Annotated in this window: 42 protein-coding genes and 1 pseudogene; 31 read left to right on the top strand and 12 right to left on the bottom strand. The window is 72.8% G+C overall.

The genetic code is table 11. From position 1 onward, the window contains the following. A partial coding sequence (locus ACQRUO_RS18450; protein ID WP_428317048.1) for a hypothetical protein occupies nt 1-199 on the top strand: 199 nt, incomplete at its 5' end. A 33-nt stretch (nt 200-232) separates the two neighbouring features. Here ACQRUO_RS18450 and ACQRUO_RS18445 read toward each other — a convergent pair. Continuing rightward, nucleotides 233-1084, bottom strand: a complete 852-nt coding sequence (locus tag ACQRUO_RS18445; RefSeq protein WP_428317047.1) for a metallophosphoesterase family protein — start codon at nt 1082-1084, stop codon at nt 233-235. 486 nt (nt 1085-1570) lie between these two features. Between ACQRUO_RS18445 and ACQRUO_RS18440 the strand changes: the two genes are divergently transcribed. The 11 genes from ACQRUO_RS18440 to ACQRUO_RS18390 all read left to right on the top strand — a co-directional run bounded on the left by ACQRUO_RS18440 (nt 1571) and on the right by ACQRUO_RS18390 (nt 10830). Further along, nucleotides 1571-2023, top strand: a complete 453-nt coding sequence (locus tag ACQRUO_RS18440) for a hypothetical protein (RefSeq protein ID WP_428317046.1) — start codon at nt 1571-1573, stop codon at nt 2021-2023. A 300-nt stretch (nt 2024-2323) separates the two neighbouring features. Next, nucleotides 2324-3142 carry a F0F1 ATP synthase subunit A gene (gene atpB, locus ACQRUO_RS18435; RefSeq protein ID WP_428317045.1) on the top strand — a complete coding sequence of 273 codons (819 nt, stop codon included), beginning with the start codon at nt 2324-2326 and terminating at the stop codon, nt 3140-3142. Nucleotides 3143-3232: 90 nt separating this feature from the next. Further along, nucleotides 3233-3463, top strand: coding sequence for an ATP synthase F0 subunit C (gene atpE / locus ACQRUO_RS18430; RefSeq protein ID WP_428317044.1), 231 nt, complete (start codon nt 3233-3235; stop codon nt 3461-3463). Nucleotides 3464-3512: 49 nt separating this feature from the next. Continuing rightward, nucleotides 3513-4055, top strand: a complete 543-nt coding sequence (locus ACQRUO_RS18425) for a F0F1 ATP synthase subunit B (RefSeq protein ID WP_428317043.1) — start codon at nt 3513-3515, stop codon at nt 4053-4055. Further along, nucleotides 4052-4867, top strand: coding sequence for a F0F1 ATP synthase subunit delta (locus tag ACQRUO_RS18420; RefSeq protein WP_428317042.1), 816 nt, complete (start codon nt 4052-4054; stop codon nt 4865-4867). The genes ACQRUO_RS18425 and ACQRUO_RS18420 overlap by 4 nt, the downstream gene beginning before the upstream one ends. Before the next feature lie 163 nt (nt 4868-5030). After that, nucleotides 5031-6605 carry a F0F1 ATP synthase subunit alpha gene (gene atpA, locus ACQRUO_RS18415; protein ID WP_428317041.1) on the top strand — a complete coding sequence of 525 codons (1575 nt, stop codon included), beginning with the start codon at nt 5031-5033 and terminating at the stop codon, nt 6603-6605. A 32-nt stretch (nt 6606-6637) separates the two neighbouring features. Next, complete coding sequence (locus tag ACQRUO_RS18410) at nt 6638-7552, top strand: F0F1 ATP synthase subunit gamma (RefSeq protein WP_428317040.1); 915 nt, start codon at nt 6638-6640, stop codon at nt 7550-7552. A 2-nt stretch (nt 7553-7554) separates the two neighbouring features. Beyond that, complete coding sequence (gene atpD, locus ACQRUO_RS18405) at nt 7555-9009, top strand: F0F1 ATP synthase subunit beta (protein WP_428317039.1); 1455 nt, start codon at nt 7555-7557, stop codon at nt 9007-9009. Between the two features lie 201 nt (nt 9010-9210). Then, a complete protein-coding gene (locus ACQRUO_RS18400) occupies nt 9211-9591 on the top strand; it encodes a F0F1 ATP synthase subunit epsilon (protein ID WP_428317038.1) in 381 nt (126 codons plus the stop codon). Nucleotides 9592-9734: 143 nt separating this feature from the next. Next, entirely contained in the window at nt 9735-10235 is a 501-nt protein-coding gene (locus ACQRUO_RS18395; RefSeq protein WP_428317037.1) for a DUF2550 domain-containing protein, read from the top strand. Nucleotides 10236-10257: 22 nt separating this feature from the next. Further along, the gene (locus ACQRUO_RS18390; RefSeq protein ID WP_428317036.1) at nt 10258-10830 is read left to right on the top strand and encodes a cob(I)yrinic acid a,c-diamide adenosyltransferase; all 573 of its coding nucleotides are present in this window, start codon (nt 10258-10260) and stop codon (nt 10828-10830) included. Nucleotides 10831-10896: 66 nt separating this feature from the next. On the opposite strand, the gene ACQRUO_RS18385 is transcribed toward ACQRUO_RS18390, so the two are convergent. Then, nucleotides 10897-11514, bottom strand: a complete 618-nt coding sequence (locus ACQRUO_RS18385) for a hypothetical protein (protein WP_428317035.1) — start codon at nt 11512-11514, stop codon at nt 10897-10899. Between the two features lie 125 nt (nt 11515-11639). On the opposite strand from ACQRUO_RS18385, the gene ACQRUO_RS18380 reads away from it, so the two are divergent. The 5 genes from ACQRUO_RS18380 (at nt 11640) to ACQRUO_RS18360 (ending at nt 18102) form a co-directional block, all read left to right on the top strand. Further along, nucleotides 11640-12902, top strand: coding sequence for a sensor histidine kinase (locus ACQRUO_RS18380; protein WP_428317034.1), 1263 nt, complete (start codon nt 11640-11642; stop codon nt 12900-12902). After that, complete coding sequence (locus tag ACQRUO_RS18375) at nt 12899-13564, top strand: response regulator (RefSeq protein ID WP_428317033.1); 666 nt, start codon at nt 12899-12901, stop codon at nt 13562-13564. The genes ACQRUO_RS18380 and ACQRUO_RS18375 overlap by 4 nt, the downstream gene beginning before the upstream one ends. A gap of 160 nt (nt 13565-13724) precedes the next feature. Further along, on the top strand, nt 13725-14597 hold the full coding sequence (locus ACQRUO_RS18370; protein WP_428317032.1) for a 3-hydroxyacyl-CoA dehydrogenase family protein: 873 nt from the start codon (nt 13725-13727) through the stop codon (nt 14595-14597). A gap of 271 nt (nt 14598-14868) precedes the next feature. After that, nucleotides 14869-15231, top strand: coding sequence for an STAS domain-containing protein (locus ACQRUO_RS18365; protein WP_428317050.1), 363 nt, complete (start codon nt 14869-14871; stop codon nt 15229-15231). Between the two features lie 537 nt (nt 15232-15768). Beyond that, on the top strand, nt 15769-18102 hold the full coding sequence (locus ACQRUO_RS18360) for an ATP-binding protein (RefSeq protein WP_428317031.1): 2334 nt from the start codon (nt 15769-15771) through the stop codon (nt 18100-18102). Between the two features lie 60 nt (nt 18103-18162). On the opposite strand, the gene nucS is transcribed toward ACQRUO_RS18360, so the two are convergent. Next, nucleotides 18163-18822 (bottom strand): endonuclease NucS, encoded by a 660-nt coding sequence (gene nucS, locus ACQRUO_RS18355; protein ID WP_428317030.1) that lies wholly within the window; start codon nt 18820-18822, stop codon nt 18163-18165. Between the two features lie 755 nt (nt 18823-19577). Here nucS and ACQRUO_RS18350 point away from each other — a divergent pair. Next, entirely contained in the window at nt 19578-19970 is a 393-nt protein-coding gene (locus ACQRUO_RS18350) for an SCO5389 family protein (protein WP_428317029.1), read from the top strand. A 109-nt stretch (nt 19971-20079) separates the two neighbouring features. Here ACQRUO_RS18350 and ACQRUO_RS18345 read toward each other — a convergent pair whose 3' ends face one another. Next, nucleotides 20080-21237, bottom strand: coding sequence for an LLM class flavin-dependent oxidoreductase (locus tag ACQRUO_RS18345; RefSeq protein WP_428317049.1), 1158 nt, complete (start codon nt 21235-21237; stop codon nt 20080-20082). A gap of 472 nt (nt 21238-21709) precedes the next feature. Between ACQRUO_RS18345 and ACQRUO_RS18340 the strand changes: the two genes are divergently transcribed. Then, on the top strand, nt 21710-22030 hold the full coding sequence (locus tag ACQRUO_RS18340) for an ATP/GTP-binding protein (RefSeq protein WP_428317028.1): 321 nt from the start codon (nt 21710-21712) through the stop codon (nt 22028-22030). Nucleotides 22031-22062: 32 nt separating this feature from the next. Here the strand turns inward: ACQRUO_RS18340 and ACQRUO_RS18335 are convergent, their stop codons facing one another. Both ACQRUO_RS18335 and ACQRUO_RS18330 read right to left on the bottom strand, forming a co-directional pair. Next, nucleotides 22063-22830, bottom strand: coding sequence for an ABC transporter permease subunit (locus tag ACQRUO_RS18335; RefSeq protein ID WP_428317027.1), 768 nt, complete (start codon nt 22828-22830; stop codon nt 22063-22065). A 1-nt stretch (nt 22831) separates the two neighbouring features. Then, the gene (locus tag ACQRUO_RS18330; RefSeq protein WP_428317026.1) at nt 22832-23932 is read right to left on the bottom strand and encodes an ABC transporter ATP-binding protein; all 1101 of its coding nucleotides are present in this window, start codon (nt 23930-23932) and stop codon (nt 22832-22834) included. A gap of 104 nt (nt 23933-24036) precedes the next feature. Between ACQRUO_RS18330 and ACQRUO_RS18325 the strand changes: the two genes are divergently transcribed. Continuing rightward, nucleotides 24037-24804, top strand: coding sequence for an alpha/beta fold hydrolase (locus ACQRUO_RS18325; protein WP_428317025.1), 768 nt, complete (start codon nt 24037-24039; stop codon nt 24802-24804). Between the two features lie 129 nt (nt 24805-24933). Here ACQRUO_RS18325 and ACQRUO_RS18320 read toward each other — a convergent pair whose 3' ends face one another. The 3 genes from ACQRUO_RS18320 to mce all read right to left on the bottom strand — a co-directional run bounded on the left by ACQRUO_RS18320 (nt 24934) and on the right by mce (nt 31821). Beyond that, nucleotides 24934-25863 carry a cellulose-binding protein gene (locus tag ACQRUO_RS18320; RefSeq protein ID WP_428317024.1) on the bottom strand — a complete coding sequence of 310 codons (930 nt, stop codon included), beginning with the start codon at nt 25861-25863 and terminating at the stop codon, nt 24934-24936. A 107-nt stretch (nt 25864-25970) separates the two neighbouring features. Then, on the bottom strand, nt 25971-30968 hold the full coding sequence (locus ACQRUO_RS18315) for a hypothetical protein (protein ID WP_428317023.1): 4998 nt from the start codon (nt 30966-30968) through the stop codon (nt 25971-25973). Nucleotides 30969-31383: 415 nt separating this feature from the next. Beyond that, nucleotides 31384-31821, bottom strand: coding sequence for a methylmalonyl-CoA epimerase (gene mce, locus ACQRUO_RS18310; protein ID WP_428317022.1), 438 nt, complete (start codon nt 31819-31821; stop codon nt 31384-31386). 211 nt (nt 31822-32032) lie between these two features. On the opposite strand from mce, the gene ACQRUO_RS18305 reads away from it, so the two are divergent. Both ACQRUO_RS18305 and meaB read left to right on the top strand, forming a co-directional pair. Continuing rightward, nucleotides 32033-33238 carry an acetyl-CoA C-acetyltransferase gene (locus ACQRUO_RS18305; protein WP_428317021.1) on the top strand — a complete coding sequence of 402 codons (1206 nt, stop codon included), beginning with the start codon at nt 32033-32035 and terminating at the stop codon, nt 33236-33238. A 112-nt stretch (nt 33239-33350) separates the two neighbouring features. Further along, nucleotides 33351-34307 (top strand): methylmalonyl Co-A mutase-associated GTPase MeaB, encoded by a 957-nt coding sequence (gene meaB, locus ACQRUO_RS18300; RefSeq protein ID WP_428317020.1) that lies wholly within the window; start codon nt 33351-33353, stop codon nt 34305-34307. Between the two features lie 61 nt (nt 34308-34368). Here meaB and ACQRUO_RS18295 read toward each other — a convergent pair whose 3' ends face one another. Then, complete coding sequence (locus tag ACQRUO_RS18295; protein ID WP_428317019.1) at nt 34369-34884, bottom strand: MarR family winged helix-turn-helix transcriptional regulator; 516 nt, start codon at nt 34882-34884, stop codon at nt 34369-34371. Nucleotides 34885-34990: 106 nt separating this feature from the next. Further along, nucleotides 34991-35767, bottom strand: a complete 777-nt coding sequence (locus ACQRUO_RS18290; protein ID WP_428317018.1) for a DUF2127 domain-containing protein — start codon at nt 35765-35767, stop codon at nt 34991-34993. A 219-nt stretch (nt 35768-35986) separates the two neighbouring features. Between ACQRUO_RS18290 and ACQRUO_RS18285 the strand changes: the two genes are divergently transcribed. The 5 genes from ACQRUO_RS18285 to ACQRUO_RS18265 all read left to right on the top strand — a co-directional run bounded on the left by ACQRUO_RS18285 (nt 35987) and on the right by ACQRUO_RS18265 (nt 40587). Further along, entirely contained in the window at nt 35987-36301 is a 315-nt protein-coding gene (locus ACQRUO_RS18285) for a DUF3817 domain-containing protein (RefSeq protein ID WP_428317017.1), read from the top strand. A 72-nt stretch (nt 36302-36373) separates the two neighbouring features. Beyond that, nucleotides 36374-36892 (top strand): MarR family winged helix-turn-helix transcriptional regulator, encoded by a 519-nt coding sequence (locus ACQRUO_RS18280; protein WP_428317016.1) that lies wholly within the window; start codon nt 36374-36376, stop codon nt 36890-36892. Nucleotides 36893-36973: 81 nt separating this feature from the next. Continuing rightward, nucleotides 36974-37321 (top strand): DUF3817 domain-containing protein, encoded by a 348-nt coding sequence (locus tag ACQRUO_RS18275; protein WP_428317015.1) that lies wholly within the window; start codon nt 36974-36976, stop codon nt 37319-37321. A 153-nt stretch (nt 37322-37474) separates the two neighbouring features. Beyond that, a complete protein-coding gene (locus ACQRUO_RS18270; protein ID WP_428317014.1) occupies nt 37475-39160 on the top strand; it encodes an acyl-CoA mutase large subunit family protein in 1686 nt (561 codons plus the stop codon). A gap of 242 nt (nt 39161-39402) precedes the next feature. Next, nucleotides 39403-40587, top strand: a complete 1185-nt coding sequence (locus tag ACQRUO_RS18265) for an acyltransferase family protein (protein WP_428317013.1) — start codon at nt 39403-39405, stop codon at nt 40585-40587. A gap of 52 nt (nt 40588-40639) precedes the next feature. Here the strand turns inward: ACQRUO_RS18265 and ACQRUO_RS18260 are convergent, their stop codons facing one another. Beyond that, complete coding sequence (locus tag ACQRUO_RS18260; protein WP_428317012.1) at nt 40640-41284, bottom strand: TetR/AcrR family transcriptional regulator; 645 nt, start codon at nt 41282-41284, stop codon at nt 40640-40642. A 384-nt stretch (nt 41285-41668) separates the two neighbouring features. Between ACQRUO_RS18260 and trxA the strand changes: the two genes are divergently transcribed. The 4 genes and pseudogenes from trxA to ACQRUO_RS18240 form a co-directional block, all read left to right on the top strand. After that, entirely contained in the window at nt 41669-42673 is a 1005-nt protein-coding gene (trxA, locus tag ACQRUO_RS18255) for a thioredoxin (RefSeq protein WP_428317011.1), read from the top strand. A 708-nt stretch (nt 42674-43381) separates the two neighbouring features. Further along, the gene (locus ACQRUO_RS18250) at nt 43382-44041 is read left to right on the top strand and encodes a DUF6230 family protein (protein ID WP_428317010.1); all 660 of its coding nucleotides are present in this window, start codon (nt 43382-43384) and stop codon (nt 44039-44041) included. A gap of 182 nt (nt 44042-44223) precedes the next feature. Beyond that, nucleotides 44224-44874 (top strand): DUF6114 domain-containing protein, encoded by a 651-nt coding sequence (locus ACQRUO_RS18245; protein ID WP_428317009.1) that lies wholly within the window; start codon nt 44224-44226, stop codon nt 44872-44874. Further along, nucleotides 44871-45606, top strand: a pseudogene (locus ACQRUO_RS18240) (hypothetical protein); the annotation flags it as partial. The gene ACQRUO_RS18245 and the pseudogene ACQRUO_RS18240, both read left to right, overlap by 4 nt.

Here is a 45606-nt window from a genome sequence, read left to right as displayed (position 1 = left end):
CCAGCCGGCCGAGCTGCCGGCGGTGGAGGCGTCCCGGCCGGCGGCAGCCGCCGAGCCGGCGGGTGCCCCGGTGGCGGCGACCGCCCCCGTGGCGGCCGGGCAGCCGACGGCGATGGGCGAGCTGTCCGCCGCCGACCGGGAGATCCTCGGCAGCGGCGGGGCGACCGCACTGGGCAGCCGCGGCAGCGACCGGCACTGAGCCACCGGCCGCCGCCCGGGTGCGGCGGCCCGGTCAGTCGGCCGGCAGGATCCGGCGCAGCCCGGGGACGCCGGTGCCGCGCTTGCGCCACTCGCGCGGGTAGCCCACCGAGACCTCCTGGAACCGGACGCCGTCGTGCCAGGTGGTCCGCGGGATGTGCAGGTGGCCGTAGACCATGGCGGCGGTGCGGTACCGCAGGTGCCAGTCGGCGGTCGCGGTGGTGCCGCACCAGAGCGCGAACTCGGGGAAGTACAGGACGTCCATGGGCGAGCGCACCAGCGGGTAGTGGTTGACCCAGAGCAGCGGGACCGCGGGGTCCAGCTCGGCCAGCCGGTGCTCGGTGGCGGCGACCCGGGCCCGGCACCAGGCCTCCCGGCTCGGGTAGGGGTCGGGGTGCAGCAGGTACTCGTCGGTGCAGACCACCCCGCTCTCGTGGGCCCGGGCCAGCGCCTCCTGCTGGGTGGTGGTCCCGGCCGGGCGGAAGGTGTAGTCGTAGAGCAGGAAGAGCGGGACGATCCGCACCGGGCCGCCCGCGCCTTCCCAGAGCGGGTACGGGTCCTCGGGGGTGATCACGCCCAGGCCGCGGCAGAGCTCGACCAGGTGCTCGTAGCGGGCCACGCCGCGCAGCTGCGAGGGGTCGTCCTTGTGGGTCCACAGCTCGTGGTTGCCCGGGACCCAGACCACCTTGGCGAAGCGTTCGGCGAGCAGCCCGAGGGCCCAGGCGATGTCGTCGACGAACTCGCCGACGTCGCCGGCGACGAGCAGCCAGTCGTCGGGGGAGTCCGGGTGCAGGCTCTCGACCAGGGCCCGGTTCTCGGCGTAGCTGATGTGCAGGTCGCTGATGGCGAGCAGGGAACCGCCTCGCCCAGCAAGGGTGTTCGGCACTGCGTGCCTCCTCGGCTGGCCAACTGATCAGCAGATCGTATCCATCGCCCGGGAACGGTCCAGGGCCGCGAGGTGTCCCCGGGGCGGCCCGGGCAAAGGCTGGTGATGTTGCTAGACCCTGGTGAGCAGCACCGATATGACGATAGATCAGGTCGAGGGGGGTGCGAGGGCGGGTGGCGCGCTGGAGCGGGGTGGACGCGTGTCGCTCGGGAATCGGGTGAGCGCTCGCCCGGACGGCGTATACACCTTCACTCCTTCGGGTGGGGCTTTCGCCCGCGAGTGTGTCGAGCGCCACACGGGCACAGTAAAGCTCTCATCAAATAGTTTGTGATACCGTTCACGAGGACCAAGGGATGAGCCGAAGCACCTCCTATGGCACGCTTCATGGCTGACCGAGTCAGCCCTTCGGTCGCTGAGCACACGCACCCTCCGTGCTCATCCCTGCCACACGTCCACGTCCCCCGACATGCCGCCGGAGTAGCCGACATGCCGTCCCACGACGCCCGGATCATCCGCGGCGCCGCAATTCCCACTGCGGTCGCCGGCGTTGCAGCCATTGCGACCTCGGCCGCACTTGCGGGGGGCAAGGGGGCGATCGGCGCTCTGTTCGCGGCGCTGCTGGTGATCGCCTTCTTCGGCTTCGGCCAGTACGCGCTCGACCGGCTGACCAGGAACAACCCGCAGATGATGATGGCTGCCGGGCTGGTGGTCTACACGACCCAGATCCTGCTGGTCGGCATCGTTCTCGCGGTGTTCAAGAACACGACGCTCTTCGACACCAAGGTCTTCGCCTTCACGTTGCTCGGCTGCGTGTTCGTCTGGACCGGGTTCCAGGTGCGTGCCGCACTGAAGGCGAAGACGTTCTACGTGGAGCCGGAGAAGTCCGAACCGGCCGACGACAAGCCTGACGAACGGACGAAACCAGGGCGTCAATCGTGACCTGCCCTGGCTGTCCCCCTGGCGAGGGGGGCGGTGTTTATGCGGTCCTGACAGGCTGCTATCGTCCGTCGCAACAACGGAGTACGGGAAGCGGCCTGGTCCACCGGAGCAGTGCGGGAGCACAGCACGGACGGATCGCCCCCCGGACCCGCCCAGCCTTGAAGATCCCGCGCCGGCAGCTCGCGCCGGCGCGCCGGGTCCACGAGATACCCAAACTGTTCCAGTGCCGCTCCGTGGCCGCTAAGCCACGCCGACACACCGAGGTTGCCGTAACCATGCGTCACGACGAAGGAGTCCGTGGTGAGTGCTGACCAGCACGTCACGCAGCAGCTTGCCTCCGGGGGCTGCCACTTGTTCTCGGGCTGCGGCTTCCCGGCCCCCGGCCTGGGCGAGTTCCAGTTCCACCCGCTGTTCACCGTCGGCGGCGTCGGCTTCAACAAGCCCATGCTGCTCTCGCTGGTCTGCGCGGTCCTGGTGATCGGCTTCTTCTGGGCCGCCTTCGCCAAGCCCAAGGTGCTGCCGGGCAAGCTGCAGCTGGTCGGTGAGGTCGGTTACGACTTCGTCAAGCGGGCGATCGTCTTCGAGAACATCGGTAAAAAGGGCGAGAAGTACGTCCCGATGATGGTCTCGCTGTTCTTCTTCGTCTGGCTGATGAACATCATGTCGGTCATCCCGTTCGCCCAGTACCCGGCGACGGCGACGATCGGCTTCCCGGCCGGCCTGGCGCTCGTCTGCTGGGTCACCTACATGAGCCTGACCTTCAAGAAGCACGGCTTCGTCGGCGGTCTGAAGAACCTCTGCTGGCCGTCGGGTGTCCCGGGCTGGGTCATGTTCATCCTGGTGCCGATCGAGTTCTTCTCGAACATCTTCGTGCGGCCGTTCACGCTCGCCGTCCGTGCCTTCGCCAACATGTTCGCCGGCCACCTGCTGATCGTGATGTTCTCCATCGCGTCCTGGTACCTGCTGAGCCCGACCATCGGCGCGCTGTACGGCACCACCTCCTTCGTGGTGACCCTCGGTCTGACCGCCTTCGAGCTCCTGGTGCAGTTCCTGCAGGCCTACATCTTCGTGACGCTGGCCAGCAGCTACATCGCCGGTGCCCTGGAAGAGGCGCACTGACCCCCGCAGCCACCCGCTGCGCCCCTGACACCCCTGAATCTCCCGGTGGCCAACCACCACCGGTTCTACACCCCGCAAAGGACAGCTGAAATGAGCGCTCTCGCTGCTGGCGTCACCGGTTCCGTCGCTTCGATCGGTTACGGCCTCGCCGCGATCGGCCCCGGCATCGGCGTTGGTCTGATCTTCGGCAACGGCGTGCAGGCCATGGCCCGCCAGCCCGAGGCCACCAACCTCATCCGCTCCAACATGTTCATCGGCTTCGCGCTGACCGAGGCGCTCGCGCTCATCGGCATCGTCATGCCGTTCGTGTTCGGCAAGTAACCTGCCGTAGTTTCACCGGACGGAAGGTCCAGATATGCAGCACTTGGCGATGACCCTGGCGTCGGAGGACTTCAACCCTCTGGTGCCCAAGGCACCTGAGCTCGTCATCGGCCTGATCTGCTTCTTCGTCGTCTTCGGTCTGCTCGGCATGAAGCTCCTCCCCAGCATCGAGAAGGTGCTGTCGGAGCGCCGGGACCAGATCGAGGGCGGCATGGAGCGGGCGGGGGCCGCGCAGGCCGAGGCCCAGGCCCTGCTCGAGCAGTACCGCGCCGAGCTCGCCGAGGCGCGTCACGAGGCCGCTCGGATCGTCGAGAAGTCCCGTGAGCAGGGCGCTGCCCTGATCGGCGAGATGCGCGAGGAGGGCCAGCGTCAGCGCGAGGCCATCGTCGCCGCCGGCCACGCCCAGATCGAGGCCGACAAGAAGCAGGCGACCACGGCCCTGCGCCAGGACGTCGGTTCGCTCGCCACGGAGCTGGCCTCCCGCATCGTGGGCGAGTCCCTGCAGGAGCACGCTCGGCAGAGCGGCGTGATCGACCGCTTCCTGGACGACCTGGAGGCCAAGGCCGCCGCTAGCCCGGCGGTCGCCAAGTGATCGGCGCCAGCCGCGAGGCACTGGCCGCCGGTCGCGAGAACCTCGACAGCCTGACCGACAACACTTCGGTGGACGCGGCCAAGCTCGCCGAGGAGCTCAGCGCCATCACCGCGCTGCTCGACCGCGAGGTCTCGCTGCGCCGGGTCCTGACCGACCCCTCGCGGTCCGGTCAGGACAAGGCGCAGTTCGCCGCATCGCTGCTGAGCGGTCAGGTCGCCGGTGAAACGGTCGACCTGGTCTCCGGCCTGGTCCGTTCCCGCTGGTCCGGTGCGCGCGACCTGGTCGACGCCACCGAGCAGCTGGCCGCCTACGCCGAGGTCATCGCCGCGGAGAAGGCGGGCAAGCTGGACGACCTGGAGGACGAGCTCTTCCGGTTCGGCCGGGTGGTGAGCGGTTCGCACGAGCTGCGCGCCGCGCTGACCGAGCCCAAGGCCACCACCGCCGCCAAGGCGTCGCTGGTCGGGAGCCTGCTCGGCGGCAAGGCCCTGCCGGGCACCGTCCGTCTGGTCACCTCGCTCGTCACCAACCCGCGTGGTCGTAGCCTGGAGCAGGGCCTGGAGTCCTACGCCAAGCTCGCCGCCGACCGCCGCGACCGGGTGGTGGCCCTGGTCACCACCGCCGTGCCGCTGAGCGACGGCCAGAAGCAGCGTCTGTCCGGCGCCCTGGCCAAGCTGTACGGGCGCAAGGTGCTCCTGAACATCGACGTCGACCACCGGGTCGTCGGCGGTGTCCGGGTGCAGATCGGTGACGAGATCATCGACGGCACCGTGTCGAGCCGCCTCGACGGCGCTCGCCAGGCCCTCGAAGGCTGAGCCACCCGCACAGCACATCCGACCCTCGGTCGGGCGCCGGTCCCACTCCACGGGGCAGCCGGCACATACGTACGGCCGGTCCACAGCACCGGCCGAGGATCGAATACTTGCGGCCCTCCTTGGGCGGGCCGAGGATCGCAACCTAGGAGAGCAGGGAAGCCTGATGGCGGAGCTTACGATCCGGCCGGAGGAGATCCGGTCCGCGCTGGCCGACTTCGTCCAGTCGTACCAGCCGGACGCCGCCTCGCGTGAAGAGGTCGGCACGGTCACCGAGGCCATGGACGGTATTGCCAAGGTCGAGGGACTGCCCTCGGTCATGGCCAACGAGCTGCTGAAGTTCGAGGACGGCACCCTCGGCCTCGCGCTGAACCTCGACACCCGCGAGATCGGTGTCGTCGTCCTCGGTGAGTTCGGCGGCATCGAGGAGGGTCAGACGGTGCGCCGCACCGGCGAGGTCCTCTCGGTTCCGGTCGGCGAGGGCTACCTCGGCCGCGTCGTGGACCCGCTGGGCAACCCGATCGACGGCCTGGGCGACATCACCGCCGAGGGTCGCCGCGCCCTGGAGCTGCAGGCCCCCGGCGTCATGGTCCGCAAGTCGGTGCACGAGCCGATGCAGACCGGCATCAAGGCCATCGACGCGATGACCCCGATCGGCCGTGGCCAGCGTCAGCTGATCATCGGCGACCGCCAGACCGGCAAGACCGCGGTGGCGATCGACACGATCATCAACCAGAAGGACAACTGGCGCTCCGGCGACCCGAAGAAGCAGGTCCGCTGCATCTACGTCGCCGTCGGCCAGAAGGGCTCCACCATCGCCGCAGTCCGCGGCGCCCTGGAGGAGGCCGGCGCCCTGGAGTACACCACCATCGTGGCTGCTCCCGCCTCCGACCCGGCCGGCTTCAAGTACCTCGCCCCGTACACCGGCTCGGCCATCGGCCAGCACTGGATGTACGACGGCAAGCACGTCCTGATCATCTTCGACGACCTGTCGAAGCAGGCCGAGGCCTACCGCTCCGTCTCCCTGCTGCTGCGCCGCCCGCCGGGCCGCGAGGCCTACCCGGGTGACGTCTTCTACCTGCACTCCCGCCTGCTGGAGCGCTGCGCCAAGCTCTCCGACGAGCTGGGCGCCGGCTCGATGACCGGTCTGCCGATCATCGAGACCAAGGCCAACGACGTCTCGGCGTACATCCCGACCAACGTCATCTCCATCACCGACGGCCAGTGCTTCCTGGAGTCCGACCTGTTCAACGCCGGCATCCGCCCGGCCGTGAACGTCGGCATCTCGGTCTCCCGCGTCGGTGGCTCGGCCCAGATCAAGGCCATGAAGTCGGTCGCCGGCCGGCTGCGCCTGGACCTGGCCCAGTACCGCGAGCTGGAGGCGTTCGCCGCCTTCGGTTCGGACCTGGACGCGGCCTCCAAGGCCCAGCTGGAGCGCGGTGCGCGCATGGTCGAGCTGCTGAAGCAGGGCCAGTACCAGCCGTTCCCGGTCGAGGAGCAGGTCGTCTCCATCTGGGCCGGCACCACCGGCAAGCTGGACGAGGTCCCGGTCGCCGACATCCGCCGCTTCGAGCGCGAGTTCCTCGACCACCTGCGGGTCGAGCACAAGAACCTGCTCGCCGCGATCGTGGAGACCTCCAAGCTGGAGGACGGCACCATCGACGCGCTGACCACCGCGATCGAGTCCTTCAAGCTGGGCTTCACCACCGCTGACGGCAAGCTGCTCAGCGAGCAGGCCTGAGTCCGGTAGCGAGGGAAAGGACGTAACGACCCATGGGAGCACAGCTTCGGGTCTACAAGCGCCGGATCCGCTCTGTCACCGCGACGAAGAAGATCACCAAGGCGATGGAGATGATCTCCGCGTCGCGCATCGTCAAGGCGCAGCGCGCGGTGGCCGCCTCCACTCCGTACGCCGATGAGCTGACCCGGGCGGTGACCGCGGTCGCCACCCGGTCCAACGCCAAGCACCCGCTCACCCACGAGAACCCGAACGCCAAGCGCGCCGCCGTGCTGCTGGTGACGGCGGACCGTGGTCTGGCCGGCGGCTACTCCACCAACGCCATCAAGCAGGCGGTCACGCTGACCGCCCGCCTGAAGGCGGAGGGCAAGGAGGTCGTCACCTACGTCGCGGGCCGCAAGGGTGTCCAGTACTACGGCTTCCGCAACCTCGCGGTGGCCGACTCCTGGACCGGTTTCTCGGACAAGCCGACGTACGCGGACGCCAAGACGGTGTCGGCCACGCTGATCGAGGCCTTCACGGCCGAGGCCGGCGGGGTGGACGAGCTGCACCTGGTCTCCACCGAGTTCGTCTCGATGCTCACCCAGAACGCGATCGACGCGCGGCTGCTGCCGCTCAAGCTCGACGAGCTGGAGAGCACCGGCGAGGGTGCCAAGACGCCGCAGGTCTTCCCGCTGTACGACTTCGAGCCGTCGGCGGAGGGCGTCCTGGACGCGCTGCTGCCGCGGTACGTCGAGAGCCGGATCTACAACGCGCTGCTGCAGTCGGCCGCCTCCGAGCACGCCGCCCGCCGGCGCGCGATGAAGAGCGCGACGGACAACGCCGGCGAGCTCATCAAGTCGCTCACGCGGCTTGCCAACTCGGCCCGTCAGGCCGAGATCACCCAGGAAATCAGCGAGATCGTCGGTGGCGCCAACGCGCTGGCCGACGCTAGCGCGGGGAGCGAATGAGAATGACCACCACTGTTGAGCCGACGGGCGCCGGACTGGCCACGGGCCGCGTCGCCCGGGTCATCGGCCCGGTCGTCGACGTGGAGTTCCCCGTCGACGCGATTCCGGACATGTTCAACGCCCTGCACGTCGAGGTGGACAACCCCGACGGCACGGGCAAGAAGACCCTGACCCTCGAGGTCGCCCAGCACCTGGGCGACGGCCTGATCAAGGCCATCTCGATGCAGCCGACCGACGGCCTGGTCCGCGGCGCGCAGGTCAGCGACACCGGTGCCGCGATCTCGGTGCCGGTCGGCGACGTCACCAAGGGCAAGGTCTTCAACGCCCTGGGCGACGTGCTGAACACCGACCAGGCGGAGTTCAACGCCCAGGTCACCGAGCGCTGGCCGATCCACCGCAAGGCGCCGAACTTCTCGGAGCTCGAGTCCAAGACCGAGATGTTCGAGACCGGCATCAAGGTCATCGACCTGCTCACCCCGTACGTCCGCGGTGGCAAGATCGGTCTGTTCGGTGGTGCCGGTGTCGGCAAGACCGTTCTGATCCAGGAGATGATCTACCGCGTCGCCGCCAACTTCGGTGGTGTCTCGGTGTTCGCCGGTGTCGGCGAGCGCACCCGTGAGGGCAACGACCTCATCCAGGAAATGATCGACTCCAACGTCCTGGACAAGACCGCGCTGGTCTTCGGCCAGATGGACGAGCCGCCGGGCACCCGCCTGCGCGTCGCCCTGTCGGCGCTGACCATGGCGGAGTACTTCCGCGATGTCCAGCAGCAGGACGTGCTCCTCTTCATCGACAACATCTTCCGGTTCACCCAGGCCGGTTCCGAGGTGTCGACCCTGCTCGGCCGCATGCCCTCCGCGGTGGGTTACCAGCCGAACCTGGCCGACGAGATGGGCCTCCTGCAGGAGCGCATCACCTCGACCCGCGGTCACTCGATCACCTCGATGCAGGCGATCTACGTCCCCGCGGACGACCTGACCGACCCGGCGCCGGCCACCACCTTCGCCCACCTGGACGCGACCACCGTTCTGTCGCGCCCGATCTCGGAGAAGGGCATCTACCCGGCCGTCGACCCGCTGGACTCGACGTCCCGCATCCTGGACCCGCGCTACATCGCGCAGGACCACTACGACACGGCCGTCCGCGTCAAGGGGATCCTGCAGAAGTACAAGGACCTCCAGGACATCATCGCGATCCTCGGTATCGACGAGCTGTCCGAAGAGGACAAGATCACCGTGCACCGGGCCCGCCGGATCGAGCGCTTCCTCTCGCAGAACACCTACGTGGCGAAGCAGTTCACCGGTGTCGAGGGTTCGACCGTGCCGCTGTCGGAGACCATCGAGGCCTTCAACGCGATCGCGGACGGCAAGTACGACTCCATCCCGGAGCAGGCCTTCTTCATGTGCGGTGGCATCGAGGACCTCGAGAAGAACGCCGCCGAGCTGGCCAAGAAGTAACCGGCCCGCAGCAGTAACCGGCCGGCGCCACGCCCAGTGACCATGAGGGGTGGTCCCCGCATCCCGGGGACCACCCCTCGTGGCACCGGTGCTGTGATTCCGGTCATCTCCGCGCTCCACGTTTCATGCCAGGGGCGCGAGCCCGTTATTCTTACCGAAACTCCCGAGCAATCGGGCGTTGCAAGAGCCTAGGAGCCCACGTTGGCTGAGCTGCACGTCGAGCTGGTCGCAGCCGACCGCAAGGTGTGGTCCGGTGCGGCCACCATCGTTGTCGCCCGCACGGCTTCCGGTGACACCGGCATCATGCCGGGCCACACCCCGGTGCTGAGCGTGCTGGAGTCCGGCCCGGTCACCATCCGCACGCCCGACGGCGGCACCGTCGTCGCGGCCGTGCACGGTGGCTTCATCTCGTTCGCCGACAACAAGCTCTCGCTCCTCGCGGAGATCGCCGAGCTGGCGGACGAGATCGACGTCACCCGCGCGGAGCGCGCGCTGGAGGCCGCCAAGAGCGACAGCGACGCGCACGCCGAGCGCCGCGCCGAGGTCCGCCTCGTCGCCGCGCGCGGCGGCAAGGCCGCCTGAGGTTTTACGGCAGGACGATCGACGGTCCCGGGGACGCGCCAGCGTGACCCCGGGACTGTTGTATCGGTTGGTAGGAACAGTGCCGTTGGTTCGTTGATACGACCGGCAAAACGGGGACGCGGGTAGCGAGGAGGTCGGTGAGCATGGTCCTCGCCCTTGTGGTGTGCGCGGTGGTCGTGGCGTTGGGGGTGCTCGGCCTGGTGGCGTTCGCGGTACGCCGCCGCCTCATCCAGCGGGTGGGCGGCACCTTCGACTGCAGCTACCGGCTCAAAATGCCGGCGGACGCCTCCACCCTCCCCGATCTCGACGAGAACGGACAGCCCACCTCGGCCCCGGTCCCCGCGACCGACGGCAAGGGGTGGGTTTTCGGTATCGGGCGGTACAGCGGCGACCACATCGAGTGGTTCCGGGTCTTCTCCTACGCCCCGCGGCCGCGCAAGGTGCTGCCCCGCCGCGAGATCGAGGTGCTCGGCCGGCGCTACCCCGAGGGCCAGGAGGAGCTCGCGCTGCTCTCCGGCTCGGTGGTGCTGCGCTGCCTGCTCCGCGGCGCCCCGCTGGAGCTGGCGATGAGCGACGACGCCCTCACCGGCTTCCTCGCCTGGCTGGAGGCCGCCCCGCCCGGGCAGCGGGTGAACGTCGCCTGACGCTGCTGGGTAGGCTTCGCGCATGGTCAACCTGACGCGCATCTACACCCGCACCGGCGACGACGGCACCACCGCGCTGGGCGACATGAGCCGCACCACCAAGACCGACCCCCGGCTGATCGCCTACGCCGACACCAACGAGGCCAACGCGGCGCTCGGCGTGGCCCTCGCGGTCGGCGGCCTGGACGAGGACCTGGTGGCCGTCCTGACACGGGTTCAGAACGACCTGTTCGACGTGGGCGCGGACCTGGCCACCCCGGTGGTCCCGGACCCGAAGTACCCGCCGCTGCGGGTCGAGCAGGGCTACGTGGACCGGCTGGAGGCCGAGTGCGACCGCTACAACGCCGAGCTGGAGAAGCTGCGCAGCTTCATCCTGCCCGGCGGCACCCCCGGCGCGGCCTACCTGCACCTGGCCTGCACCGTGGTGCGGCGGGCGGAGCGGGCGACCTGGGTGGCGATCGAGGAGCACGGGGACACCGTCAACCCGCTGACCGCGAAGTACCTCAACCGGCTCTCGGACCTGCTCTTCATCCTGGCCAGGACGGCGAACAAGGAGCGCGGCGACGTGCTCTGGGTGCCGGGCGAGAACCGCTGACCGGAGCGCACCCGAGGCCTGCGGCGAACCCGCAGGCCTGACCGGGCCGAACCCCGAACCGCCCGGTCAGGCCTGCGGAACCCTGGGGGCCTGCTCCTGGGCCGCCTGCTGCTCGGGAGCCTCCGGTGCGGGCGCCCGCTCCTCGGACGCCTTCGCCGCCGGCTCCTTCTTGGGGAAGAGCGTGTAGCTGCCGGCGATCAGCAGGTGGATGCCGCAGATCCGGGCCAGCACCAGGTACCAGTCGTCCAGCGCCCTGGTCCGGGAGTGGTCGCCGACCAGGGCTATCAGGGCGAACAGCAGCACGGCGGCGATCGCGCAGGAGAGCACGGTGCGGGCCAGCATCCGCCACTCGTGCCGGGCCCGGAGCCGGCCGTAGAGCTTGGGCGGCAGCGGCGCGCCCGTCCACCGGTGGGCGGCCCGGGCGTCGGCCCAGCGCACCACGTAGGGGCCGTAGGCCAGCGAGAAGCCGACGTAGAGCGCGGCCAGGCCGTTGGTGAAGTCGGCGGTCGCACCGCGGCGCAGCTGCACCACGCTGGCGCCCAGCACCAGCAGGTCCACCACGGGGAGCAGCAGCAGCACGACGGCGCCGGCCCGCGGCTTGCGCAGCACGTACCGCAGGGCCAGCCCGGCTGCCAGCAGCAACCAGAAGGCCACCTCGGCGGCGACGATCAGGCTCAGGATCATGGCTCTCCCACCTCCGCCTCCAGCCTGGCCGAAGCGGCGTTCCCGCACGTCGTCGGCAGGGTGGACCTGCGGCTGCAACCTTCGATGTACAGCCGCGCGGGCCGTTCGGGTGATGAGATGGACCGGTGCCACCGCTGCGCCTGATCCCGCGACCCCCGCTGCGCCTCAGCCATCGCCAGGCAGACCTGGCGATCGCCGTCGCCGGACTGCTCGGCGGTCTGCTGCTGATCGCCTTCCGGGCCTACGACGACTCGCACCACCGGGTGCCGCAGTGGCTGCCGGTGCTGCCGCTGGTGGCCATGGCCGCGCTGGAGACGGTCCGCCGCAGCCGACCGATCCTGGTGGTCACGCTCGGCGGGCTGGTCTTCACCGGCGCGATGTTCAGCGGCGGCCTGCTGGCCACCGTGATCATGTTCACCGACCTGCTGTACGCCGGCACCCTGTACGGCCCGCGCCGGATGCCGCTGGTGCTGCAACTCACCGGCGCCGCCACCACCCTGGTGCTCAGCGGGCTGGTCTGGATCTATGCCTCGCCCGGCGGCGCACTGCTGGTGGCGGTCTACTCGGCGCTGGTCTTCCTGGCCCCGGTGTGGACCGCCGACCTGGTCCGCAAACACCGGGAGGTGGCCGAGACCGAGCGGCTGCGGGCCGAGCGCACCGCGCTGCTGGCCGAGCTGGACCGGCGCGGCGCGGTGGTCGCCGAGCGCGCCCGGATGGCCCGCGAGCTGCACGACGTGGTGGCCAACCACCTCTCGGCGATCGCCATCCACGCCACCGGCGCGCAGTCGCTGGCCCGCCGGCTGGAGCGGGACACCGAGGACCCGCTGCTCGGCGCGCTGGCGGTGATCCGGGAGAACAGCGTGCAGGGACTGGCCGAGATGCGCCGGATGATCGGCCTGCTGCGGGCCGGCGACGGGGCGGGCGGTGCCGCGGCGGACGGCACCGCGGACCACGCGGGCTACCAGGCGCCCCGGCTGGCCGCGCTGGACACCCTGCTCGGCCAGGTCCGGGCGGCCGGCCGGGACGCCGGGCTGCGCTTCGAGGTCGAGCAGCACGGTCCGCGCGAGGGCCTGCCCGCGCCGGTGGAGCTGGCCGCCTACCGGATCGTCCAGGAGTCGCTGACCAACGCCCTCAAGCACGCCGGGCACGGTACGGTCCACCTGCGCCTGCTGAGCTGTGCCGAGCAGGTGGAGATCTCGGTGGACAGCCCCTACCGGCCGGACGCCGGGCGGGCGCTGCCCGGGGCCCGGGCCGGCCTGGTCGGCATGGGCGAGCGGGCCCAGCTGCTCGGCGGCAGCTTCGAGGCGGGGCCGCAGGGCGGGGTGTGGCGGGTGCGGGCGGTGCTGCCGGTGGAGCCGGCGGCCGGGAGCGAGGGGGAGCGGGCATGACGACCCGGATCCTGGTGGCGGAGGACCAGGCGGCGGTGCGGGCCGCGCTGGTGATGATCCTTCGGGCGGAGCCGGACTTCGAGGTGGTGGGCGAGGCCGGCGACGGCGAGTCGGCCGTCGAGCTGGCCCTGGAGCTGCGTCCGGACGTGGTGCTGATGGACGTTCAGATGCCCCGGCTGGACGGGGTGGCCGCGACCCGGCGGATCACCGCCGCGGGCGCCGCCCAGGTCCTGGTGCTGACCACCTTCGACCTCGACGAGTACGTGCACGGCGCGCTGCGCGCCGGTGCGGCCGGGTTCCTGCTCAAGGACCTGGAGGCGGACGCCCTGGTGGCCGGCATCCGCACGGTGGCGCGCGGCGACGGCATGCTGGCGCCCTCCGTCACCCGGCGGCTGATCAGCACCTTCGCCCGCCCGGAGGCCGGCGACCCGCGCGCGGTGGCGAGCCTGACCCAGCGCGAGCGCGAGGTGCTGGCGGCGATCGGGGCCGGGCTGAGCAACGGCCAGATCGCCCGCCGCCTGACGATGGCGGAGGCCACCACCAAGACCCACGTCAGCCGGATCCTGGCCAAGCTGGAGCTCCGCAGCCGGGTCCAGGCCGCGATCCTGGCGCAGGACTTGGGACTGGCGCTGCCGCCGCTGCCGGACCGTTCGGCCGACTGACGCAGATCACACCCGCCAATCACCCCACGGCCCGGCCCGGGGCACTACAGTCCGAGCGGTGAGCGGCGCGGCTCCGCGGGGCACCTTCCGGCCGAAGCGCGGGAGGAGGGCGATCCCCTGCCCCGGAGCGCGCCCGGACGGGACTTCGGGAGAAGCAGCCATGAGCAACGAATCCACGCAGCGTCAGCAGATCGCCGTGATCGGCGCGGGCCTGATGGGCGCGGGCATCGCCCAGGTGTCCGCGCAGGCCGGCCACCCGGTGGTGCTGCGGGATGTCACCGAGCAGGCGCTGCAGCGCGGGCTGGCGGCGATCGAGGCCTCGTACGAGAAGTTCGTCTCCAAGGGGAAGCTGACCGCCGAGGAGGCCACCGCGGCGCTCGGCCGGATCACCACCACCACCGACCTCGGCGCGGTGGGCGAGGCCGACATCGTGATCGAGGCCGTCTTCGAGCAGCTGGAGGTCAAGGAGGCGGTCTTCCGCGAGATCGACAAGCTGGCCAAGGACGGCGCGGTGCTGGGCAGCAACACCTCCGCGATCCCGATCACCCGGATCGCCGCGGTGACCGAGCGGCCGGAGTCGGTCGTCGGCGTGCACTTCTTCTCGCCGGTGCCGATGATGCGGCTGGTCGAGCTGGTCCGCGGCTACAAGACCACCGACGCCACGCTGGCCGCCGCCCGCAGCTTCGCCGAGGGGGTGGGCAAGGAGGTGGTCGTGGTCAACCGGGACGTGGCCGGCTTCATCACCACCCGCCTGATCACCGCCCTGGTGGTGGAGGCCGCCAAGCTGTACGAGTCGGGCGTGGCCACCGCCGAGGACATCGACACCGCCTGCCGGCTGGGCTTCGGCCACCCGATGGGCCCGCTGCAGACCGCCGACCTGACCGGCGTGGACATCCTGCTGCACGCCGCGCGCAACATCTACGCGGAGACCCAGGACGAGAAGTTCGCCGCGCCCGAGGTGATGGCCCGCATGGTCACCGCCGGCGACCTGGGCCGCAAGACCGGCCGCGGTTTCTACGGCTACCAGGGCTGATCCGGTCCGTCCGACAACGGCCTGCCGACCGCTCGGCAGGCCGCTCGTCCACCTGTCGAACACGACCGTGGAAAACGGGTGAGCTTGCTCACGAGGCTGCCGCAGATGGGTGATTTGCGCGGTAATCGAGCGTGCACACCAAGCCCGGCTGCGTATATTCCCTCGGACGAGTGAAGTTGGCTCAGCTCGGCCGGGGGAGCAGCAACCTGGACCACTGGTCCGGCGTCAGACGGTGGGGGCTCATTTGCTGAAGGAGGACAGCGTGCGCATCGTGGAGCACCCCGGCCTCGTCGGCCGCGCTGTCCTGGCCCTGGAGGGCCGGCTGGACGTGCGCAGCGCGGCCGATGCCCGGGCCCGGCTGCACCAGGCGGTCGACAGCGGCACCGGGGACCTGGTGCTCGACCTGGGTGCGCTGGACTCCTGGGACGCCACCGGGCTCGGGGTGATCATGGGCACCCACCGGCGGGCCGGCCGGCTCGGCCGCCGGCTGGTGCTGCGGGAGGTGCCGCCGCAGCTGCAGCGGCTCCTGGTGGCCACCCGGCTGCACCGGATCCTCGCGGTGGAGGGCGCGGTGGCCGACAGCTTCGGGGCCACCCTGCCCGGCGGAGCCTCCGGCCAGCCCGCCCTTCCCTAGGGCCTGTCTTCAGACCCCCGTCTGCGCGGCGACGCCGGGGCACGCACCTCGACGGCTTCTCGTCAGTCGCCGATGGCCCCCAGCCTTCGGCCGGGAGGTGCCCCCACCGCATGGACTCTCCCCCAGCCTTCGGCCGGGAGGTGCCCCCATCCTCGGCGCCGCCGATGCACGCACCCGTGGGGGCACCTCCCAGCCGCTAGGCTGGGGGAGCCGCCGCGCCCGCCCTTCGGGCGGACGACGGGGGTCTGAAGACAGGCCCTAGCGGCCCGTTTCGCCGACGCGGAGTGGTCGACCGGTCGCACTGCGTCGTCGATGCGGCTGCGACGGGGGCCGCGGCTGCACGGCACCGCCCACATGTGCGAAAGTCTCCGGTCGACGGGATCGTGCACCATGCCCGTCGGCCGCCGGCCGCGCATCCCACCGCGCGTCCGCGGCCCGGTCCCTCACGGCGGCCGGTGGCCGGGCGCCGCCGGCGGAGCACAGGCGGAGCGCATCGTGGTACAGCCATCCGGTGAAGTCGGGCAGGAGAACCTGCGCGTGCGAGCGGGCGACCTGGTCGCCGGGGACCACCTGGTGACCGTGGGCGGTGTGGACGGCACCGAGGTGCGCCCCTGCCCGCCGGAGCACCGCCCCGCCCCGCGCCGCCGCCCGGGCGGGCAGCCGGGCCAGGGCGGGCGCACCACCGCCGGCCCCGGGCCGACCCCGGCCGTCGGCCCGCTGGCGCTCGGCACCGGCCCCGGCGACCTGCCGCTGCTGGACCGCGACGCGCAGGTGGCGCAGCTGCTCGGCAAGCTCGCCGAAGGCCGTTCGATCCGGCTGCTCGGCGCCCCCGGCTCGGGCCGCAGCTCGCTGTTGGCCGCGGTGGCGGCCGGGTCCGCCCAGCTCGCCCCGCACGGGGTGATCCGGCTCTGCGGCCACCGGCGGGACGCCGACGACCTGCTGCAGGACCTGTTCGCGGCCGCCTGGCAGGCGCCCGGCTTCCGCCCCTCGGCGGCCCAACTGCCGGAACTGCTGGCCTCGGTGGGCGCGATCGTGGTGATCGACGAGGTGGAACAGGGCGGTACCGAGCTGGAGCGGCTGATGGCCGCCGCGCCCGAGTGCGCCTTCCTGGTGGTGCCGGCCCCCGGCGCCGACCGGCCGCTGCCGCCCGACTCGCGGCTGGAGGACCACACCGTCGGCGGGCTGACCCGGCCCGCCTGCCTGGCGCTCACCGCTCGACTGGCCGGCCGCCGGCTGGACGACGCGGAGCGGGCCTGGGCGGTGGACCTCTGGTTCGAGTCGCAGGGCCTGCCGCTGCGCTTCGTCCAGGCCGCCGCGCTGCTGCGCCGGCGCGACCTGGCGGTGGACGCCCTGCTGGCCGCCGAGGAGGACCGGCAGAGCCTGTTCGGCAGGCCCGAGCCGGAGCCGCCGCTGGACGCCGACCCGGCGGTGCGCGAGGCCGAACTGCGGGCCGGGGTGCCGCTGCCCTCGGTCGCGGAGGCCGCGGCGCCCGCGCTGCTGCTGGTGGAGGGGCTCGGCGAGGCGGCCGAGACGGTGCTGCGGCTGGCCGTGGCGCTGGGCGGCGAGTGCCCGACCGCGCCGCACCTGCCGGCGCTGATCGACGTGGACCACGGCGAGAGCGCGCTGCGCGAGCTGGTCGACTGCGGGCTGGCCGAGTCGATCGGCGGCCACCACCACCGGCTGACCACGGGCGTGCAGGAGGCGCTGGCCGCCCACTGGGGGCCGGACGCGGAGAGCACCGCCGGCGCGGCCCAGCACTTCTCCTGGTGGGTCGGCCACGGCTCGGTGAGCACCGAGCAGATCGCCGCCGAGGCGGAGGTGGTGCTCGGTGCGCTGCGCGCCGACCGGGCCGCCGGGCGGCTCGACGCGGTGCTCCGGCTGGCCCGTTCGGCGGCTCCCGCGCTGGCCCTGACGCTGCGTTGGGGCGTCTGGCGGCAGGTCCTGGAGCTCGGGCTGGAGGTGGCCCGGCAGAGCGGTCGGCAGCACGACGAGGCCTGGTTCCAGCACGAGCTGGGCGCCTACTGGCTCTGCGTGGCCGACGGCGTCACGGCGGGCCCCGGCCCGGCCCGGGCGGCCCTGGAGGCGGCCTGCGCGCTGCGCGGGGCGGCCGGCGAGAACCGGCAGCTGGACGCCTCCCGGCGGCTGCTGGCGCTGCTCCAGGAGTCCGAGCTGGCCCGGGTGCCGGCGGCGTCCGAGGAGCAGACCCAGGTGATCCGGCGCCCGGTGATCCGGGTGCTGGCCGAGCGGTCCCGGGCCTGGCCGGCCACCGGGGTGCTGCGCGGCTGGACCCGGCGCAACGCGGTGCTGGCGGGCGGCGGACTGCTCGCGGTGAGCGCGGTGGGGGTCGCGGTGGCGCTGGGCTTCTCCGGCAGCAGCACCAGCAGCCCGGCCGGCGGCGGCAGCACCGGGGTCACCGGCAGCGTGCTGACCAGCGGCGGCGGCGCCACGCCGAGCGCCGGCGGGTCGACCACGGCCGCGCTGCCCAGCGCCACCGCCACGGACTCCGCCGCGGCCTCGGCGTCGGCCTCCGGCAGCGCCTCGGCGACCGCGACGCCCAGCGCGAGCGCGTCGAAGGGGCGGACCACGGCCACCCCGAGCGCGCAGCAGGGCAGCGGCACCACCGCGCCGGACAACCCGGCCCAGCCGGCCCCGGTGCAGCCCGGTCAGCCCGGCCCGGGCACCCCGTGGGCGCCGCCGCCGGTGCAGCCGTCGAGTCAGCCCGTGCAGCCGCCGAGCCCGTCGAGCCAGGCGCCCAGCGCGTCGCCGAGCAAGACGGTCAGCCCGCCGGCCTCCCCCACGCCCTCCCCGACGACCGCTGCGCCGTCGGACAGCGGCTCGCCGTCCGCCACCGGGACGCCGAGCAAGCCCTGACCCCGGACACGCGGGTGGCCGGCTCCTTCGGGAGCCGGCCACCCGCGTGCTGAGGGAGGGTCAGAAGAGCTTGAGCTTGTCGTCGTCGATGCCGCGCAGCGCGTCGTAGTCCAGCACCACGCAGTCGATCCCGCGGTCGGTGGCCAGCACCCGGGCCTGCGGTTTGATCTCCTGGGCGGCGAAGACGCCCTTGACCGGGGCCAGCAGCGGGTCGCGGTTGAGCAGTTCCAGGTAGCGGGTGAGCTGCTCGACGCCGTCGATCTCGCCGCGCCGCTTGATCTCGATCGCGACGGTGCCGCCGTTGGCGTCCCGGCAGAGGATGTCCACCGGGCCGATCGCGGTGGGGTACTCGCGGCGGACCAGGGTCCAGCCGGCGCCGAGCACCTCCATCCGGTCCGCCAGCAGCTCCTGCAGGTGCGCCTCGACGCCGTCCTTGATCAGGCCGGGGTCGACGCCGAGCTCGTGCGAGGAGTCGTGCAGCACCTCCTCCAGCGTGATGATCAGCTTCTCGCCCGCCTTGTTCTCGACCGTCCAGCTGCCGTCGGCCTCCTTGAGGTTGCACGGCGGCGACATCCAGTTGAGCGGCTTGTAGGCGCGGTCGTCGGCGTGGATGCTCACGCTGCCGTCGGCCTTGACCAGGATCAACCGGGTCGCGGAGGGCAGGTGGGCGGAGAGTCGACCGGCGTAGTCGACGGAGCAGCGGGCGATGACAAGACGCATGGGGGCAAGCCTAGGCGTTTCCCGCCGGCCCTTGGCCGCGCTCACGTCAGGTGACCGAAGATGGACGGTGCGTGCGTCAATGCCCCGGCTCGAACGTGCCGCAGGGCTGGGATTCCCGGTGCCGGAACGGGTCGCGGCGAGACGCCCGGTCGGTGGATCGGGCCTGGCGGAGCCAATTGATGCGACTGCGGCCAAGGGCTGTACCCGGGAGTAGAAGGGGGCGAACCATGGGAACCCGGGAGTCGGTGGCTTCCGGAGTCTGGCGTGTGTGCGCGTAGACCGCTACGTTGGGTGACGCCATCGAACGCCCGCGTAGCCAAACGGGGAGGGAGTGTGGAGATGTTCCGACCCTGGTCCCACCCGAGCGATTTCAGCCATTCTGGCCGCGTTGGCACCTAGTTCGACAGCAATAGCAGCATTCGCGAGTTTTGTCGGTCCTGGACTGACACCCTGGTCAGAGCCGCGTCCGTCCCACCGGGCGTCGTCCGCGGCGCAACCGACCCGACGCCGGGTCCGACCGGCACGCCCGCAAACGCCCGCAAGGGCCGGGCCCAACCGACTGCGCACGGCACCGCACGATTCGCACCAGTTCCGCACGACCCGTTCTTGGCACCATCCGCAATCAGCACGATCCGCACGTGGCACTGATCCGCGCCCGGCACCGCCTGCACGCGGTGTCCTCCGCGCCGGCGCGGACCGCACCTGGCACCACCACCCGCGCGAGGTGCGCGTGGTGGACCCCGAGAGGAGAACCCATGTCGCTCGACGTCTCACCGGCCCTTCTGGAGAAGGCCGAGCGAGGCGAGGTCGACGAGCGGGAGTTCGTCGACTGCGTCCGTACGTCCCTGCCCTACGCCTGGGACCTGATCAGCTCGCTCGTCGCCCAGATGGAGGTCGACGGTACCGGCTTCGCGGACAACCAGGTTCCGCCGCCGAGCGAGCAGGCGCGCGGCCAGCTGCTGCGCGCGATGGCCAGTGACGCCATCCGCGGGGCCCTGCAGCGGCACTTCGGGGTCCGGCTGGCCTTCCAGAACTGCCACCGGGTGGCCGTCTTCGGGCCGACCACGGATGCCGAGGAGCGCCACCGCCGGTTCACCTCGGTGCGCGCCCAGCTGCTCAACCAGTCGCCGACGCTGCGCGACTGCTGAGCGGCCGGCTCCGACCGACGGGTCGTCAGCGCGCTCGGGTGCCACTACCACCGGTGGCGCCCGAGCGCGCTGACGTCCGATCAGCCGTCCGGCCGGGCCGCCCGGGCGGTCAGCTCAGTTGCGGCAGCACCTCGGCGCCGAGCCGGGCGATGTTCTCCATGGTCCCCGCGTGGTCGCCGGAGCCCTCGGTGAGCAGCGCGAACCGGCGGATGCCGGTCCGCTCGGCGGTGGCCAGCAGCCGGTCCGCGCACTCCCGGGGGGTGCCCACGGCGTGCAGGTCGCAGAGCAGCTCGGTGTAGGCGTGCGGATCGCGCATCTTCCGGGCCCGCCCGTCGACCGTGCGGTGCGCCCCGAGCCCGTACTCGAACCAGTCGGGCATCGCCCCCAGCAGGGTGGCCCGGGCCACCGGGGTGCGGTCGGCCACCTGCGCCACGCCGGCGGCCACGTGCTCGCGCTCCACCCGGGCCAGCTGCTCCTCGCCGCGCCCGCAGGCCCGCCAGGCGGTCCGGTAGGCGGCGAGCATCGCCTGTTTGTCGTCGTCGCCCGAGTGCATGCCGAGCAGCATCGGCAGGCCCCGCTCGGCGGCCAGCGCGACGCTGGCCGGGGAGGTGCAGGCGACCACCACCGGCGGCCCGCCGGCGGTCGGGTCACCGATCGTCAGACCGCCGTCGGCCGCGGCCGTGCCGGTCTCGGTGCGCTGGCGCGGGAAGCGCAGCGCCGGCTCGTCCGGCAGGCCCAGCCAGCGGGCCAGTTCGGCACTGCTGAGCCGGTCCGGCTCCACCGCCCGCGGGACCACCGCGACCTCCGGGAAGCTGAACTGCGGGCCGTCCCCGCGCACCCGGGAGCCGCGCAGGAAGCCGAGCAGCAGGTCCAGCCGCTCGGCGAAGCCCTGCTCGTACGCGGCCACCCCGCTGCCGAAGACCGCCAGGTCGATCCACGGCCCGCCGCGCCCGACGCCCAGCGTGAACCGGCCGCCCGAGGTGAGGTGCAGCAGCGCGGCCTGCTCGCCGAGCGCCACCGGGTGGGTGGTGGAGAGCACGCTGACCGCGGTGCCGAGCCGGATCCGCCGGGTGCGGCCGAGCAGCAGCGCGGCCAGCGTGGCGGCGTTCGGGCAGACCCCGTACGGCACGAAGTGGTGCTCGGCCAGCCAGACCGCGTCCAGGCCGGCCCGCTCCGCGGCCACCGTGCCCGCCACCGTCCGCTCCAGGGCCTGGGCGTGGCTCTGGCCGGGGAACTGGGCGGAGAGCATGAAGGCGCCGACCCGGATGGTGTCCTGGGCCGCCGGATGGCTGCCACCGCGTTCGGCGGCGGGGGCCGGGGGCAGCGCGAGCGGTCGCTCCGCACGGCTCCGGCGGGTGTGGCCGCCCCGGCCGGCGCGGGGCGCGTGGTCGGCGTCGGGGCCTGGGTGGACGCCGGCGGCGGCGCTGGTCTGGGTCACGGAAATGCCCTCCTCGGGTGCGCGCAGGCTGTGCGAGCCCCGCTCTGTCACCACGTGAGTAACCCATGTCATGTGCCATTGGCACTCGGGTCGGCCAATTTCCTGGCAGAACGGGTGGATATCCCCGAAATCCAGTCAGCAGCCGGCCGGGGCGTGATAAAGCTCGCCCTGCGCCCCCGACGACCCAGCCGGCCGCCGGCGATCGACGGGCGGTCGAGCGGGCGGTCGGGCGGCTGTCGACCACCGACGCGCCGACCTTAACCTGGAGAGCGAACCGCGCCCCCACCGAGAGGTGAACATCGTGTCCCCGCGACGCAACCGGACCAGCCACTCCGCCGACCAGGGCGAGGCGCAGCCGGCCCCGCTGGGCGGCTCGCTGCGCCGGGTGGAGAGCTTCGACGGCGAGGACTGGGTGGTGCAGACGGTGGCCGGCACCCCCGGCCGGTACTACCGCTGTCCCGGCTGTGACCAGGAGATTCCGCCGGGGACCGGTCACGTGGTGGCCTGGCCCGACCACGGCGCCGGGGTGGAGGACCGCCGGCACTGGCACCGCGCCTGCTGGGGGGCCCGCGAGCGGCGCGGCGCGGCGGTGCAGCGCGGGCGGAGCGCGCCCCGGTACTGATCCGCGCGCCCCGCCGTGCGCCCTCGGGCGGGTCAGGCGTCCCGGTTCTTCAGCACCGCGGCTCCGCCCACCAGGGCCGCCAGCGTCCAGGCGGCGCAGAGCAGGAAGCCCTCCGTCCAGCCGTAGGGCGCCTCGGGGCCGGGGAAGACGGTGAGCATCTCCCGTCCGGCGAAGTCCGGGAAGTAGTGCGCCACGTTCTTCACCTTGGGCACCGCCGAGAGGATCGGCGAGAGCAGGAAGAAGAACGGCACCAGCACGCCCAGGGCCAGCGTCTGGTTGTGCAGCATCGCGGTGACCCCGGCGGAGAAGAGGCAGAGCAGGGTGAGGTAGAAGGCCGCGCCGAGCACCGCGCGCAGCACGTCGGTGGAGCCGATCGTGGTGCGGTGGCCGCCGAGCAGCGCCTGGCCGAGGAAGAAGGTGACGAACGCGGTCACCAGCGAGACCGCCAGCGCCAGCAGGCCCACCACCACCAGCTTGCCGGTCAGCAGGGTGCCCCGCTGCGGCACCGCGGCCAGCGAGACCCGGATCATCCGGTTGTTGTACTCGTTGCCGACCGCGAGCACCCCGAAGACGATCATCGCGATCTCGCCCAGCGCGATGCCGGACAGGCTGGTCGCGGTGGGGTCGAACGGGCCGGTGGCGCCCTTGCGGAAGTCGGCGAAGTTGTGGTTGGTGAGGAACGAGAGCAGCGCGCCCAGGCCCGCGGTGACCACGAAGGTGAGCGCCAGGGTCCAGCCGGTGGAGCGGACGGTGCGGATCTTGGTCCACTCGGAGTTCAGGATCGCCGGGAAGGAAGCCATCTCAGTTCGCACCCTTCTGCTTCTTCGCGCCTCGTCTGCGCCCCTGTGCGCCGGCCGGTTGCCACTGTGCGCCCCAGCCGCCGGGGGCGTCCTGCGGGCCCTCGCCGCCCGGTGCGCCCCCGCCACCCCCGCCGGCCGGGCTGCCCGGGCCGATCGGGGCGCCCGCGGCGTCCAGCAGCGGGCCGCCCGGCACGCCCTGGGGCCCCGCGTGGTACTCCACCGAGTCCGCCGTCATCTGCATGAAGGCCTCCTCCAGCGAGGCCCGCTGCAGGCTCAGCTCGTGCAGCGTGACGCCGTGCGCGGCGGCCAGGTCGCCGAGTCGGACCGGGTCGCCGCCGAGCACCTCGTAGGCGCCGTCGGGGCCGGGGCTGACCGTGATCGACTGCCCGGCCAGCGCGTCCAGCAGCTGTTCGGGGTGCGGGGTGCGCAACCGGACCACCGAGCGGGAGTTGCGCTCGATGAACTCGGCCATCGGCAGGTCGGCCAGCAGCCGGCCCTTGCCGATCACCACCAGGTGCTCGGCGGTCAGCGCCATCTCGCTCATCAGGTGCGAGGAGACGAAGACGGTGCGGCCCTCGCCGGCCAGCCGCTTCATCAGGTTCCGGATCCACAGGATGCCCTCGGGGTCGAGCCCGTTGACCGGCTCGTCGAACATCAGGATCTCCGGGTCGCCGAGCAGCGCCGAGGCGATGCCCAGGCGCTGGCCCATGCCGAGCGAGAAGCCGCGGGCCCGCTTGTGCGCCACCTCGGTCAGGCCGACCAGGGCGAGCACCTCGTCCACCCGGCCGGCCGGGATGCGGTTGCTCTGGGCCAGCCAGAGCAGGTGGTTGTGGGCGGTCCGGCCGGGGTGCACGGACTGGGCCTCCAGCAGGGCGCCGATGTGCTTGAGCGGCTCGCTGAGGTGGCCGTAGCCCTTGCCGTCGATGGTGACCGAGCCGCTGGTCGGCCGGTCCAGGTCGAGGATCAGCCGCATGGTGGTCGACTTCCCGGCGCCGTTGGGGCCGAGGAAGCCGGTGACCACACCCCGCGGTACCTGGAAGGTGAGTCCGTCGACGGCGAGCTTGTCGCCGTACCGCTTGGTCAAGCCGTGCAGTTCGATCATCGGCGCTCCTGCTTCCTGTACCTCATTCATCGTCAGGTTATGACAAATCAGACAAATGGGCTCGGATTGTGCGGCCCTTCGGGAAGCGCCCTACCGTGGGCGCCATGACCGATCTCGCCTTTCGCGACCACGGCACCGGCACGCCGCTGCTCCTGCTGCACGCATTCCCGCTCCACGGCGGGATGTACCGCGCCCAGCTCGACGGGGCGCTCGGCACCGCCCGGGTGCTGGCGCCGGACCTCCCCGGCTTCGGGGACTCGCCCGCACCCTTCGGGGAGCCCTCGCTGGACGCCTGGGCGGACCGGTTGGCCGAGCTGCTCGACGCGACGGGCCTGGGCAAGGCGGTGGTCGGCGGGATCTCGATGGGCGGCTACCTGGCGATGGCCTTCGCCCGCCGCCACCCCGAGCGGCTGGCGGGGCTGCTGCTGGCCGACACCAAGGCGAGCACCGACCAGCCCGCGGCGCTGGCCAACCGGGAGCGGATCGCGGCGGCCGTGCTGGCCCGCAACAGCGTGGCGCTGCTGCGCGAGGAGCGGCTGGAGGAGTCGCTGCTCGGCTCCGAGAGCACCCCGGAACTGGTGCGTGAGGTCCGCGCTCTGATCGGGGCGGCCAGTCCGGCCGGGGTGGCCTGGGCGCAGCGCGCGATGGCGGGCCGGGTGGACTCCTTCGACACCCTGGCCGGGCTGCGGGTGCCGGCCGCGGTGGTGGTGGGGGAGCACGACGCGCTCACCCCGGTCGCCGATGCCGAGGAGCTGGCGCAGGCGCTGCCGGACGCCGAGCTGACGGTGATCCCGGGCGTCGGGCACCTGACGGCCCTGGAGGCCCCGGCGGCCTTCAACGCGGCCGTGACGGCCCTGCTGCGGCGCGTCTGAGCCAGCCGGGGCAGAGCGACCGCGCAGGGCGGCGCCGGCGGCGTCAGGGGCGGCAGCGCGGCACCCCGACACGACAAAAGCGGCGCTCGGTTCAGCGGTTCGGATGACCCGGGGTCAGCCGACCCGGAGTCAGCGCGACTGCTGGGCCGGGACGCCCAGCGCGTCGTCGGTGGGCAGCGAGGCGGCGGCCACCGCGGCACCGGTCAGCGTGGCCAGCATCTCGCGGACGTTGGTCAGCTGGGCGTTGATCGAGTCGCGGCGGTTGGTCAGCGCCGCCAGCTCGCGCTCGGATTCGCTGCGGATCCGGTCGGCCTTGGCGTTGGCGTCGGCCACGATGTCCTCGGCCTGGCGCTGGGCCGTCTCGACCGTCTGGCGGGCCCGGCGCTCGGCGTCGGTGCGCAGCTTCTCGGCCTCCAGGCGCAGCTGCTCGGCCCGGTGCTCGATCTCGGCCAGCCGCTTCTCGGCCTTGGCCTGACGGGCGGCCAGGTCGCGCTCCGACTGCTCGCGGCGCTTGGCCAGGTTGGTCTCGAACTCCAGCGCGGCCTGGGCGGCCTTGGTGCGGGTCTCCTCGAAGAGGGCGTCCGCCTCCTCGCGCTTGTTCTGCGCGTCCTTGCCGGCCTCGGCGCGCAGCTGGGCGCTGTCGCTCTTGGCCTTGTCGACGATCCGCTGACCCTCGTCCTCGGCCTTCGCCTTGCGGTCCTTGGCGTAGCCCTCCGCCTCGGAACGGACCTGCTGGGCGGCCGCCTCGGCCAGCTCGCGGTGCTGCTCGGCGGCGCGGTGCGCCTCCTCGCGCAGGTCCTTGGCCTCCTCCTCGGCGAGCCGCAGGATCTTCTCGACCCGGGCGCCGAGACCGGCGTAGGACGGCTCGGCGTCGGCCACCTGCGCCTGAGCCGTCTGGGTCTCGAGGTGCAGTTCCTCGATGCGCTTCTCCAGCGCACTGATCCGGGCCAACGCGCTGTCACGGTCGGCCACCAGCTTGGTGATCCGCTCGTCGACCTGGGCACGCTCGTACCCACGGCGCACCAGGTCGAAGCCGTGCGGGGAGTGACTGTCGCTCATGGGGTTCTGGGCTTCCTGTCGTCAAACCGCTGAGGTGGTTGAGGGAATCCTGACACGTTACCGGAGTGTCGTAGGCGAAAAGCCTATGGTTGACGGACAATGTCCGCTCAATCGGGTGGTGTCCCCCCTGACCTGCCACCACTCGATCGGGGGGCGCCCACTCCTGCGCCCGCCTTGGAACCCCCGTTTGAACCGCCGGACCCCGCGTTCGAGCCGCCGGACCCGCGCTTGCCGTTGCCCGAGGAGCCGGCCGCTCCCGAGGAGGTCGCCGCCTCCCGGGCCGCCGCCTGCTGCACCGGTGACGGAGCCTCGAAGGCCTCCAGCGCGGACAGCACGTCCTGGACCCGCGAGATCTCGGTGTTGATGTCCTTGCGCCGGCGGACCAGCTCCTCCAGCTCGCGCCGGCCCTCCTCGGTGACCCGGTCGGCCTCGGCCCGGGCCGTGCCGGCCACCCGCTCGGCCTCCTCCTCGGCCAGTCGCAGCTGCTCGGCGGCGGTCTCCTCCGCGGCGCGCAGCCGCTTGGCCGCCTCGCCGGCCGCGGCCTCCAGCTGCTCCTCGGCCTCGTCCTGGGCCGACTTCAGCCGCTCCTCGGCCTCGGTGCCCAGCCGCTCGGCCTTCTCGGTGGAGGCGGCCAGCTTCTGTTCGGCCTCCTTGAGCAGTCCCTCGGCCTTGCGGACGGCCGAGATCCGGACCTTGCTGGCCTCCGCGGAGGCCTCCGAGGTGAGCTCGGCCGCGCGCTCCTCGGCGGCCGCGACCAGGGCGGCCGCGCGCTCCTCGGCCTCGGCGACGGCGGCCACCGCCTGCTCCTCGGCCTCGGTCAGCTGCTCCTGGGCCGCCGTCACCAGCGCGTCCACCCGCTCGCCGGCCGACTTCATGGCCTGCGCGTTCTCCTTGCGGGCGCGCTCGTGCAGCGCCTCCACCTCGGCCTCGGTGCGCTCGCGCAGCTCCTCGGCCCGCTCCCGGATCGCGGTGGCGTCCCGGCGGGCCTCGGCGAGCAGCGCGTCGGCGTCCGAGCGGGCCCGCTCGACCTCGGCCTGCCCGGCCGCCTCGCCGGCCGCGACCAGCCGCTCGGTCTCCTTGCGGGCCGCGGCCACCATGGCGTCGGCCTGCTCCTCCGCGGCGGCGGTGGTGGCCAGCGCGGTGGTCTGGGCCTCCTCGCCGAGCGACTCGGCGTCGGCGAAGGCCTTCTCCAGCAGCGAGGTGGCCTTGCCCCGGGTCGAGGTGTCGAACTGCTCGGCCTGCTCGCGGGTGGCGGTGTCGTAGGCGTCGGCCCGCGAACGGGTGGCGACCTCGTACTCCTCGGCCAGGGTGCGGGTGGCCGAGGAGAACTCCTCCGCCTCGGTGCGCAGCCGGGTGGCGAACTGCTCGGCGTCGGCCACCACCGCACCCGCCCGCTCCTCGGCCTCGGCCGCGGTGTGCTGGGCCAGCGCGTCGGCCTCGACCAGCTGCCGGCGGACCTCCTCGCGGGTCTCGGCCAGGTGCGCCTCGGCCTCGGCGCGCAGCGCCGCGTCGTACTCCTGGGCGTCACCGGCGAGTCGGGCGGCGTCCGCCTCGGCCTCGGCACGCACCCGGGCGGCGTACTCCTCGGCCTCGGCGCGCACGCCGCGGTCGTAGGCCTCCGCCTCGGCCCGCAGCCGCTCCTGGTAGGTGTCCGCCTCGGCGGCGATCCGGGCCGCCTCGCGCTCCGCGGCCTCCCGCTCGGCCGCCGCGGCGGCCTGGGCCTGGGCCCGCAGCTCGGCGGCGTCGCGCTCGGCGCCCTCGCGCAGTTCGGTGGTCTCGTGCTCGGCGGTGGCCCGCAGCTCGGCGGTCTCCCGCTCAGCGGTCTCCCGCAGTTCGCGGGTGGCCTGCTCGGTCTCGGTGCGCAGGGCGGTCAGTTCGGCCGCAGTCCGCTCGCGCAGTTCGGTGGTCTCGCGCTCCGCGGTGGCCCGCAGCTCGGCGGCCGCCTGCTCGGCGCGCTCGGTCAGCTCGGCCACCTGCTTGGCGCCGGCCTCGTGCAGTCCGGCCACCGACTGGCGGGTCGCGGCCGCCTCCTCCTCGGCGGTCTCGACCAGCTCGGCGGCCCTGGCGGTGGCGGTGGCGGTGGCCTCCGCGGCCTCCAGGCGGGCCTGCTCCAGCGCCTCGGCGGCGGCGGCCCGCAGCGCGGTCGCCTCCTCCTCGGCCTGCGCCAGGGTGGTCAGCGCCGAGCCCTCGGCCTGCGCCAGGTGCTCGGCGGCCAGGGCCTGGAGCTCGGTGGCGGCCGCCTCGGTCTCGGCCCGCAGCCGGCCGGCCTGCTCCTCGGCCTCGGCCCGCACCCGCTGGTCGTAGGCGGTGGCCTCGGCCCGCAGCTGCCGGTCGAAGTCGACCGCCTCGGCCCGCAGCCGCTCGTCGTAGGCCTGGGCCTGGGCCCGCAGCTCGGCGGCGTCGCGCTCGGCGCCCTCGCGCTGCTCGGTGGTCTCGCGCTCCGCGGTGGCCCGCAGCTCGGCGCTGTCGCGGGCCGCACTCTCGCGCTGCTCGGCACTCTCGCGGGCGGCGGTCTCCCGCAGTTCGTGGGTGGCCTGCTCGGTCTCGGTGCGCAGCGCGGTCAGTTCGGCCGTGGTCCGCTCGCGCAGTTCGGTGGTCTCGTGCTCGGCGGTGGCCCGCAGTTCACCGGCCAGCTGCTCGGCCTCGGCGCGCAGCCCGCCCGCGTACTGCTCGGCCTGCGACCGCAGCTCGGCGGCGGCCTGCTCGGCGGCGGCGCGCTGCTCGGTGGTCTCCCGCTCGGCGGTGGCCCGCAGTGCGGCGAGCTCGGCGTCGGTCCGCTCGGCCAACTGCTCGGCGGCCGCCTCGGCCTGCTCCTGGGCCTGGGTGGCGGCGGCCAGCCGGGCGGCGCTCTCCTCCTGCTCGCGGCGCAGCGCCTCGGCGGCCTGCTCGGCGGCCCGCCGGCCCTCCTCGTGCAGCGCGGTCACGCCCGCCTCGGCCTCGGCCAGCAGCCGCTCGGCCTCGGCCACCGCCTGCGCCTCGCGCTCCTCGGCGGCCTGCTGGGCAGCCGCCTGCACCGCGCCGGCCCGCTCCTCGGCCTCGGCCCGCACCCGCTGGTCGTAGGCCACGGCCTCGCGGCGCAGCTCGGCGGTCTCCCGCTCGGCGGCGGCCCGGTTGTCGGCGGCGGCGGCCTTGGCGGCCGCCAGCACGTCCTTGTGCTGCTGCTGGGTGGTGGCCGCGAGCTTCTCGGCCTCGGCCCGGGCCCGGGCCAGCGTCTGTTCGGCCCGCGCCTGGGTCTGGCCGGCCTGCTCCTTGGCCTCCGACCGCAGCCGCTCGACCTCGGCGGCGGCGCCCGCGCGCAACTCGTCGGAGTCGGCCTTGGCCTTGGTGAGCAGCTCCTCGGCGGTCTTGGCGGACTCCTCTATCTGCGCCACGGCCTGCCGGCGCGCCTCGCCGCGCACCCGGTCGGCCTCGGCGGCGGCGCTGGTGCGCAGCTCCTCGGCCTCGGCCCGGAGCCGGGCCGCCTCGTCCTGCATCGCCTCCATCCGCGCCCGGATGCCGGCGGCGTCGTCCAGCGCCGCGTTCTGCGCCTGCTCGACGGCCGCCTGGGCCTGTTCGCGCAGCAGCTCGGCCTCGGCGGTCGCCTCGGTGCGCACCCGCTCGGCCTCGGCGGCGGCCTCGGCGCGGGTGGCCCCGGCGTCCTCGGTGGCCCGGGCCAGCACCTCCTCGGCGCTCTTGGCCGCCTTGGCCAGGTGCACGGTGGCGTCCTTGGCGCCCTCGGCCCGGCCCTGCTCGCGGGCGTCGTTGCGGATCGCGTCGGCGGAGCTCTCGGCCTGGGCCCGCAGCTCGGCGGCCTCGGCCACCGCGGCGGCCCGCAGCTCGGCGATGGCCGCCTCGGCCTCGGAGCGCAGCTCGGTGGCCACGCTCTCGGCGGCGGTGCGCAGCCGGTCGTTCTCGTCGTCGGCGGCGGCCTTGGCGGCGTCGGCCTCGGCCTGCACGGTCTGTGCCCGGGCGAGCTGCTCGGCGGCGGCCGCCTTGATCCGGTCGGCCTCCTCGGTGGCCTTGGCCACCATCCGGGCCACCTCGGCCTTGGCGGTCTGCGAGCGCTGGGCGCTGGCGGCCTCGCCGTCGGCGACCCGCTGCTCGGCGGCGGCCTCGGACTGGGCCCGCAGTTCCTCGGCGGCCCGGGCGGCCTGGGCCTGGAGCTCGGCGGCCTCCTGGCGGGCCCGCTCGGCGTCCGCCTCGGCCTCGGCGCGCAGCCGTTCGATCTCGGCCTGGGCGCGGGCGGCGGCCTCCTCGGCCCGGCGCTGGTCCTGCTCGACCTGGTCCTTGAGCGCGGCGATCTCGGCCTGGGCGAGGGCGACCCGCTGCTCGGCGGCGGCCAGCGCCTCGGCGTGCAGCTGCTCGGCGGCGGCCTGGGCACCGGCCAGCTGCTGCTGGGCCTCGGTGGCGGCGGTGCCGCGCAGCTGCTCGGCCTCGCCGACGGTCTGCTGGGCCTGCTCGCTGGCGGCCCGCAGCAGTCGCTCGGCGTCGCTCTGGGCGCGGGCCCGGGTGGCCTCGGCGGCGGCCTGGGCCTCGCCGCGGGCGGCGTCGAGGTCGGCGGCGGTCCGGGCGCGGGCCTGGTCGGCGAGGGCCTCGGCCTCGGCGCGGGCGCCGGCCATCATCCGGTCGGCCTCGGCCCGGGCCTCCTGGAGCAGCCGCTGGGCCTCCTGCTCGGTGCCGGCGCGGGTCTGCTCGGCCCAGTTGACGTTCTCGTTGACGTGCTGCTCGGCGGCCCGGCGCAGCTCGACCAGCTCGTCCTCGAGCTGGCGGCGGCGGGCCTGGAGCTCGGCCTCCAGCCGGGCGGTGCGCTCGGCGGCCTCGGCCATCAGGCGCTGGGTGGCCGCCTGGGACTCGCGCAGCTGGCGCTCGGCGTCCGCGCGCAGCGCCTCCGCCTGCATCTCGGCGGTGCGCAGCAGCTGCTCGGCCTGACCGGAGACGGCGTCGAAGGCGCGCGGCTGGGCCAGCTGCCGACGGGACTCGTGCAGCTTGGCCCGGAGCACCTCCACCTGGTAGGCGAGGTCCTCGGCATGCTCGACGGTCTTGTCCCGCTCCTTGCGAAGCCGCTCCATCTCGGCCTCGAACTGGGAGAGGTGATCATCAACCTCGTAGCGGTCGTTGCCCCGCACTGCGCGGTCCCATCCATCTCCTGGTCGCGTCCTCGACCGGGACGACCGCACCGACCCCGTCGGGTCGGCCGGCCGAGCCGGTCCTAACATCCGCGGCCAGCTCCGGACGGGGCCGGAACTGGGGGCGTCCCAGAGGTCCTGGGACCGCCCGCCACGGTCGGAGCCGTGGTCCGATGGGGCGCGCGGTGACCGCGCTCCGCCGACCGGGTGGACTCCTGGGCGAACTCTTGCCTTCTGGAGAATGGTGACAGATCCGTACTGCTTCTGTTCAGCCGTGCCCTGGCTACGGACTCCCCGCGACCCTGGGCAGTGTAGTGGGCCGGGACGGGCCTGTAACCGCCGAGGTGGCTCCTGACGCAGGTTACCGGTGGGTCGGGGGCGACCGGTCGTTACCGGATCAGTGCTCCTCGCCCGGTCAGTGCTCCTCGCCCGGCTGCGCCGAGGTGACCAGCTCGGTCAGCACCCCGCCGCAGTCCTTCGGGTGCAGGAAGGTGATCCGCGAGCCCATCGAGCCGCGGCGCGGCTCCTCGTAGAGCACCCGGACGCCCTTGCCCTTGATCTCGGCGGCATCGGCGTCGACGTCGGCGGTGCCGAAGGCGATGTGGTGCACGCCCTCGCCGTTCTTCGCCAGCCACTTGGCGACCGTGGAGTCCTCCCGGGTGGGCTCCAGCAGCTGGAGGTAGGAGGCGCCGCCGTCGCCGGTGTCGTTGATCTTGAGCATGGCCTCGCGGACGCCCTGCTCCTCGTTCACCTCGCTGTGGAACACCTCGAAGCCGTACGTGGCACGGTAGAACTCGACGGTCTTGTCGAGGTCGAAGCAGGCGATGCCGATGTGGTCGATCCGGGTCAACACGGGGTGCCTCCTGAGGCTCGGGTCGGACCAGTGCAGCGCAGACGACGGGCGCGGCGCCACCGGGCCGCGTGCGAGCCTGATCACACCGCTGCTCCGGTGACGCCCGGGTTACGGGTCAGTACATTGAGCTGCATCCTCCCCCCGGGCCCTGTCGTCGTGCTTAAGACCCGGCAGGTCCACCCTGGCCATGACGTGCGAAGGGGCTCGTGCCATGCCTACCGCTTCCGCTTCCACCACCTCCGTGATCGTCGCGGGTGCCCGCACCCCGATGGGCCGGCTGCTCGGCTCGCTGAAGGGCTTCTCCGGCGCCGACCTCGGCGGCTTCGCGATCAAGGCAGCACTGGAGCGGGCGGGGGTGACGGGCGAGCAGGTGCAGTACGTGATCATGGGCCAGGTGCTGCAGGCCGGCGCCGGCCAGATCCCGGCCCGCCAGGCCGCCGTCAAGGGCGGCATCCCGATGGACGTGCCCGCGCTGACCATCAACAAGGTCTGCCTCTCCGGCCTGGACGCCATCGCGCTGGCCGACCAGCTGATCCGGGCCGGCGAGTTCGACATCGTGGTGGCCGGTGGCCAGGAGTCGATGACCAACGCCCCGCACCTGCTGCCGAAGTCCCGCGAGGGCTTCAAGTACGGCGCCATCGAGATGCTCGACGCGATGGCCTACGACGGCCTGACCGACCCGTGGGAGAACATCCCGATGGGTGAGTCCACCGAGCGCCACAACACCCGCCTGGGCATCGGCCGCGAGGTGCAGGACGAGATCGCCGCCCGCTCGCACCAGCGGGCCGCCGCCGCGCAGAAGAACGGCGTGTTCGAGGCCGAGATCGTCCCGGTGGCGATCCCGCAGCGCAAGGGCGAGCCGGTGCTGTTCAGCCAGGACGAGGGCATCCGCGCCGACACCACGGCCGAGGGCCTGGGCAAGCTGCGCCCGGCCTTCACCAAGGACGGCACCATCACCGCCGGCACCGCCTCGCAGATCTCCGACGGCGCCGCCGCGGTCGTGGTGATGAGCAAGGCCAAGGCCGAGGAGCTGGGCCTGAGCTGGATCGCCGAGATCGGCGCGCACGGCAACGTGGCCGGCCCGGACACCTCGCTGCAGTCCCAGCCGTCCAACGCGATCAAGCACGCGGTGGCCAAGGAGGGCATCGCGGTCGAGGACATCGACCTGATCGAGATCAACGAGGCCTTCGCCGCGGTGGCCCACCAGTCGATGCTGGACCTCGGCGTGGACGCCGAGAAGGTGAACGTCAACGGTGGCGCGATCGCGCTGGGTCACCCGATCGGGATGTCCGGCGCCCGTCTGGTGCTGCACCTGGCGCTGGAGCTGGGCCGGCGCGGCGGCGGGATCGGCGCGGCCGCGCTGTGCGGCGGCGGCGGCCAGGGCGACGCCCTGATCATCCGGGTCCCGAAGGCCTGAACCGGCTGCCCGGCCTGAGCCGGTGTCCTTGGCGGCGCCTCCGCGAGCGTGCGGGGGCGCCGCCGTTCGAGTTCCGGAGTCTTCGAGTTCCGGAGTTGAGGAGAAGAGCACCATGATCGACGTGCCGGCCCTGGTCGAGCAGGCCCGCGCCGGGCGCCCGCGCGCGGTGGCCCGACTGATCACCCTGGTCGAGAACGCCGCCCCCGAGCTGCGCGAGGTGATGGCCGCGCTCGCGCCGTACACCGGGCAGGCGTACACGGTGGGCCTGACCGGCTCGCCCGGCGTGGGCAAGTCCACCTCCACCTCGGCGCTGGTGACCGCCTACCGCCGGCTCGGCAAGCGGGTCGGGGTGCTCGCGGTCGACCCGTCCTCGCCGTTCTCCGGCGGCGCGCTGCTCGGCGACCGGGTGCGGATGCAGGACCACGCCACCGACCCGGAGGTCTTCATCCGCTCCATGGCCACCCGCGGCCACCTGGGCGGGCTCTCCTGGGCGGCCCCGCAGGCGCTGCGGGTGCTGGACGCGGCGGGCTGCGAGGTGATCCTGGTGGAGACCGTCGGGGTCGGGCAGTCCGAGGTGGAGGTGGCCGCGCAGGCGGACACCGCCGTGGTGCTGCTGGCGCCCGGGATGGGCGACGGGATCCAGGCGGCCAAGGCCGGGATCCTGGAGATCGGCGACGTCTTCGTGGTCAACAAGGCGGACCGGGACGGCGCGGACGCCACTGCGCGGGAACTGAGCCACATGCTGGGCCTGGGCGAGTCCCGCAAGCCGGGGGACTGGCGGCCGCCGATCGTCAAGACGGTGGCGGCCCGCGGCGAGGGCGTGGACGAGGTGGTCGAGGCGCTGGAGAAGCACCGCGGCTGGCTGGAGGAGCACGGCGAGCTGGCCGCCCGCCGGCAGCGCCGGGCGGCCCAGGAGGTCGAGGCGATCGCGCTGGCCCAGCTGCGGGCCCGGATCGGCGACCTGCGCGGCGACCGGCACCTGGCCGCGCTGGCCGAGCAGGTCGCGGCCGGCCGGCTGGACCCGTACGGCGCGGCCGACGAGCTGATCGCCGGACTGACCGAGGGTTAGGGCCGGCCGGTCTTGGGGACGGCGGGTCGTCACGTGCGCCGCGCTGCGCGGCCGCTCGGGCTCAGGCCCGGCCGCGCAGCGCCCGCAGGTGCTCGGCGATCGGGGCGAGCGCGGTGTACATCGCGTCCAGCTGCTCGTCGTCGAAGCGGTCGATGAAGTGCGCCCGGACGCTGCGCACGTGGTCCGGGGCGGCCTTGCGCAGGGTCTGCCAGCCGTGCTCGGTGAGGTGGGCGTACAGGCCGCGGCGGTCGCCCGGACACTCCTGGCGCAGCACCAGGCCGGCGCTCTCCATCCGGGTGATCTGGTGCGAGAGGCGGCTCTTGGACTGCAGGGTGGCGGTGGCCAGGTCGGTCATCCGCATCCGGTGGTCGGGCGACTCGGAGAGCACCACCAGGATCTCGTAGTCGTTGATCGCCAGGTCGTGCCCCTGCAGCTCCCGGCCGAGCTGGTACTCCAGCAGCCGGCTGACCTCCAGGTGGGCGCGCCAGAGCCGCTGCTCCCGGGCCGTCAGCCAGGGGGCGTCATCCGGGGTGGGCGCGGCCGGGGGTTCGGTCGGCTCGGGGGCGTTGGTCTCCATACCGACCATGGTACTCGGTATTGTTCAACTTTCTACAATATTTGAGGACCGGCCGGGCAGTACGACCGGGGTGATCGTACTGCCCGGTACGTTCCGGCGGGACCGGTCAGGCGTGCACCGGCGCGCCCAGGGCGGCCTGCTCGACCTCCAGCAGCGAGGCCGAGTGGCGCTCCGCCTCGAAGGCCTTGACGCCGCCGCGCAGCCCGAAGAGTCGCTTGCCGAGCAGGATCCAGAGCACCGCCAGCACGTTGAGCGCCATGGTGGCCACCTTGAAGCCGCTGACGTGCTCGTGCAGCTCGTAGCCCTCCAGCGGGAGGAAGGCGGCGGTGGCGATCACCGCGAGGTACTCCGCCCAGCGCTTGCCCAGCCACAGGCCCACGCCCTCGACCGACTCGATCAGCGAGTACGCCAGCACGCCGCCCGCGACGTAGACCAGCGTCTTGTGCTTGTAGTCGAAGCTCTTGCGGATGCTGTCGATCACCGAGGCGTGTTCCAGGTCCCAGTGGAAGTGGTCGGCCACCGGCTTGAAGACCGTCAGGTCCTGGTCGAAGAGCTGGTGCAGCGCGTCCTGGCTGTTGGAGAACTTCCACACCGCCCAGGCGACCAGGATGCCCAGCACGCCGCGGAAGCCGCGCTCGACCGCGAGCAGCTTCAGCACGAAGGCGTCGCGCAGCGCCTTGCCGCGCAGCACCGCCGGCGCCTGGTCGGCCGGGCCGCTGCCGTGCGGCTCGCCGATCGCGAAGTCGCCGCAGCGCAGGCAGCGCCAGGCGGCACCCGCCGCGGTGGCGGTGTGCAGCCGCGAGCGCAGTGCCGGCTCGCTGGGTGCGTAGGTGGTGTGTCCGCGCTTGGCGCAGACCCGTCGGTTCCAGTCCCGCTTGGCCATAGGTTCGTCCCCCGTCCGGTGGCGTCGCGCCCGGCGGCCGGGCGCGCGGGCAGCAAGGATAGCGACCCGCTCCGACGGCCCGTCAGGGGCGCGTGACGGTGTGATCTGCCCCACCGTGGGCCACCCCCGGCGCGGGTCGGCGGCCCCGATCTGCCCATAATGGGCGACGGCTTGTGCCCCCGTTCACAAGCGACCCGTCACTCCGTGAGGTAGTTCGCCATGCAGAACAGCGCCGCCGCCCACCGCCTGCGCCTCGTCTCGGCCCCCGAGGGCCTGTCCTTCATACTCCTGCTGATCGGGGTGGTGCTGAAGTCGACCACCAGCTTCAACCCGGTCCCGGTGCTCGGCTGGGTGCACGGCCTGCTCTTCATCGCCTACGTGGCCTTCCTCTACCTGGCCTGGCAGAAGGAGCGCTGGGACACCAAGAAGGTGGCGGTGCTCTTCGTGCTGTCGGTGCTGCCGACCGGCGGCTTCTTCGCCGAGCGGATGCTGGCCAGGGACGAGCGCGGCGCGGCGGCTCCGGCCACCGCCTGATCCGCTCGGATGTTCGGTCCCACCATGCGGATTCCCGCCGTTCGGTGACCCGCCCGCCGGTACGGTGTGGAGGTGACAAAGCCGCTCGCCCTCGACTTCGACCCGATCGCCCGTGCCGACGAGTTGTGGGCCCGCCGCTGGGGTTCGGCGCCGTCGATGGCGGCGATCACCTCGGTGATGCGCGCCCACCAGATCCTGCTCGGGCGGGTCGACGCGGTGGTCAAGCCGTACGGCCTGACCTTCGCCCGGTACGAGGCGCTGGTGCTGCTCAGCTTCAGCCGCACCGGCGAGCTGTCGCTCTCCAAGATCGGCGAGCGGCTGATGGTCCACCCGACCAGCGTCACCAACACCGTCGACCGCCTGGAGAAGGCCGGCCTGGCCTCCCGCCGGCCCAATCCGCTGGACGGGCGGGGCGTGCTGGCCGCGATCACCGAGCGCGGGCGCGCGGTGGTCGAGCAGGCCACCCGCGAGCTGATGGCGATCGACTTCGGACTGGAGTCCTACGACGCGGAGCAGTGCCAGCAGGTGTTCGACCTGCTCCGCCCCCTGCGGGTGGCGGCCGGCGACTTCGCCGAGCCCCCGGCGCAGTGATCACCGGATCGGCGGTTACCCTCGGATGAGCCGTGCGGCTCCCCCCGAAACCCCCGTGCAACGACGAAGGCTGGCCCGACCATGAAGCAGAGTGTGGTGACCCGCTACCGGGTCATGGCGTACCTCACCGGCGTGCTGCTGATCCTGCTGACCATCGCCTGCATCGCCAAGTACGTGCTGAACGTGGCCAACGCGGACGACTTCGTCGTGCCGATCGGCATGGCGCACGGCTGGCTGTACGTGGTCTACCTGGTCTTCGCCTTCGACATGGCCAGCAAGGCCAAGATGCCGCTCGGCCGGATGGCCTGGATCCTGCTGGCCGGCACCGTGCCGACCGCGGTGTTCTTCGTCGAGCGCCGGGTCACCCGCGAGCTGGCGCCGCTGTTCGCCCCGGCCGAGCCGAAGGCCGAGCAGGCCGCCGGCGTCTGAGCGCATCCCGAACCCCTCGAGCGGGCCCCCACTGCGGTGGGGGTCCGCTCGCGTTTTGATGGATGCCGTGGCGGGGGGCCATCGACAATTAGTAGGACGTCCGAGTAAATTACTAGGACGTCCTACCATCGACTGCGAGCGGGAGCGAGCCCCATGGACGCCGAGGAGATCGAGCGCGGCAGACAGCGTTGGCAGCAGCGCTACGACAGCGCCCGCAAGCGCGACGCCGACTTCACCACCCTGTCCGGCGAGAGCGTCGAGCCGGTCTACGGCCCCGCGCCCGGCGAGGCCCGCGAGGGCTTCGAGCGGATCGGCTGGCCGGGCGAGTACCCGTTCACCCGTGGCCTGCACCCCACCGGCTACCGCGGTCGGACCTGGACCATCCGGCAGTTCGCCGGCTTCGGCAACGCCGAGCAGACCAACGAGCGCTACCGGATGATCCTCGCGGCCGGCGGCGGCGGCCTCTCGGTCGCCTTCGACATGCCGACCCTGATGGGCTACGACTCCGACGACGCGCGCTCGCTCGGCGAGGTCGGCCACTGCGGGGTGGCGATCGACTCGGCCGCCGACATGGAGGTCCTCTTCAAGGACATCCCGCTGGGCGACGTCACCACCTCGATGACGATCAGCGGCCCGGCGGTGCCGATCTTCTGCATGTACCTGGTGGCCGCCGAGCGGCAGGGCGTCGACCCGGGCGTGCTCAACGGCACCCTGCAGACCGACATCTTCAAGGAGTACATCGCGCAGAAGGAGTGGCTCTTCGCCCCCGAGCCGCACCTGCGCCTGATCGGCGACCTGATGGAGTACTGCGCCGAGGGCATCCCGGCCTACAAGCCGCTCTCGGTCTCCGGCTACCACATCCGCGAGGCCGGGGCCACCGCCGCCCAGGAGCTCGCCTACACGCTGGCCGACGGCTTCGCCTACGTCGAGCTCGGCCTCTCCCGAGGCCTGGACGTGGACGTCTTCGCCCCCGGCCTGTCCTTCTTCTTCGACGCCCACCTCGACTTCTTCGAGGAGATCGCCAAGTTCCGTGCGGCCCGCCGGATCTGGGCCCGCTGGCTGCGCGACGCCTACGGCGCCAAGACCGACAAGGCCCAGTGGCTGCGCTTCCACACCCAGACCGCCGGGGTCTCGCTGACCGCCCAGCAGCCCTACAACAACGTGGTGCGCACCGCCGTGGAGGCGCTCTCCGCGGTGCTCGGCGGCACCAACTCGCTGCACACCAACGCGCTGGACGAGACCCTGGCGCTGCCCTCCGAGCAGGCCGCGGAGATCGCGCTGCGCACCCAGCAGGTGCTGATGGAGGAGACCGGGGTGGCCAACGTGGCCGACCCGCTGGGCGGTTCCTGGTACGTGGAGGCGCTGACCGACCGGATCGAGGCGCAGGCGGAGGAGATCTTCGCCAGGATCCTGGCCAAGGGCAGCCCGGACCACCCGATCGGCCCGATGACCGCCGGCATCCTGCGCGGGATCGAGGAGGGCTGGTTCACCGGCGAGATCGCCGAGGCCGCCTTCCAGTACCAGGTCGCGGTGGAGAAGGGCGCCAAGCGGGTGGTGGGCGTCAACTGCTTCCCCGGCTCGGTCACCAAGGACCTGGAGATCCTGCGGGTCAGCCACGAGGTGGAGCGCGAGCAGGTGCGGGTGCTGGGCGCCCGCCGGGCGGCGCGCGACGAGGCCGCGGTGCGGGCCGGGCTGGACGCGATGCTGGCGGCGGCCCGGGAGGGGTCGAACATGATCCCGCCGATGCTGCAGGCGGTCCGGGCCGAGGCGACCCTGGGCGAGATCTGCGACGCGCTGCGCAAGGAGTGGGGGATCTACCGGGAGCCGGCCGGCTTCTGAGCGGACCCCGCGAGCCGAACGGCCGCCGGGCGGGAGTCGTCCCGCCCGGCGGCCGTTCGGCTTGGGAGTGGCCTGCGGGCGCGGGAACACCGACCGGTTCGGCACGGTGGGACGATCCCGTTGTTTGACGGTTCCGTGGTCGCCACGGCAGAATCCTGCAATTTGTGACCAACTTGTCTGAGGATCATTCCGGGTCGGGCCGCCGGCCGTCCCTGCCGAGAGCACTCCGATCGCGCGGCACGGTGGCCGAACTGTTCACCGGGCGCAACAACAGCCTGGGCCTCCTGCGGCTGGTGATGGCCGGGTCCGTGATCTTCTCCCACGCCGGAGTGCTGGGCTTCGGCAGCGTCAGTCTGCTGAATCGTTCCTTCCACGGCCAGACGAATGTCGGAAACCTCGCGGTCTACGGCTTCTTCGTCCTCTCCGGCATCCTGGTCACCCGCAGCGGCGCCCGCCTGGGCATCGGCCGCTTCCTCTGGCACCGCGCGCTCCGCCTGCTCCCGGGGCTGTGGACCTGCCTGCTGGTCACCGGCCTGGTCATCGTGCCGCTCGCCTACTACCGGTTGCACGGCGGCAGCCTGGCCGGCTTCTGGCAGCACCCGGACAGCCCGTTCGAGTACCTGCGGAACAACCTCTTCGCCGGCGAGTACCAGACCGAGGTCGCCGGCGTGATGCACCAGGGCGCCCAGAAGGGTCTGATCTACGACCCCGAGCTCAACGGATCGCTCTGGTCGCTCAAGTACGAGATGCTCTGCTACTTCGCAGTGGCCCTGCTCGGCTGGTCCGGCGTCCTGCAGCGCGCCCGGCGCACGATCGTGGTGGTGACCGCCGCACTGGCCGTGCCGGTGCTCGGCGACGCATTGCCCACCCGCTTCCTCGACCCGCGCTCGGTGCCCCGCCCGTCGGTGCTGATCCCGCATATGGGCTCGGTGAACCTCAGCTACCTGCTCTACCTGGCCATCGCCTTCGCCATGGGCGCGCTGATCGAGCTCTACCGCGATCGGATCCCGGTCAACGACCTCCTGGGCGTGCTGTGCGGCGTCACGGTGGTCGCCACCCTGCTGGAGGGGTACTTCTTCGTCATCGGCCTGCCCGCCTTCGCCTACCTGCTGCTCTGGCTGGCCATCCGGCTGCCCGGCCCGCTGCGCCGGATCGGCGCCAAGAACGACTACTCCTACGGCCTCTACATCTACGGCTTCCCGGTCGAACAGCTGCTGGCCGCGTTCCACGCCGGCCACCTCGGCCGCCTGGGCTTCTCCGCGCTGGCCTTCGCCCTGACCCTGCTCCTCGCCGCCGCCTCCTGGCACCTGGTCGAACGTCCGGCCCTCCGCCTGAAGGACATCGGCCGCCGCTCCGGCCCCGGCCGCTCCGGCAGCACACCGCCGCGCCGGACAGAGGCTCCCACCGCGGAGCTCCAGCACTCCTGACCCCGATGCCACTGACCGAGTCAGTGGCATCGCGGTTTGCCGGGCCGGTCGCTCAGCAGGGCTGGTAGAGGCCGGGGTTGAGCAGCAGGTCGGTGAACCGGCGGATCCACTGCGGGGTCAGCGGCTCGCCGATCACCAGCATCCGGTGTTCGACCGCGCCCGCGATGGTGTCGAAGATGATGTCGATCTCCTCGGCCGCGACCGTCGCGTCGGCCTCGGCGGAGAGTTCGCCGCGCGCCGCCGCGTTCGCCAGCCCCTGGTGCACCAGGACCTTCTGCGGGTCGACGATGTGCTCGCGGATCCGGCGGCGCAGCTGCGGGTCGCGGCTGCCCTCGGCGAAGACCGCGAGCAGCGCGGCCTGGCTCTCCGGGCGGGCCAGCACCGCGGCGAACTGGGTCACCACGTCCTCGATGTCGGCCCGCAGGCTGCCGCGGTCGGTCATCTCCAGCTCGTCGAAGAGGCTCGCCACGGCGTCCACCACCAGCTCGTTCTTGGACGGCCAGCGGCGGTAGAGGGTGGTCTTGGCAACGCCCGCCCGGAGGGCGACGTGGCCCATGGTCAGTCCGCCCCAGCCGAGCTCGGCCAGCGCCTCCCGGGTCGCGTCGAGGATCGCCTGGTCCGCGGCGGCGCTGCGCGGGCGCCCCTTGCTGCGGGGTGGGGCCGGCTGCTGGGTGGGGGCCACCGGGCCTCCTTGCATGTACCGATGAGTAGCTTGGGTGGGGGTTGCAACCGTATCCAGTGTTCACCATCGATGAGAAGTGGCTTACATCACGTGGTTGACAGGCTTGCGGGACTTGCGAGCCGGGGGTCGGACCCAGATACGCTACGACCTGTAGCGAATAGAGCGGCAACCACGTGCCGGCCCTGTGGGAGGGGCGGGTGCGGGGCGCGGGTGGGGATCCGCGCCGCACGAGCCCCTGTCGCCCGCCCGCGGGCCGGCAGGGACGGAACGGCTACCAGGGTGGCCGGCTCCGCACTGTAGGGGAGCGGAGCCGGCGCGAAGCCCCATGGGCGCGGCATCGACGCGGACTTTCCCGGCGGATGGCGCCCGGCACTCGCGCGAACGGGGGAGGATGGTGCCATGCAGCCACGGAACACGCATCTGAACAGCGCCGCCCTGCGCGGTGCGGTCGACCTCGCCGCGGTCAAGGCGGCCGGCGAGGCCGCGCAGAAGGCCGAGCAGGCCCGCGCCGAACGCGCCCGCCAGGCCGCCGCCGCCGAGGCCGCCGGAATGCCGGCCCCGGGGGCCGGTTACCCCCTGGTCCTCGACGTCACCGAGGAGACCTTCGAGGACGAGGTCGTCCAGCGCTCCGCCGAGGTTCCGGTGGTGGTGGACTTCTGGGCCGAGTGGTGCGGCCCGTGCAAGCAGCTGAGCCCGATCCTGGAGCGGCTCGCCGAGGAGTACGCCGGCCGGATCGTGCTGGCCAAGATCGACGTCGACCAGAACCAACTGCTGGCGCAGCAGTTCGGCATCCAGAGCATCCCGGCCGTGATGGCCGTGGTGGCCGGCCAGCTGGTGCCGCTCTTCCAGGGGGCGGAGAACGAGACCAACGTCCGCAAGGTGCTGGATCAGCTGATCCAGGTGGCCGAGCAGCGCTTCGGCATCGTCGGCGGCGCCGGCCTGCCCGCCGGTGAGGGGGCTCCCGAGGACGCCGTGCTGCCGCAGCGTCCCGAGGACCCGGCGCTGGCCGCCGCCCACGACGCGCTGGACAGCGGCGACCTGGCGGCTGCGGTCGAGGCCTATCAGAACGTGCTGGGCGAGCAGCCGGGCAACACCGAGGCCCAGCTCGGGCTGGCCCAGGCGGTGCTGCTGCAGCGGGTGCAGGGGCTGGACGCACAGGCGGTGCGCACGGCGGCCGCGAACGACCCCAAGGACGTCAAGGCCCAGCTGGACGCGGCCGACCTGGACCTGGTGGGCGGTCACGTCGAGGACGCCTTCGGTCGCCTGGTGGACGCCGTCGGCCGGACCGCGGGTGCCGACCGGGACGCCGCGCGGGTCCGCCTGCTGGAGCTGTTCGAGGTGATCGGCGCGGACGACCCGCGGGTCACCGCTGCCCGCTCGGCCCTGGCCCGGGTGCTGTTCTGACCCGCTGACCCGCCGTCCGGTGCGGAGCGCCGGGACGACGGGCCGCGGACCCGCAGCTCGCGGGAGGCCTGAGTGCCTCCGGGGGCCGGGCGGGAGCGGCGGTTGATGGCACGCCAGATGACCTGCGGTGTCGTGAGTGATAAGGCGACAATCGTGTCAATCTCGCGAGGGTTTATCAAATCTTGACAACAACGGCGCGTAGTCACCTTGGGTGACTGCGCGCCGTTGTTCGTCCCTGTTTCCAGGGGATTTCGTCGATGCGACGCCGGGATTTCGTCACACTACGTCAATGTCATGGACTGGTCATGATCAACGAAGGTGGCTATTGGATTACCAGTCAGTAATGGGCCCCTTGTGCTCCGGCCGGGATTCCAGCACGATCGGCTCGCCCGGTCCCTCACTTCACTCCCCGGCAGTCTGCCGGACACCTGTGCGGTGCGGGTCCCCACCGGGTAACCGCCGTCGAGTTGCGGCGGTTGAGAGGAGCAGGGGGGTGTCCGCGTCCCACCGCGGTTCCTGTTCCTCACACGGTCGCGCGACCCCGCGCGGCTGCTTGGTTGTCGCTCGGGGGTGATCGCCCGTCGTCAGGTCTTCCTGCTCGGCGTCGGCGCTATCGGCTACCGAGGACGTAGTTCGTCTCCCATCCCAGGACGGATCCGCAGCGTGTCGGACCCGACCGGAGATGTACGTCCGAGAAGGAGGACACGCATGTCCAAGACTTACGGCAAGACCCGCTGGAAGCGCTTCGCCCTGGTGATGATCCCCAGCATCGCCGCCACCACCGGCATCGGCATCAGCATCGCCCAGAGCGCGCTGGCCGCCTCGTTCAGCGTCTCCGGCCAGGACTTCAAGGTCACCGCCGACCAGCTGCACGGCACCAACTTCGCCCAGTTCGGCTCGGTCGACGTCGGCTCCGACAAGACCCCGCACGTGGTCGCGATCTCGGCCTTCGACACCGCGAGCATCCACAACCTGTGCCAGTCGGTCGTCTACCACCTGGGCCCGCTGGGCACCTACACCCTGCAGCTGCACGCGGGCACCGCGGCGGTCAACGGCGACCTCGCCACCGACCAGAAGCAGGTCCAGGCGCAGAACATGCTGATCGACCTGGACCAGCTGAACGCCGACGCGAAGTTCAGCCACATCGACATCGGCCGGGACGCGTCGACCCTGAACGGCAGCGCCACCAACGGCTGGAAGGCGGCCGACGGCAGTGGCCTGCCGACCGGCGCCACCGGCTTCGCGCAGGCCGCCCAGTCCGCCGACCTGTCCAACGTGCAGCAGCAGGCGTGGGCCACCTCGGCCGGCACCTTCTCGCTGCCGGGTCTCAGCCTCAAGATCGTCTCGGGCGACAACGAGTGCTACTAGGCCGTTCCTGACGGGATGTCCGGCCCGACCGGGCACCCGGCACGAATGAACGGATGAGACCGGGGCCGCGCGGCCCCGGTACCCAGGGGGCGGCGCGCATCGAGCCGTCCCCTGGCCGCACACCCCAAGCTCGTCCCCTCGGACAGATCCACGAGTCGGACAGATCCACGAGGAGTTCCATCGTGACCAGCGCAACTGCCCCTTCCTGGCCCGACGGCGCCGGCCTGTTCACCCGGGTGCGACTGCGGTTCCGTGCCTGGCGCCGGACCCGGCCGTTCTGGGGCGGCCTGATCTCCGCGGTGGGCGGGCTGCCGATCCTGTACTTCCCGTACGCCCACCTGACCCTGTCCGGGGTCACCATGACGATGTCCACCACGGCGGGCGCCGGTTCGCTGGTGATCGGGCTGCTGATGATCGCGCTCGCGCTCTCCGCCTGGTTCCAGCCGGTGATCAGAGTCTTCTGCGGGATCGGCGTCACCATCCTGACCCTGATCTCGATCCCGGTCTCCAACCTGGGCGGCTTCGGGCTGGGCCTGATCCTCGGTCTGATCGGCGGCGGCCTGCTCTGCTCCTGGGCGCCGCTGCAGGAGCCCAAGGCCAAGCGGGCGCGCAGGGGCGCGCCGGTCGCCGCCGAGGCCGAGGCCGGTGCTGCCGCGGTGGCCGGGGCCGGTGTGGCCGCCTCCGTCGCGACGCTGCCCGAGCAGGCGGCTGCGGAGCCGGCCGTCGAGTCCGCCGAGGCCGAGCTCCCGGCCGAAGCCGCTGCCGAGGCCGCGACCGTGGTGCTCCCCGAGCAGCAGTCCGGCGCGACCGAGCAGGCGGGGGACGCGAAGTGACCGCGCCGGACGAGCAAGCGCAGCAGCCGGTCGCCAAGGGGCCCCGGCACGCGGCGCCGCGGGCGAGCGGGCGCAAGCGGGCCCGGCTGCTGGCCTTCACCGCCGTCCCGACCGCCCTGCTGATGGGCAGCACCGTGGTCCCCGAGCTGACCGCCTCGGCCGCCACCAACCCGTCCTGCGCGGCGGCCGCCAACGCGCCCACCACGATCACCCAGGTCCCCAAGAGCGAGCTCACCCCGGTCCCGAACCCGACCGCCACCCCGGGCGCAGCGGCCGCCACCCCTACGCCGAAGCCCACGGCCACCCCGAGCACCAAGGCCGCCGCGCCCACCACCCCGGCCCCGGCCACCCCGAGCACCGCCGCGCCGAGCACGCAGGGCACCCCGAGCACACAGGGCACCCCGAGCACCGCCGGCGCGCCCGCCCAGAAGGCCGCCACCACCACCGGTGGCCAGCCGGTCAGCGCCGCCTTCGTCGCGCCCTCCGCCGCCCAGCAGCAGGCCGCCGCCGCGACGACCAGCCACGTGGTGCAGGCGGACGACGGCAGCGGGAACCTGCTCGGCGACATCATCAACGGCATCGTCGGGATCTTCACCCCCGGCGGCCACCAGAGCCAGCCGCCGCAGCCGACCCCCTCGCCCTCGGCCTCCGCCACGCCGAGCACGCCCGCGCCGCCGGCCCAGCCCGCCGCGCCGTCCTCCGCCCCTGCCGCCGCCCAGCCCCAGCCGGCGG

The organism is Kitasatospora sp. LaBMicrA B282 (assembly GCF_050325825.1).
Lineage (GTDB): Bacteria > Actinomycetota > Actinomycetes > Streptomycetales > Streptomycetaceae > Kitasatospora.
Note: the sequence above shows the minus strand (reverse complement) of the source record. Positions and strands in the feature narration are given on the sequence as shown.

Coding starts and splice junctions, on each gene's coding strand:
- ACQRUO_RS18275 (WP_428317015.1), top strand. CDS start 36,974: ATGAAGCAGAGTGTGGTGACCCGCTACCGGGTCATGGCGTACCTCACC.
- ACQRUO_RS18250 (WP_428317010.1), top strand. CDS start 43,382: ATGTCCAAGACTTACGGCAAGACCCGCTGGAAGCGCTTCGCCCTGGTG.
- meaB (WP_428317020.1), top strand. CDS start 33,351: ATGATCGACGTGCCGGCCCTGGTCGAGCAGGCCCGCGCCGGGCGCCCG.
- trxA (WP_428317011.1), top strand. CDS start 41,669: ATGCAGCCACGGAACACGCATCTGAACAGCGCCGCCCTGCGCGGTGCG.
- ACQRUO_RS18335 (WP_428317027.1), bottom strand. CDS start 22,830: ATGGCTTCCTTCCCGGCGATCCTGAACTCCGAGTGGACCAAGATCCGC.
- ACQRUO_RS18325 (WP_428317025.1), top strand. CDS start 24,037: ATGACCGATCTCGCCTTTCGCGACCACGGCACCGGCACGCCGCTGCTC.
- ACQRUO_RS18410 (WP_428317040.1), top strand. CDS start 6,638: ATGGGAGCACAGCTTCGGGTCTACAAGCGCCGGATCCGCTCTGTCACC.
- ACQRUO_RS18350 (WP_428317029.1), top strand. CDS start 19,578: ATGTCGCTCGACGTCTCACCGGCCCTTCTGGAGAAGGCCGAGCGAGGC.
- atpE (WP_428317044.1), top strand. CDS start 3,233: ATGAGCGCTCTCGCTGCTGGCGTCACCGGTTCCGTCGCTTCGATCGGT.
- ACQRUO_RS18290 (WP_428317018.1), bottom strand. CDS start 35,767: ATGGCCAAGCGGGACTGGAACCGACGGGTCTGCGCCAAGCGCGGACAC.
- ACQRUO_RS18285 (WP_428317017.1), top strand. CDS start 35,987: ATGCAGAACAGCGCCGCCGCCCACCGCCTGCGCCTCGTCTCGGCCCCC.
- nucS (WP_428317030.1), bottom strand. CDS start 18,822: ATGCGTCTTGTCATCGCCCGCTGCTCCGTCGACTACGCCGGTCGACTC.
- ACQRUO_RS18330 (WP_428317026.1), bottom strand. CDS start 23,932: ATGATCGAACTGCACGGCTTGACCAAGCGGTACGGCGACAAGCTCGCC.
- ACQRUO_RS18370 (WP_428317032.1), top strand. CDS start 13,725: ATGAGCAACGAATCCACGCAGCGTCAGCAGATCGCCGTGATCGGCGCG.
- ACQRUO_RS18260 (WP_428317012.1), bottom strand. CDS start 41,284: ATGCAAGGAGGCCCGGTGGCCCCCACCCAGCAGCCGGCCCCACCCCGC.
- ACQRUO_RS18395 (WP_428317037.1), top strand. CDS start 9,735: ATGGTCCTCGCCCTTGTGGTGTGCGCGGTGGTCGTGGCGTTGGGGGTG.
- ACQRUO_RS18440 (WP_428317046.1), top strand. CDS start 1,571: ATGCCGTCCCACGACGCCCGGATCATCCGCGGCGCCGCAATTCCCACT.
- ACQRUO_RS18270 (WP_428317014.1), top strand. CDS start 37,475: ATGGACGCCGAGGAGATCGAGCGCGGCAGACAGCGTTGGCAGCAGCGC.
- atpD (WP_428317039.1), top strand. CDS start 7,555: ATGACCACCACTGTTGAGCCGACGGGCGCCGGACTGGCCACGGGCCGC.
- ACQRUO_RS18385 (WP_428317035.1), bottom strand. CDS start 11,514: ATGATCCTGAGCCTGATCGTCGCCGCCGAGGTGGCCTTCTGGTTGCTG.
- ACQRUO_RS18425 (WP_428317043.1), top strand. CDS start 3,513: ATGACCCTGGCGTCGGAGGACTTCAACCCTCTGGTGCCCAAGGCACCT.
- ACQRUO_RS18390 (WP_428317036.1), top strand. CDS start 10,258: ATGGTCAACCTGACGCGCATCTACACCCGCACCGGCGACGACGGCACC.
- atpA (WP_428317041.1), top strand. CDS start 5,031: ATGGCGGAGCTTACGATCCGGCCGGAGGAGATCCGGTCCGCGCTGGCC.
- ACQRUO_RS18305 (WP_428317021.1), top strand. CDS start 32,033: ATGCCTACCGCTTCCGCTTCCACCACCTCCGTGATCGTCGCGGGTGCC.
- ACQRUO_RS18295 (WP_428317019.1), bottom strand. CDS start 34,884: ATGGAGACCAACGCCCCCGAGCCGACCGAACCCCCGGCCGCGCCCACC.
- ACQRUO_RS18320 (WP_428317024.1), bottom strand. CDS start 25,863: ATGAGCGACAGTCACTCCCCGCACGGCTTCGACCTGGTGCGCCGTGGG.
- ACQRUO_RS18375 (WP_428317033.1), top strand. CDS start 12,899: ATGACGACCCGGATCCTGGTGGCGGAGGACCAGGCGGCGGTGCGGGCC.